This window comes from Cupriavidus consociatus, from assembly GCF_017814975.1.
GTDB classification, from domain to species: domain Bacteria; phylum Pseudomonadota; class Gammaproteobacteria; order Burkholderiales; family Burkholderiaceae; genus Cupriavidus; species Cupriavidus consociatus.
This window is the reverse complement of the sequence record NZ_JAGIQA010000005.1, coordinates 1-56,680: the sequence shown is the minus strand read 5'-3', so window position 1 is coordinate 56,680 and position 56,680 is coordinate 1. Positions and strand designations below refer to the sequence as shown.

The window sequence follows — 56,680 nt, the reverse complement described above, 5'->3', positions numbered from 1 at the left end:
TGGTCAAGGTGATTAACCCGATCGAGGATACGCCCGCGTTCCGCGCCGGCATCCAGCCGGGCGACCTGATCACCCGCATCGACGACAAGCCGGTGCGCGGCCTGCCGCTGGAGCAGGCGGTCAAGCGCATGCGCGGCGAGCCGGGCACCAAGGTCACGCTGACCATCTACCGCAAGAGCGAGGAACGCACCTTCCCGGTCTCGATCACGCGCGCCGAGATCCGCGTGCAGTCGGTCAAGGCCAAGATGCTTGACCACAATATCGGCTGGGTGCGCCTGACCAGCTTCCAGGAGCGCACCGTCGCCGACCTGTCGCGCAAGCTGGCCGAACTCGCGCAGAAGAACCCCAACATGAAGGGCCTGGTGCTGGACCTGCGCAACAACGGCGGCGGCGTGCTGCAAGGCGCGGTCGGCGTGGCTGCGGCCTTCCTGCCGGAAGACGCCACCGTGGTCTCGACCAATGGCCAGGTGCCCGATGCCAAGCGTACCTACAAGGCGTCGTACAACAACTACCGCCTGTCGTCGCTGGACGACGATCCGCTCAAGAGCCTGCCCGCGCTGTACAAGAAGATCCCGATGGTGGTGCTGACCAACGCCTACTCGGCCTCGGCATCCGAGATCGTCGCGGGCGCGCTGCAGGACCACCACCGCGCCCAGATCATGGGCAAGACCACCTTCGGCAAGGGCTCGGTGCAGACCGTGCGGCCGCTGACCAACGACACCGGCATCAAGCTGACCATCGCGTACTACTACACGCCGAGCGGCAAGTCGATCCAGGCCAAGGGCATCCGCCCGGATATCCCGGTCGACCAGAACCCCGAAGGCGATCCGGACGACGCGCTGATCACGCGCGAGATCGACACCGAGCGCCACCTGCACAACAAGCAGGAATCGGAAGAGCCGGAGATGACCGAGCGCGAGCAGCGCCGCGTCGAGGAACTGCGCCGCCTGGAGGAAGAGAACGCGAAGAAGACGCCGGAAGAGCGCGAGAAGGACCGCCGCAAGAAGCCGGTGGAATTCGGCTCCGCCGACGACTTCATGCTGCAGCAGGCGATCGCCCAGCTCAACGGCCAGCCGGTCAAGCGCTCCAAGTCGAAGCTGGAAACCAACCCGCCGGCTGACAACGGCAAGGCGGCGAAGCCGAAGGGCGGCGCCAAGCCGGCCGCCAAGCCTGCCGCCCCGGCTCCGGGCAAGCAGCCGCCGGCAAGCGCGCCGATCGGCGAGCCGCTGGGGACGCCGACCGGCAAGGCGCCCTGAGGCGCTGATCTACACCGCCGGTGTGCCCCTCTCCCGCTTGCGGGAGAGGGGCTGCCCTGTTCGGGATTCCATCATGAGCGACGACGGCCTCAACGACGAACAACTGCTGCGCTACTCCCGGCACATCCTGCTGGACGAGCTTGGCATCGAAGGACAGCGGCGCCTGCTGTCCGGGCATGCGCTGGTGATCGGTGCCGGCGGGCTGGGCGCCGCCGCGCTGCCCTTCCTGGCCTCGGCCGGCGTGGGCCTCATCACCATCGTCGACAACGACGAGGTCGATCTGACCAACCTGCAGCGCCAGATCATCCACACCACCGCCAATGTGGGCCGGCCCAAGGTCGACTCGGCGCGCGAAGGCATGCTGCGCATCAACCCGGGGCTGGAAATCGTCACGGTGCCGGCGCGCGTGGGCGATGCCGAGCTGGAACAGCTGGTCGCCTCGGCCAGCGTGGTGCTGGACTGCTGCGACAACTTTGCCACGCGCCAGGCAGTCAACCGCGCCTGCGTCCACCACAAGGTGCCGCTGGTGTCGGGGGCCGCGCTGCGCTTCGACGGCCAGATCAGCGTGTTCGACCGGCGCCAGCCCGAAGCGCCCTGCTACGCCTGCCTGTTCCCGCCTGCAGAGCCCGCGCCGGAAGTCGCCTGCGCCACCATGGGCGTGTTCGCGCCGCTGGTCGGCATGGTCGGCACGGTGCAGGCGGCCGAGGCACTCAAGCTGCTGGCTGGCGTGGGCGAGAGCCTGGCGGGACGGCTGCTGATGGTCAACGCGCTGTCGATGGAATGGACCACGATGCGGCTGGCCCGCACTCCGGAGTGCCCGGTGTGCGGCGGGCACTGAACACTCGAACGGGGTTGCCGCTCAGTCCTGCGGCGCCGAGTGCGCGAGCAGCCAGTCGGTGACCGCGGCGCGGTCGCCGCGGAACACGATGCGCGCATCGCGCTGCGCGCGCTGGTAGGCATACATGGGATCGTAGTAGTCGCGCAGCAGGATCTCGATCCAGCCGCGGTGCAGCGCCACGTCGCCTGACTCGGCCTGCCGCGCCAGCGCCTGCTCCAGCAACGCCGACAGCTTGCCGTAGCGCTCTCCCCCGAGCCGCGGTGCGATCGCCGCCATGGCGTCGCGCAGCCGGGCGGAATAAGCGTCGAAACCCATGCCGTCGCCATGCCCGGAGACGAATTCCGCCGCCAGCCCCTGCACGTAATCGCGCAGCACGCGCTCCACGCGTTCCTCGAAAGACGCTTCGAGCCACACCAGCGGGCTCGCCTGCATGCGTTGCGTCAGCGCTTGCGGCACATCGCGGCTGCCGATAAAGCGGCCCTCGTCTTCCACCACCAGCGCGCGGAAGCGGGCCTCGATACGGCGCAGCACATCGATCGTCAGTGCGTTCTCGAAATCAACCTGTGGCGGTTGCGCCTGCGCACGCCTGCCAAAGGCCGAGCCGCGGTGCCGCGCATGGCCCTCCAGGTCGAGCGCAGCCGGCACGTCGGCCAGCACGTCGGTCTTGCCGCTGCCCGTCATGCCACCCAGCACCAGCCACTGCTGCCCGGCGGCCGCGGCGTCGAGGGTGGCGATCAGGAAGGCGCGCATCGCCTTGTAGCCGCCCGTTACGCGCGGATAGTCGATGCCGGCGTCGTGCAGCCATTGCTGCACCAGCTGCGAGCGCAGCCCGCCGCGGAAGCAATACAGGTAGCCATCCGGATGCGCACGGGCAAAGTCCGACCACGCGGCGACGCGGGACGCCTTGTGCTCGCCCGACACCAGCTGGTGCCCAAGCTCGATCGCGGCCTGCTGACCTTTCTGGGCGTAGCACAGGCCGACGGCGTGGCGCTCGGCGTCATCCATCAGCGGCAGGTTGACCGCGCCCGGAAAGGCGCCGCGCGCGAACTCCAGCGGCGCGCGCACATCCAGCATCGGCACGCCACTGAGAAACAGGCTGCGGAAGTCCGCGGTATCAGCACGCATCTCAGCCAGCCTCAGGCGACTTCGACGGCCAGCGCCGCGCGTGCCACCATTTCTCCGATGGGCGTCAGCGACAAGCCAAGGCGCTGGCATTCGGCCGCAAACTCCGCCTCGCCGGCCAGCTCGACCGCCACCAGCAGCCCGCCGCTGGTCTGCGGATCGCACAGCACCGCGCGCTGCACCTCCGTCAGCGGCGTGATGCGGTGGCCGTAGCTGTCGAAATTGCGCTGCGTGCCGCCCGGCACGCAGCCCTGGCCAATGTAGTCGACCACGTCGTCGAGCACCGGCACCGCCGCGTAATCCAGGCGCGCGGTCAGTCCACTGCCGTCGGCCATCTCGACCAGGTGGCCGAGCAGCCCGAAGCCGGTCACGTCGGTCATCGCGCGCACGCCAGGCAGTCGCCCGAAGGCGCTGCCGGGACGGTTCAGCACGCACATCCAGTCGCGCGCGAGGTCGCGGTTGTCGGTCCGCAGCATGCCCTTCTTCTCGGCCGTCGTCAGCACGCCGATACCCAGCGGCTTGGTCAGGTACAGCCGGCAGCCGGGCGTGGCGGTGTCATTGCGCTTCATGTGGGCGCGCTCGACGATGCCGGTAACGGCGAGCCCGAAGATGGGCTCCGGCGCATCGATCGAATGTCCGCCGGCAAGCGGGATGCCGGCGTCGTCGCAGGCGCGCCGCCCGCCTGCAACCACCTCGCGCGCAACCTCGGGCGGCAGGACGTTGACCGGCCAGCCGAGGATGGCGATGGCCATCAGCGGGTCGCCGCCCATTGCATAGATATCGCTGATCGCATTGGTGGCGGCGATGCGCCCGAAGTCGAACGGGTCGTCGACGATGGGCATGAAGAAGTCCGTTGTCGACACCACGCCTCTTCCGCTGTCCGTGCCATCGATCGCATAGACCGCAGCATCGTCGCGCGAGGCATTGCCCACCCACAGCCGCGGATCGAGGTGCTGCGCCCCGCTGCCGGCGAGGATCACATCGAGCACTTTGGGGGAAATCTTGCAGCCGCAGCCAGCGCCGTGGCTGTACTGTGTCAGGCGGATGGGACCGGTGGTCATGGCTGGCTCCGTCGCAGCGCGCCGGCCGGGCAGGAGCCACTACCGGGCCAGGCACGCCTGGATGAAGAAAGGAATTGGAATGAGAAAGGTTACTGCCTACAGCCGAACAACATGGCAGCGCCGGGTGGCGCCGCGCGCGGTAAGGCTGGCCGCCTTTGCAGCATACCGCAGCGGCGGCCGGGCCTGGGACGGACGGCTTACTGCTCGCCCGGCTCCATCTGCGACTGCAGGTAGTTCTGCAGGCCGACCTTGTCGATCAGGTCCAGCTGCGTTTCCAGGTATTCGATATGTTCCTCGGTGTCGGTGAGGATATCGACCAGGATTTCGCGGCTGACGTAGTCGCCGACCGATTCGCAGTAGGCGATGCCTTCCTTGACGGTCTGGTGCGCGGTCTGCTCCAGCTTCAGGTCGCACTTGAGCATTTCTGGCGTGTCTTCGCCCAGCAGCAGCTTGTGCAGGTCCTGCAGGTTGGGCAGGCCGTCCAGCATCAGGATGCGGTCGATCAGGCGGTCGGCGTGCTTCATTTCGCCGATCGATTCCTTGTACTCGACGTCACCGAGCTTTTTCAGGCCCCAGTGACGGTACATGCGAGCGTGGAGGAAATACTGGTTGATCGCGGTCAGCTCGTTCTTGAGCTGGGCGTTCAGATGCTGGATGACCTTCTTGTCACCTTTCATTGGCGGCTCCTGTTGCATCGGGCCCGCGCAAAAACACGAAGCGGCGCCATTGGCGCCGCGTGCAGTCGGTGAGAATAGAAATGCGCAAAACGCGCCGTGAACTGACTTTCAGCTCACATGGGCGCGTTCAGGCAACCAGCGCCTTGCGCTGGTCGTTCGCGACTGCCGGGTCCCGAGTGTCCATTATGGTACATGGGCCCGACACGGAACAGGAAGAAATCTCCACAACCTGGATGCTTGCGAGCGTGGCCTTGGTGACATTGCGCACCGCCGCGACGCCCTCCTGCAACACTTGCTGCGCGCAGTCGCGGCAACGTCCGCAGCATGTGCCGACGCCAAGCGTCTCGGCCAGTTCGTCGAGGGTCTCGACGCCCAGGTGAGCGGCACCGTGGATCTCACGATCGGTGATCTGGTTGCAGATGCAGACGTACACAAATCCCTCCGTTGGGGCGCGTGGCACCGGCATGCCACTGCGAATGAACGTCAGAATATCAGAGATCGAAAATGATAACAATTCCCATTAGCGACATGGGAACGTCTCTGCACATCGGGTGGTAAAACTGCATCAGACGTTAAAAGAAGGCGGCGGAAGCGGCACTCTCCGGTAGCTTAAAGTGCCTCGTTTGCCGCCTCGCGCCCTCGGAAAACCCTGCCCCTATCAGGGTCTGGAGATCTGGCTCAGCGCCGCCGCGAGGTCCTCGGGATCATAGGCATTGAGCACCTGGTCCACCAGCGGTTCGAGGTGCTCGCAATTGGCGTGCAGGATCTCCTGTTTGACCCGCAGCAACTGCGCCGGGTGCATCGAGAACTCGCGCAGGCCCATGCCCAGCAGCAGCCGCGTCATGGAAGGATCCCCCGCCATTTCGCCACACACGGCCACCGGAACGCCGGCGCGGTTGGCCTCGCGGATGGTGCGCGCCACCAGTTGCAGCACGGCCGGGTGCAGCGGATCGAACAGGTGCGCCACGGCATTGTCGGCGCGGTCGATCGCCAGCGTGTACTGGATCAGGTCGTTGGTGCCGATGGACAGGAAATCCATCTTGCGCAGGAACAGCGGCAGCAGCAGCACCGCCGCCGGGATCTCGATCATGGCGCCGACCTTCATGCCGGGGTCATACGGCTCGCCGCGCTCGTCCAGCTGGCGCTTGGCCTTGGCGATCAGCGCCAGGGTCTGGTCGATCTCGCTGGCGTGCGCCAGCATCGGCACCAGCAGCCGCACCGGACCGAAGGCCGAGGCGCGCAGCAGCGCCCGCAGCTGGGTCAGGAACATGGTCGGCTCCGACAGCGACCAGCGGATCGCGCGCAGCCCCAGCGCCGGGTTTAGCGCCGTTTCGAAGTCATCGCCCCGCCCGTCGCCGCGGCCATCGCGTCCGTCGCGGCCGTCGAGCGGCTTGTCCGCGCCGATATCGATGGTGCGGATGGTCACCGGCAGCCCGTGCATGGCGTCGACCGCGCCGCGGTAGGCCTGGAACTGCTCTTCCTCGTCCGGCAGTTCGCCGCGCCGGTTCATGAACAGGAACTCGGACCGGAACAGGCCGACGCCCACCGCGCCCGCAGACAGCGCGGAGCCGGCGTCCTCGGCCATCTCGATATTGGCCAGCAGCTCGATCTCGAGCCCGTCCAGCGTCACCGCCGGGGTATGGCGCAGCCGCTGCAGGTGCTTCTTCTCCAGCGCGCGCTCGCTTTGCCGGTGGCGGTATTCCTCGAGGATGATGGCCGTGGGGTCGACGATCACCAGCCCGGCGTCGCCGTCGATGATGATCCAGTCGTCCTGGCGGATCAGCTCGCTCGCGCTCTGCACCCCCACCGCGGCCGGGATATCCAGGCTGCGCGCGACGATGGCGGTGTGCGAGGTGCGCCCGCCCAGGTCGGTGACAAAGCCGTGGAACACGGTGTGGCGGAACTGCAGCATGTCGGCCGGGGCGATGTCGTGGGCCACCACGATCACGCCCGGCGCCGGCTCGCCGTCGGCCGCCAGTGCCGGCACCGGCGCCGGTACCAGCACGGGGGCGCCGGCCAGCGCCTTCAGGATGCGCTCGACCACCTGCTGGATGTCGGCCTTGCGCTCGCGCAGGTATTCGTCCTCGATCTCGTCGAACTGGCGCATCAGTTCTTCGAGCCGCGTGGTGAGTGCCCACTCTGCGTTGTAGCGGCGGCCCCGGATCAGCGCCTCGGGCTCGCGCGCGAGCGCCTCGTCGTCGAGGATCATCGCGTGCACGTCGAGGAAGGCGCCCATCTCCTCGGGCGCGTCGCGCGGCAGGTCGCGCTTGAGCGCCGCCAGTTCCGCGCGCACCGCGGCCCGGGCGGCGCGCAGCCGTTCGACCTCGGCATCGAGCTGGTCTTCATCGACCAGGTAGTGCGACACGTCCAGCGCCGCGGGCGCGAGCAGGTGCGCGCGGCCGATGGCCACGCCGCGCGAGACCGGGATGCCGTGCAGGGCGAAAGGCATGTACCGCTCCGTCAGGAACGTTTAAGAATTCGAAGTTGCGGGAGCGGGGCCGCCGGCCTCACTCTCCCTCACCAAACCGGTTGGCGATCAGCGCCAGCAACGCATCCATGGCTTCCTGCTCGTCGGGCCCGTCGGTCTCGAGGGTCACCGTGGAGCCGATGCCGGCCGCCAGCATCATCACGCCCATGATGCTCTTGGCATCGACCTGGCGCCCGTTGCGGGACATCTTGACCTGGCTGACGAAGCTGCCTGCGAGCTGGGTCAGCTTGGCGGACGCGCGTGCATGCAGTCCGAGCTTATTGATGATGGTGGTGTCCCTCTGCAGCATATTTGTCGGGATGGTTGGCGGTTTGGTTCTGTACGGTGGTGGTGCCGACCTGCAGCACGCCTTGCGAGCCGCCCGCCAGCGCCTTGTTGACAAGCTGGTCGAGCTTCTCGTTGCGGTAGCAGATGGCGCGCACGAGCATGGGCAGGTTGACGCCGGCCAGCACGCGCACACGGCCCGGCTCGGCCAGGCGCGCGGCGATATTGGCCGGGGTCGCGCCGAAGATATCGGTCAGGACCAGCGCGCCATTGTCTTCGCAGACGGCGTCCAGGCGGCGCCTGGCCTCGGCCAGCACGGCGGCGGGGTCCGCATCGGGAAGGACGTCGATGGCTTCCAGCCGCTGCGGCTGGCCGCAGTAGACGTGGGCGGCGCAATCGCGCAGGGCCGAAGCCAGCGGGGTGTGCGCGATGATCAGGATGCCTGCCATGATGGTGAATCCGTTGGATTGCCCAGATTGTAGCAGGCGGCCCCCCGTGCTCCCGCTGCCAGCCGGGACGGTTGCCGTTCAGCTGCCGGCGGCGCCCACGGCGTGTTCGAGCGCGTCGATGAACATCGCCGCGACGTGGAACCCGGTTTGCTGGGTGATTTCCTGGAAGCAGGTCGGACTCGTCACATTGACTTCCGTCAGGTAGTCGCCGATCACGTCCAGGCCCACCAGCAGCAGGCCCTGCTCCCACAACCCCGGCGCCAGCGATTCGGCGATCTCGCGGTCGCGCTGGCTCAGCTCCTGGGCGCGGCCGCTGCCGCCGGCGGCCAGGTTGCCGCGCACTTCGCCGGCCATCGGCACGCGCGCCAGCGAATAGGGCACCGGCACGCCGCCGATCAGCAGGATGCGCTTGTCGCCGTCCTTGATCGCCGGGATGTAGCGCTGCACCATCAGGGTGCGGGCGCCGTCCTGGCCCAGCGTCTCGACGATGGCGGCCAGGTTCATGCCGTCCGTGCCTACCCGGAACACGCCCATGCCGCCCATGCCGTCGAGCGGCTTGACGATGATGTCGCGGTGCTCGGCATGGAAGTCGCGGATGCGTGCCAGGTCGCGCGTCACCAGCGTCGGCGTGATGAATTCCGGATGCTGGGCGATCGCCAGCTTCTCGGAATGGTCGCGGATCGCGCGCGGCTTGTTGAACACGCGCGCGCCCTGCTGCTCGGCCAGCTCCAGCAGCCAGGTGCTGGTGACGTATTCCATGTCGAACGGCGGGTCCTTGCGCATCAGCACCGCGTCGAAGGCGGAGAGCGGCTCCAGCGCGCTGTTGCCTTCGCGGTACCAGGCCTTGTCGTCACCCGTCAGGTGCAGGCGCGTGGCCAGCGTCTCGACGGTGCTGCCCGACAGGCACAGCTGCGGCTGCAGGCACCAGTACAGCTCGTGGCCGCGCGCGGCGGCCTCGGTCATCATGGCATAGGTGGAGTCCTTGTAGGTCTTGAAGGTCTCCAGCGGATCGGTGATGAAGAGGATGCGCATCAGTCAGGACTCGTCAGGGCTCGTCACAGGATCGGGTTCGGGTCGGTCTTTTCGAGTTCGATAGACGCCGCCAGCAGCGCCAGGCGCGCCACCACGCCGTACATATAGAAGCGGTTCGGCACCGCCGCACCCGGTTTGGCATGGCTGTCGGGGATGCCGTTGGGGGCGAACGCCAGCGGCACGAAATGCATGCCCGGGGCGTTCAGGTTTTCATCGTTGCCGCGGCCGGTGTGCACGCGGTAGAAGCCGCCCACCACGTAGCGGTCGATCATGTAGACCACCGGCTCGGCCACCGCCTCGTTGACCTTCTCGAAGGTGTGCACGCCTTCCTGGATGATGACGTCGCTGACCTCGAGGCCTTCCTTGACGACGCTCATCTTGTTGCGCTCTTTCCGGTTCAGGCCCTTGACCTCGGACGGGTCGCGCACGGTCATGATGCCCATGCCGTAGGTGCCGGCATCGGCCTTGACCACCACGTATGGCGTTTCCTTGATGCCGTACTCGCGGTACTTCTTGGCGATCTTCTTCAGCACGCCTTCGACCGCGTCGGCCAGCTCTTCCTCGCCCACGCGCTCGTGGAAATTCACGCCGGTGCAGCGGGCAAAGTACGGGTTGACCATCCACTGGTCGATGTCGATCAGCTTGGAGAACTTCTTGGCCACCTCGTCGTAAGCGGCAAAGTGGCTGGTCTTGCGGCGGGTCGACCAGCCGGCATGCAGCGGCGGCAGCAGGTACTGCTCGTTGATGTTTTCCAGGATCGGCGGGATCCCGGCCGACAGGTCATTGTTCAGCAGGATCGAGCACGGATCGAAGTCCTTCAGCCCCAGCCGGCGGCCCTTGGTGCCCAGGCGCGCCAGCGGCTCGACCACCAGGGTCTGGCCATCGGGCAGCTCGATCGGGGTCGGCTCGGTGATTTCCTCGGACAGCGAGCCCAGGCGCACATTCAGCCCCGCCTGGCGCATGATCAGCGACAGCCGCGCCACGTTCTGCAGGTAGAACATGTTGCGCGTGTGACGTTCCGGAATCAGCAGCAGGTTCTTGGCATCGGGGCAGATCTTCTCGATCGCCGCCATCGCCGCCTGCACGGCCAGCGGCAGCATTTCCGGTGCCAGGTTGTTGAAGCCGCCCGGGAACAGGTTGGTGTCGACCGGCGCCAGCTTGAAGCCGGCGTTGCGCAGGTCCACCGAACAATAGAAGGGGGGCGTATGCTCCTGCCATTCCAGCCTGAACCAGCGCTCGATCGACGGGGTGGCGTCCAGGATCTTCTTCTCCAGTTCGAGCAGAGGACCGTTCAGCGCGGTGATGAGATGCGGGACCATATCCATCCTATAGATCGTCTTTATCGTTCGCCCCGATTGTAGAGGAACGGCCAAACAGGCGCTGGCACACTCCTGATAAGGATATGCAGGCCCGTGGCATGAGGGAAAACGATATGGGGACGCCGCGCGGGAAATAAAGGGCCGCCGCCGCGGGCAAAAAAAAAGCGCGGTAAGCACCGCGCTTTTAAATGGCCTGACAGATACGGGGAGCGTTCTGCAGGTGGAGGAAACTGCCTCACTGGCAATGTATGTGCCCCGCACATTAAAGACAATTGAAGCTTTTTAAGATCGGAGTTAAGCACTTTGCGAAAAGCCCGCGTGCGTGCCGGGGAGATCGGCTGCCAGCCCGCTCCGGCATTGGGCTGGCGCCTTTTGCGAGTTTTCTCCGGGCAGCCGCCCCGCGATCCGGCATCGCGTTGTGGTCGGTCATAATGCCCGCTTGATAAGACATAGAAAAAACCCGGCTCGCGGCCGGGCAAAACTCCTGAGAGACCGATTCCCAATCAGCTCTCCAGCACAACACCCTGGCGATCAGCCTTCATATGCGGTCTCGCCGTGCGAGGTGATATCCAGGCCCTCGCGCTCTTCGTCTTCGGGCACCCGCAGGCCGATCAGCATGTCCACCAGCTTGTAGGCCACGAAGGACACGATGCCTGACCACACCACCGTGGTCAGCACGCCTTCGAACTGCACCCACAGCTGGCCGGCGATCGAATAGTCTTCCGCCACCTTGTTGGCCACGTAATCGTAGATGCCGGTGCCGCCCAGGCTCGGCGCGGCGAACACGCCGGTCAGCAGCGCGCCCACGATGCCGCCCACGCCGTGCACGCCGAACACGTCCAGCGAGTCGTCCATGCCCAGCATGCGCTTCAGGCCGGTCACGCCCCACAGGCACAGCAGGCCAGCCACCAGGCCCATCACGATCGAGCCCATCGGGCCGACAAAACCGGCTGCCGGGGTGATTGCCACCAGGCCGGCCACTGCGCCCGAGGCACCGCCCAGCATCGACGGCTTGCCCTTGCCGATCCACTCGCCAAAGGTCCACGCCAGCACCGCGGCGCAGGTCGCCAGCAGGGTGTTGACGAAGGCCAGGGCGGCACCGGCGCTGGCTTCCAGGCCCGAGCCGGCGTTGAAGCCGAACCAGCCGAACCACAGCAGCGAGGCACCGACCATGGTGAAGGTCAGGCTGTGCGGACGGATCGCCTCGCGGCCGAAGCCGATGCGCTTGCCGAACAGGTACGCGCCCACCAGGCCCGCCACGGCGGCGTTGATGTGCACCACGGTGCCGCCCGCGTAGTCGAGCGCGCCCTTCTGGAACAGCCAGCCCGACTTGGCGGTCGCGGCAGCGCCGGCGGCAGCGTCGGTGTAGGCGTCAGGACCCGGCCAGAACCAGACCATGTGCGCCATCGGGGTGTAGGCGAAGGTGAACCACAGCACCACGAACACCAGCACGGCCGAGAACTTGGCGCGCTCCGCGAAGGCGCCGATGATCAGACCGCAGGTGATGCAGGCGAAGGCGCACTGGAAGGCGAAGAAGCCCAGTTCCGGGATCACCACGCCCTTGCTGAAGGTAGCCGCCATGGCTTCCACCGTCAGCCCCTTCATGAAGAGCCGGTCGGTGCCGCCGAAGAAGGCGTTGCCCTCGGTGAAGGCGAAGCTGTAGCCATAGATCGCCCACAGCAGCGCCACCAGCGAGAAGATCACCAGGCACTGCATCAGCACCGACAGCATGTTCTTGGAACGCACCAGGCCGCCGTAGAACAGCGCCAGGCCCGGCAGCGTCATCAGGATGACGAAGGCGGTGGCCACCAGCAGCCAGGCCACGTCGCCCTTGTTGGGCTGCGGGGCTGCCGGTGCGGCGGCGGCTTCAGCGGGAGCGGCCGGGGCCGCCGCCGCGGGGGCGGCAGCCGGCGCGGCGGCTGGTGCGGCTGCCGCTGCAGCAGCGGCGGGAGCGGGGGCCGCCGAGGCGGCCGGGGCCGAAGCCTCCGCCGCCGGCTTGTCCTGTGCGGCGGCAGGCGCGGACATGCCCACGCCCGCCGTGCCGATGGCCAGCGCCATCGCGCCGGCCGTCAGGAATCGCTTGATCCAGGTTTTCATGTGATTAGCCTCTGTCTCTATGCTGTCTTGGGTCACAGGGCATCGCCGCCGGTCTCGCCGGTGCGGATGCGGATGACCTGCTCGATCGGTGCCACGAAGATCTTGCCGTCGCCGATCTTGCCGGTGCGGGCCGACTTCTCGACCGCCTCGATGGCGCGCTCGACCACGTCGTCGGGCACCGCCACCTCGATCTTCACCTTGGGCAGGAAATCGACGATGTACTCGGCGCCGCGGTACAGCTCGGTATGGCCCTTCTGGCGACCGAAGCCTTTCACTTCGGTGACGGTGATGCCGGACACGCCTACGTCCGACAGTGCCTCGCGCACTTCGTCGAGCTTGAACGGCTTGATGACTGCGATGATGAGTTTCATCCGGGTTCTCCTTGGGGCAGGCCTGCTTCAGCCTGCCCGGCCTGCAGCGGTGATTAAAAAGTCTTGGTGATCGAGGCCCAGGCCGTCGCCTTGCCCAGGTAGCGGCCGCGGTTGGCACTGGTATAGGCGACTTCCTTGGCGTTCGTGTCGACGTAGGCCACGGCCAGCGCAAAACCCTTGCCCAGGTCCTTGGTCAGGCCGATCTTCCAGTCGGTGTAGGAGGCGTCGCTGTTGTGCTTCACGCCCTGGTAGCCGACGTGCGCGTTCAGAGTCAGGTCCCAGAAGTTCAGCGGCACGTTGGCGGTCAGGTCGACGTAGTAGCTGTTCTTGCTGTCGGCCCAACCGAACAGGTTGGTGACCGAGTGCGAGTACTTCAGGAACACCGGGCCCCAGCCGATGCCGGCATACAGCTCGGTGGTGTACGGGCGCGGGTTGTTGTAGCCGCCCGGGTAGTAGTACTCGAGCACGCCCAGGTCGTAGCTCAGTTCCACGCCCGACACCTTGAAGGTGTTCTTGAAGCCGCCGTAGAAGTCCATCTCGACCGGCGCCGACACGGCGGGGTTGGCGTCCTCGAGCCAGCTGATGCTCGAGTTCCAGTTGCCCACGTAGAAGCCGCTCTCATGCGCATAGTCGAAGCCGCCCTGAATGGCCGGGCGCAGGTTGGTCTGGCTGATGCCGCGATAGCGGTAGTCAGAAACCAGCGACACGTTGGCCGTGAAGGTGTGCGGCGATGCCGGCTCGGCAGCGGCGGCGGCGGGCGCCGCTGCCGCGTCGGTGCTCTGGGCATACGCGGTGGCGGCGGCGCCGGACAGGACGACCGCGCTGACTGCAAGGGCCAACTTCTTCATGGATTTCTTCTCCTTTTCCTGGGATGGCTCGGATTTCGTTTGTTGGATTTTGGTGAGGCAGGCGCGATCACTACTGCAACTGCCGTGCCAGCCGATGAGAATTACCCGAGCGGGAACCCCGTCCCCGTCGCGCCGGTGACCCAGGCCGCGCTTCAATCTGCCTTGCACCAAAGCCAGATCCCGTGAAAAGGTGTGAAGGCGGGCACGCAAGAGCTTTCCCCCACGTGCCTCACGGGCGATAATTGAAACCTGACGGGGGCGGCGTGCGCCTGCGCCACGGGATTTCCGCCCGCATTCAGGGCGCCCAAAAGCAGTGCGAAAGCGCGCGATACGCCAGATGCCCACCGGGATTGGCACCAGTCAGGTGCGCAAAGGAGAAACCATGAAACCGACCGATCTCTTCAACGACCTGCAGAACAAGGTCAGCGAGGCGCTGCGCAATTCGCCGGCAAGGGACATCGAGAAGAACGTGCGCAGCATGATGACGCAGGGCTTTGCGCGGCTCGACCTGGTCACGCGCGAGGAGTTCGACGTGCAATCGCAGGTGCTGGCCCGTACCCGCGCCCGGCTGGAAGAGCTGGAAGCCCGCGTGGCCGAACTTGAGCGCCGCGCCGGCATTCCGCCTGGCGCCGGCGCGGTGGACTCCACCGGAGGCGCGTGAGCCCGCCAGTCCCACCGGACCGAGCCAGCCTGCCTGAAGGCCGCCAATCCTGGCGGCCTTTTTTGTTAACAATTCGATGACATGGAGGGCCTGACATGAGTCTTGCCGTCCTGCGCAGCCGCGCGCTGACCGGCATCGCCGCGCCTCCGGTGCGCGTGGAAACGCACCTGGCCAACGGCCTGCCGGTGTTCACCATCGTCGGCCTGGCCGACACCGGCGTGCGCGAGAGCCGCGAGCGCGTGCGCGCCGCCATCCTCAACAGCGGCTACGAGTTCCCCAACCGGCGCATCACCGTCAACCTGGCCCCGGCCGACCTGCCCAAGGAATCCGGGCGCTTCGACCTGGCCATCGCGCTGGGCATCCTGGCCGCCAGCGGCCAGATCCCGTCCGATGCGCTCGACGCCCACGAATTCGCCGCCGAACTGTCGTTGTCGGGCGAGTTGCGGCCAGTGCGCGGCGCGCTGGCCATGGCGATGTGCCTGGCGCAGGACAACGCCGCGCGCCACGCTGCCGACGCCGCCCCATGCGCCTTCCTGGTGGCGCGCGACAATGGTCCCGAAGCGGCATTGATCGAAGACCTGGCCGTCCACGCCGCCGCCACGCTGCGCGAGGTATGCGAGCACCTCGGCGGCCAGCCGGACGCCCGCCTGCCGCGCGCCGCGCCCGCCGCGCTGCCGAAGTCGATCGCCAGCGGCCCCGACATGCGCGACGTACGCGGGCAGGCGCAGGCGCGCCGGGCCATGGAGGTGGCGGCGGCCGGTCAGCACTCGGCCTTGCTGGTGGGTCCGCCCGGCACCGGCAAGTCGATGCTGGCGCAACGGCTTCCGGGCCTGCTGCCGCCGATGTCGCTGCAGGAGGCGCTGGAATCCGCCGCGGTCATGAGCCTGACGCCGGGCGGCTTCCGCACCGAACTGTGGGGCCGGCGCCCCTGCCGCGCGCCGCACCACACCGCGTCGGGCCCGGCCATGGTCGGCGGTGGCGGCAACCCGCGGCCGGGCGAGATCTCGCTGGCGCACCACGGCGTCCTGTTCCTGGACGAGTTGCCTGAATTCGACCGCCGGGTGCTCGAAGTCCTGCGCGAACCCCTGGAATCCGGGCGCATCACCATCGCGCGCGCCAACGGGCACGCGGACTTTCCCGCGTGCTTCCAGTTCGTGGCGGCGATGAACCCTTGCCCGTGCGGCTATCTCGGGCATCCCGACCGGCCATGCCGTTGCACCCCCGACCAAGTGCGCCGCTACCAGTCGCGCATTTCCGGGCCGATGCTCGACCGGATCGACCTGCAGATCGAAGTGCCCGCCCAGGACCAGGGCGAGATGCTCGACGGCCCGCCGGGCGAGCCCAGCGCCGCGGTGCGCGAGCGCGTGCTGGCGGCGCGGGCGCTGCAGCTGTCGCGGCAAGGCAAGCCCAACAGCGAACTTGGCGGCCGCGAGATCGAGCAGCACTGCGTGCTGGAGCCGCAGGCGCAGGCGCTGCTGCGCGGCGCGATGACGCGGCTGGCCTGGTCGGCGCGCTCTTACTTCCGCGTGCTGAAGGTGGCGCGCACGGTTGCCGACCTCGATCGCGCCGAGGTACTGACCGCCAGCCACGTGGGCGAGGCGATCCAGTACCGGCGGGCGCTGCGGATGGCCGGCTAGCGCCAGCCGCAGCGAAGCGGCAGGGCCAACCCCTGAACGACTGGCGCACCGGGCAAGGCGGTGACGGCGGCGTTCAGGCTTCCTCCGACCACTGCACGCCCTCGCGCGCCATGAACGCGGACGATGCCGCCGGCCCCCAGGTGCCGGCGGTGTAGGGGCGCGGGCCTTCGTCCTGATGCCGCCAGGCTTCCAGGATCGGATCGACCCAGGTCCAGGCGGCCTGCAGTTCGTCGCGCCGCACGAACAGCGCCAGCCGGCCCCGGATCACGTCAAGCAGCAGCCGCTCGTAGGCTTCCGCGCGACGCGTGGTGAAGGCCGAGTCCAGGTTCAGCGCCAGGCTCAGCGGCTTGAGCTTCATGCCTTCGCCCGGCTGCTTGACCATCAGCATCAGCCGCACCGACTCTTCCGGCTGCAGCCGTATCACCATGCGGTTGGCGCGCAGCGTGCTGCCGGGATCGAAGATCGAATGCGGCACCCCCGCAAACTGGATCACCACCTCGGTCACCCGTTCCTGCATGCGCTTGCCGGTGCGAAGGTAGAAAGGCACCTTGTTCCAGCGCCAGGTACCCAGCTCCGCGCGCATCGCCACGAAGGTCTCGGTGCGGCTGTCGGCCGGGATGCCGTCCTCCTGCAGGTAACCGGGCACCAGCTCGCCGCCGATGGCGCCCGCGGTGTACTGGCCGCGCACCGTGTTGCGGCGCACGTCCTCGGGCGACATCGGGCGCAATGAGCGCAAGACCTTGAGCTTCTCGTCGCGCACGGCATCCGAGTTGAGCGATGCGGGCGGCTCCATGGCCAGGATGCTGACCAGTTGCAGCAGGTGGTTCTGGATCATGTCGCGCATGGCGCCGGCTTCGTCGTAGAAGCCGCCACGCGAGCCCACGCCTACTGTCTCGGCCACGGTGATCTGCACGCTGCACACGAACGGCGTGCGCCACAGCGGCTCGAAGATCGAATTGCCGAAGCGCAGCGCCATCAGGTTCTGCACCGTCTCCTTGCCGAGGTAGTGGTCGATCCGGTAGGTGCGGTCTTCGCTGAAGTAGCGCGTCACCACCTCGCTGATGGCGATAGCCGAGGCCAGGTCGACCCCCAGCGGTTTCTCCAGCACCAGCCGGGTGTCGTCGGCAATCAGGCCGTGCCCGGCCAGGTTGTCGCAGGTCGCGGCGAACAGGCCCGGCGGCATCGCCATGTAGTAGATGTGCAGCGCCTCGCTGCGCAGCACCTTCCCAAGCGTCTCGTAGTGGCCGGGTTGCGAGGCATCCACTCGCACGAAGTCGAGCCGCTGCAGGAACGCGCGCCATTTTTCGGGATCAAGGTAGCGCGCATCGACGAAGGGCTGCGCCCGCTCGTCGGCAAAACGCGCGAAGGCTTCGGCATCCCATTCATGGCGGCCCACGCCGATGATGCGCGTGCCCTCGGGCAGGTTGCCGTCGCGATGGCACATGTACAGCGAGGGCAGCAGCTTGCGGGCCGACAGGTCGCCGGCGCCGCCGAAGATCACAAGGTCCACCGGCCGCGGATCGGGCGTGCCGAAGGAAGACGCTGAAGATGCGGAACGGCTGGTAGGCATGGCGGGCTCCTTGCTTGCCGGGAACACCGGCGCGATGTGGGTCGGGCAGCGCGAGCCCGGCCGGCACGCGCGGCAGGCCCGCATGAACCAAGCCAGTCAGCACGGTGGCCCCCACCCAGGCACAGGCGCGGGTTCCAGCGCGCCCGGGACGATGCCGCGGCATGGACCGCCATACTTTGCGCCCCCAGCGTGACAGGCGAGCTATGCCCGGCGCCGCGCAAAGCGCCGCGCCGTGCCGACGAGGGGAGGACGGCGTGACGCGGTCCGGGCGGGCCGCGGCGATCCCTACGCGCGTCTTCCGGCGGGCGTCGCCACCGGCGGTTCGACCGGCGGCGGCACCGGATCTTCTTCCGGCGGCAATGGCAAGTCGGGCGGCACGCCCGGCGGCGAGGGTTCTTCCACCGGAGGCACGGTGTGGCGCGGCAGCACGCGCGCGCCGGCGCGGGGAATCTGCGAGGCTGGCATATGTGGCTCTCCGTGGCCGGGGTTCCCACTCATTGAAGCAAACCCCGCGGGTTGGCGCCAGTGCCGGCGCTCAGGCGTGCTGCCGGCGCACGAAGAACAGCGCCGCGCCAACCGCCATCAGCACGCCGCCGAAGAAGCGGTTCTGCCAGCGCACCGCGCGCGCATTGCGGAACAGGCCCTGCATGCGCGAGGCCAGCAGCGCGTAGCCATGCATCACCACCAGGTCGACGCAGCACATGGTCAGCGCCAGGATGGCCAGCTGCGGCGCCAGCGGGTGATTGGGATCGATGAACTGCGGCAGCACCGCGACCATGAAGATGATGCCCTTGGGATTGGTCACGTTGGTCAGCAGCCCGGTGGCGAAACGCCGGCGCGGGCTCATCACGGCCACGCGTGCGGGACCCTCGCTGGCACCCTCGCTGTCTTGCACCTTCGCGCGCCATTGCTGCAAGCCCAGGTAGATCAGATACAGCGCGCCGACGGTCTTCACCACCATGAAGGCCTGCTCCGAGGCCAGCAGCAGCGCGCCCAGCCCGCCGCCGGCCACCAGCAGCACAATCACCAGCCCGGTCTGCAGGCCGAAGATGGTGGTAGTGGTCTTGCGCAGGCCATACGACAGGCCGTGGCTCATCGACAGCACCGCCCCCGATCCCGGCGACACCGCAATCACCCAGCACGCGGCGAAATAAGCCAGCCACACTTCCCAACGCATTTCGATTCTCCTTTGACGACAATTGCCGCCGCCGCGCTGACGCGGCCACGGCACGAACCCTGTTTGCCCGCGGCGCCCTTCGGGACGTCAGAACGGATGGAAGCCGCCGAGGAACTGCTCCACCTGCTCGGCCTGGCGCTGGTCGCGCGCGGCGTCGCCGGACTCCAGCACCACGGCCTGGTAGGCGCGCGCGCCCACCGCCACCAGCCGCGCGGTCAGCCGCCGTGGCGACTGGTCCTGCGGCGACACGCCGCTGGCCTGCACTTCCACGCCGGCAAGCTGCCGCCCCGGCTTGTCGGCGGTCGTGATCGTGACCGGCCGCGTGCGCGGCGGCTCGCCCGACGCCGTGCCGAGGTTGGCCAGCAGGCCCGCCTGCATCGCCGCCAGCGCCTCGCGCCGCAGCCCTTCGTCGTCGGCGGGCAGCGTGACCACGCCCACGGCGAACAGCGTGTCGTCGACGCGCGCGGCCTCCATCGTCATGGGCAGCTTGCGGCCGGCGATGGTGACGTCGCGCGCGGCGCTGCTGGGCTTGCCGGGATAGAGCGCGGCATAGGCGCCCTCGCCCGACTGGATCGTGCGCCAGTCATAGCGGGGCGAACAGGCACAGAGGGCCAGCGCTGCGCATACGGCGGCGCGGCGCAATATGGGACTGCGGGCCAGGGCGGCAGGGCTCGATGACGGGGGCGAAAGAGGACGCATGCGAGAAGCGTGTGGCGGACAGCGCGCGCAGGCGATGGAACGGCTCTGGCGACCGCCGTCGGCTGCGGGCGGAAACCGGTATTATCGCGGAAGCGGCGCCCCGGTGCAGGGTGCGCCGCCTGACAGTTTTTCACGACCGCATGCCTGCTCCCGCCTTGCCCCGCCCCGTCTTACCAACCCGGACCGCCCTGCTCCGGCTCGCGCGTCTGGCCGCCTGCGCGCTGCTGGCAGCGGCCGCCGGCGCGGCGTTGGCGGGGGGCACGGCGCACCTGCCCGCCGCCACCGACCTGGCCGCGCACGGCGCCGACGCCGCGCAACGCGGCGAGCCGCTGGTACTGCTGGTGTCGATGCCGGAATGCGGCTATTGCGAGGCGGTGCGCCGCAACTACCTCGGCCCGCAGGCCGCCGCCGGCGAGATCGCGGTGCGCGAGCTGGACCTGACCGCCGCCACGCCGCTGCGCGATGCCGACGGCAGCGTGACCACCGCGCGCGACTGGGCGCGGGCGCACCAGGTGCGGGTGGCGCCGACGGTGCTGTTCCTTGATCGGCAGGGCCGCGCCGCCGCCAGTCCGCTGCGCGGCATGCAGCCCGATTTCTACGGCGCCTACCTGGAGCAGGCGCTGGACCAGGCACGCGCCGCCATCGCCACACGGCGCTGAACCGCGCGGCGGCCCCGGCATCGCGGCAGATTGCCGCAGCACACCCCGGGCAGCACGGCGGCGCCTGCGGCATTAGAATGTGTCGTTGCCCGAAGAGAATTCGCTTTCCCGCCTTCCCCCTTCCCATGACCACTTCCGCTTCCGCCAAGTCCTCCCGCAAGCCCTGGCCCATCGTCGCCGCCGTCGTCGTGCTGGCGCTGCTGGGCTGGTTCGGCTACCGCGCAATGGCGCCGGCCAACGCCGCGCCGGCGGCCACGTTCACGCTGCTGTCGGGGGAAAAGCTCAGCACCGCCGACCTGAAGGGCAAGGTCTACCTGGTCAATTTCTGGGCGACCAGCTGCGCCACCTGCATCAAGGAAATGCCCGACATGGTCAAGACCTACGAGCAGTTCAAGGGCAAGGGGCTGGAGTTCGTCGCCGTGGCGATGAACTATGACCCGCCGATGTACGTGATGAACTACGCCAAGACGCGTGGGCTGCCGTTCAAGGTCGCGATGGATTCGGATGGCTCCGCTGCCAGGGCCTTCGGCAATGTGCAGCTGACGCCGACCACCTTCGTGGTCGACAAGGACGGACGCATCCTCAAGCGCTATGTGGGCGAGCCCGAGTGGGATGCGCTGCACAAGCTGCTGGACGGCGCGCTGGCAAAGTCTGCGTAACGCTGTCGCCCGCAACATTCAGGAAAAGGTGCTCATCGAGCACCTTTTTTGTTGATTCGTGCCCGATCCCGCGCGAAGCGGCTTGCACTGCGGGGCTGTATGGATATACAGTTAGCGCCAGCTTTTTTGCCCGCCCAATCTCTTTGCTGCCTGTGTCACTGGACCTTGCCCCCGCCGCGGATCTCGAATCCGCCCTTGCCCCCGATGCGGCCGACACAGGCCCCGCCTCCTACCTGTCCCGACTCAATCCGGAGCAGCGCGCCGCGGTCGAGCACGGCAGCGACGCGCCGCTGCTGATCATTGCCGGCGCGGGATCGGGCAAGACCAATACGCTGGCGCACCGGGTCGCGCACCTGGTGCTGGGCGGCGCCGATCCGCGCCGCATCCTGCTGCTGACCTTCTCGCGCCGCGCCGCCGCCGAAATGGGCCGGCGCGTCGAGCGCATCGTCGACCAGGCGCTGGGCACGCAGACAGGGGCGGGCCGCGCCGCGCTGCAATGGTCGGGCACCTTCCACGCGATCGGCGCGCGCCTGCTACGCGAATACGCCGAGACACTGGGCCTGTCGCCCGCCTTCACCATCAGCGACCGCGGCGATGCCGCCGACCTGATGCACGTGGTGCGCCACGACCTGGGCCTGTCCGAGACCGCCAGCCGCTTCCCCAAAAAGGAGACCTGCCTGTCGATCTACTCGCGCGTGGTCAACACGCAGGCGCCGCTGGAGGACGTGCTCAAGCAGCAGTTCCCGCGCTACGCGATGTGGGCCGATGCGCTGCGTACACTGTTTGCGGGCTATGTCGAGGCCAAGCAGAAGCAGCACGTGCTCGATTACGACGACCTGCTGCTGTACTGGGCGCAGGCCATGGCCGAGCCGGCCATCGCGCAGGACGTGGGGGCGCGCTTCGACCATGTCCTGGTCGACGAATACCAGGACACCAACGCGCTGCAGGCGTCGATCCTGCTGGCCATGCGGCCCGATGGCCGCGGCCTGACCGTGGTCGGCGACGATGCCCAGTCGATCTACGCGTTCCGTGGCGCGACCGTGCGCAATATCCTCGATTTCCCGCAGCAGTTCACACCGCCCGCGCAGCAGGTGACGCTGTCGCAGAACTACCGCTCGACCCAGCCGATCCTGCAGGCCGCCAACGCCGTGATCGGACTGGCGGCCGAGCGCTATACCAAGGATCTCTGGTCCGAGCGGCTGTCGGCGGAGAAGCCCGGCATCATTGTCGTCAACGACGAGGCCGACCAGGCGCGCTACGTGGTCGAGCAGGTGCTGGCGCGGCGCGAGGCCGGCCTGGCGCTGATGGCGCAGGCGGTGCTGTTCCGTGCCGCCGACCACAGCGCGCAGGTCGAGATCGAACTGGCGCGCCGCAATATCCCGTTCGTGAAGTTCGGCGGGCTCAAGTTCCTGGAATCGACACACGTAAAGGACGTGCTGGCCGTGGTGCGCTGGCTGGAAAACCCGCGCGACCGCATGGCAGGCTTCCGCACGCTGCAACTGCTGCCGGGCATCGGCCCCAAGACCGCGGCGCGCGTGCTGGATGCGCTGGCGCTAGCCACCGAGCCGCTGTTCTCGCTGCAGGAATTCGAGCCGCCGCCGGCTGCCGCACCCGCGTGGGCAGAGCTGCTGACGCTGGCGCGCGCGCTGATGGCGCCGGCCTCGCCGTGGCCGTCGGAGTTCGAGCAGGTGCTGGCCTGGTACACGCCGCACCTCGAACGCCTGCATGACGACGCCGCCGCGCGCCAGGCCGACCTGCAGCAACTGGAGCGCATCGCCGCCACCTATGGCGCGCGCGAGCGCTTCCTGACGGAACTCACGCTCGACCCGCCCAGCGCCTCCAGCGATGAATCCGGCGTGCCCTCGCGCGACGAGGATTACCTGATCCTGTCTACCATCCACTCGGCCAAGGGGCAGGAGTGGAAGGCCGTTTATGTGCTCAATGCCGTCGATGGCTGCATGCCGAGCGACCTGGCGACGGGCACGACGGAAGAGATAGAGGAAGAGCGGCGGCTGCTGTATGTGGCGATGACGCGGGCCAAGGACCATCTCGACGTCATCGTGCCGCAGCGCTTCTACGTGCACCAGCAGGTGGGATTTGGCGACCGGCATGTGTATGCGTCGCGCACGCGGTTCATTCCGAACCGCGTGATGCCGAATTTCCACAGCCGGGCATGGCCGCCGCCGCCGATGCCGGGGGAAGGGAAGGTGAAACCGGCGTTGGCGCCGGTGGATCTGGCCAGCCGGATGCGGAATATGTGGCGGTGAGTTGTGCCTTCGCGCCGGTTTGCTCCCCTCTCCCGCTTGCGGGAGAGGGGAGAAACAACCCTTCCTTTAAGCCACCTTCTCCAGCAGCAACCCCTTCAGATACTCCCCTTCCGGAAACGCCGCCAGCATCGGGTGATCGGTGCCAGCCGACAGCCTGCGCAGGATGCGCGCATCCGCCCGCGCATCGGTCACCGCGCCCGCCACGATCTTCTGGAACAGCTCCATGCTGATCGCGCCCGAGCACGAATAGGTGAACAGCAGACCGCCCGGCCGCAGCAGCTGCGTGCCGACCAGGTTGATCTCCTTGTACGCACGCGCGGCGCGGTCGATATGCTGCGCCGACGGCGCGAACTTGGGCGGGTCCAGCACGATCAGGTCGAACTGACGCCCTTCTGCGCGGAATTCGCGCAGCGTCTTGAACACGTCCGCGTCGAGCCAGCTCGCGCGCTCCGGATCAAACCCGTTCAGCGTCACGTTGCCCGCGGCGATCTTCAGCGCCTCGCCCGACGAATCGATCGAAGTCACCGAGTTTGCCCCGCCGCGCAGCGCGGCCAGCGAGAAGCCGCCGGTATAGCAGAAGCAGTTCAGCACCTCGCGCCCTGCGGCCAGGTCGCCCACCAGCTTGCGGTTGTCGCGCTGGTCGACATAGAAGCCGGTCTTGTGGCCGTTGCGCACGTCGACGTAATAGCGCACGCCATGCTCGGTCACCGACAGCGCCGGATCGGGCTCGGCGCCGGCCAGCACGCCGGTCACCAGGTCCAGCCCTTCGCGCTGCCGCACGGCGGCGTCGGAACGCTCGTAGACGTTGGGACAGCCGGTCTCCTTGACCAGTGCCTGCACGATCGCGGTCTTCCAGTGCTCGACGCCGGCCGAATTGAACTGGCACACCAGCTGGCCCGTCTCTCCACTGCCGTAGTAGTCGACGATCAGCCCTGGCAGCCGGTCCGATTCGCCAAAGATCAGGCGCACCGCGTTGCTGTCCTTCACCCACTGGCGCCGGTAGGCGATGGCCGCGGCCACGCGGCGCTTGAACAGCGCGTGGTCGACCGGCTCGTTCTCGTCGAAGGTCCACACGCGCGCGCGGATCTGCGATTCGGGGCTGTAGGCAGCCTTGGCCAAAAAGCGGCCGTCGGCGGCGCGCACGGTCACGGTCGAGCCCGGCTCGCAGCGGCCTTCGGTGGTGGCGATGCCGGTGGCATAGATCCACGGATGGCGGCGCAGCAGGGATTTTTCCTTGCCGGGTTTCAGGGTGATGGTGTTCATGTTGGTATGGGGAAGAGGCTATGCCGCGCCCGACGCGCGCTTCACACGCTGCGGGAGTGGCTCCCCTCTCCCGCGAGCGGGAGAGGGGTTGGGGGTGAGGGCCGGAGTGTCGAACGAAGTGACCGGCGTCGGTATGCCAGCGCCTGCCCTCACCCCCGGCCCCTCTCCCGCAGGCGGGAGAGGGGAGCACAGAGAGGGAGCGTTAGTCTTACAAGATGACCTGCTTACAGCACCACCTTCACCATCGGATGCGAAGTCAGCGCCCGGTACAGGTCATCCAGCTGCTCCCGGCTGGTCACCCACACCGTCACGGTCAGGCCGAGGTAGTTGCCTTTGCTCGAAGGCCGCATTTCCATCTTGCCCGCGTGGAAGTCCGGATCGAACTCCTGCACCAGCGTGACGATGGCCTCGGCAAAGCCATCCTGCATCGCGCCCATCACCTTGATCGGGAAATGACTCGGGTATTCGATCAGCGACTGTTCCGGCGGGATATCGCCGGGCTTGTTGCCGCTGCCCTGGTTGTCGGCTGTCATGTCGTTTTCTCCAGCGCAGCCCGGCGCATGCCCAGGCCGCGCATGCCAATCACTTGCGCTTGAACCACAGGCGGATGGTGTCCCACAGGCGGCCGAAGAAACCGGCCTCGGGCACTTCTTCCAGCGCCACCACGGGGAATTCGGCCACCTTGTTGGTGCCGTCCATCAGCTTGACCATGCCCACCTGCTGGCCCGCCGCGATCGGGGCGATCATCAGTTCCTGGCGCTCCAGCACCGGCTTCAGGCGACCGCCGGTGCCCTTGGGCACGGTGACGAAGGTCTCGTGCTGCACGCCGATCTTGACCGTGCCGGATTTGCCCTTGTAGATCTCGGGCGTGGCCAGCACCTGGCCCTTGTCGTACAGGCGCAGCGTGTCGAAGAACTGGAAGCCGTAGTTGAGGATCTTCAGGCTTTCCTGCGTGCGCACCTGTTCGGTGGTGGTGCCGATCACGATCGAGATCAGGCGGCGCTGGCCGTTGGGCACATTCGCCAGCGGGCGCTGTGCCGACGAGATCAGGCAATAGCCGGCGGACTTGGTGTGGCCGGTCTTGACGCCGTCCACGGTCGGGTCGATGTACAGCAGGCGGTTGCGGTTGGGCTGCCTGATCTTGTTATAGGTGAACTCCTTCTGCGAGTACATGGCGTAGTACTCGGGGAAGTCCTTGATCAGGTGCGTGGTCAGCGTCGCCAGGTCCACCGCGGTGGTGTAGTGGTTCGGGTCGGGAATGCCGTCGGTGTTGGTGAAGTGGGTGCTCTTCATGCCCATGCGCTGGGCCTCGCGGTTCATCATCGCGACGAAGCCCTCTTCCGAGCCGCCCACGGCCTCGGCCAGCGCCAGCGCGGCGTCGTTGCCCGACTGCACGATCAGGCCCAGCAGCAGGTCCTGCACGCTGACCGGCTTGTTGGGCTCGATGAACATGCGCGACTCGTCGCTTTTGACCTTGAGCACCAGGTTGGTCGGCACCACGGTCTGTTCCAGCGTCAGGCGCTTTTCCTTGAGTGCCTCGAACGCCAGGTAGGCGGTCATCAGCTTGGTCAGCGAGGCCGGCTCGATGCGCTGGTCGGCATTCTGCGAGGCCAGTGCCTGGCCGCTGGTCACGTCATACAGCATCCACGACTTGGCGGCGACCTGCGGCATCGGCACGCCCTGCGCAAGGACGGCGGCGGGCGCGGCGGCCAGCGTGGCCGTGGCGACGGCTGCGACGATGGCGGCGGGTGCAAAGGCGGAGGAAAGGCGTGTCGTGGCTCTATTCAGCATTGTTTCTGTTTCCGACAAGAAAGGGATCGTGCGGGACGGGATAGCGCGCTGGCTAAGCGGCGCCGCTCACCGGTCCCACGCGTTGACGACGAGCTGCTTGATCAGGTGCAGCTTGCGGTGAAAGAAATGGTCGGCGCCGGGGATCACGATCACCGGCAGCTCCTGCGGGCGCGCCCAGTCGAGCACGCTGGCGAGCGGCACGGTGTCATCCTGCTCGCCGTGTATGACGATCGTGTCGGCGGGCACTTCGGCCACCTGCCAGCGGCTCGCGGCGGTCCCTACCAGCACCAGGCGCTGCGCCGGCGTGCCGGCCTGGGCCAGGCGGCGGGCCACATGCGTGCTGACGAAGCTGCCGAAGGAAAAGCCGCCCAGCGCCAGCGGCAGCGTCGCGGCCTGCGCCGACCACGCGGTCTGCTCGCGCATCCAGGCGACGACTGCCAGCAAGTCGTCCTGCTCGCCGACGCCATTGTCATGCTCGCCAGCGGTCGCGCCGACGCCGCGGAAATTGGGGCGCACGGTGGCATAGCCCAGCTGCACGAAGGCGCGCGCCAGCGTCTGCGCGACCTTGTTGTCCTTGGTGCCGCCGAACAGCGGGTGCGGATGCGCGACCAGCGCCAGGCCCCGTGGCTCGCCTTGCGGCAGGTCCACCGAAACGTCGATCGCGCCGACGGGGCCGGCGATGGAAAGTACCTGGGTATGCGCGTTCATAGGGCGGTCAGGGGCAATCAGGAGGCGTTCAGGATGGCGCTTCAGGATGGTGATACGCCGGCTGGCTCAAACCCGGAAATCCCGGGGCAAAAAATGAAAAAACCGTCCGGCGTGCGGGCGGCGGTGTCTGGCATCGGCGCTGCGGCATCGGCAGCGCCGCGGGTTCGTTTCTCGTTCAGCGGTCCACCATCAGCCGCTCGACCGGCTTGCCGTTGAGCAGGTGGCTGTCGATGATTTCATCGATGTCGTTCTCGTCCACAAAGGTGTACCAAATTGCCTCGGGGTAGACCACCAGCACAGGTCCGAGTTCACAACGGTTCAGGCAGCCCGCCTTGTTGATGCGCACGCGGCCTTCGCCGCCGGCAATGCCGAGTTCCTTGCAGCGCTTCTTGGCGTATTCCTGCATGGCCTTGGCGTTGAAATTGGCGCAGCAGTTCTCGCCGGCCTCGCGCTGGTTCAGGCAGAAGAAGACGTGGTGCTGGTAGTAGCTGCTCATGCGATGCGGTGACAAGAAGGGCGGGCCCGCGCGGTGGCGTGGCCGCGGGACATTGAACGGAAGCTCGGAATTATACGGCGTCATGGCGGCACGCCTGCGCCTTCCGGCACCCGCGCCACGCCAATGACCGTGCATGCCGGCCGTTCAGGTGGCGACTCGGCCACCTTTGCCGGCCTCGGCATTCCGAATCTCCGGAAGCCCGGATTCCGGATTTCCGGAATCCCGGAGGCACCACGTCCCGGCAGAACCCGCGTTTTCTTGTGAATCAATCAGTTAGCGATACCAGTTGGACTGGCATGCCGGTTGCAAATTCCCGTCCCTGAACGCGCCGCAACCCTGACGGCGCGCGCCCGCGGCGCCATCGCCCCGGGTACGGTCAACACCGAGGACGACACCATGAAGAAACCCTTCTACAAGATCCTGTATGTGCAGGTGCTGTTCGCCATCCTGGTCGGCATCCTGCTCGGGCATTACTGGCCCGATACGGGCGTGGCCATGAAGCCGCTGGGCGATGGCTTCATCAAGCTGATCAAGATGATCATCGGCCCGATCATTTTCTGTACCGTGGTGACCGGCATGGCCGGCATGAGCGACATGAAGAAGGTCGGCCGCGTCGGCGGCAAGGCGCTGCTCTACTTTGAAGTGGTGTCGACCTTCGCGCTGCTGATCGGCCTGGGCGCCGCGCACCTGCTCAAGCCGGGCGTGGGCTTCAACATCGACCCGTCGACGCTGGACACCAAGGCGATCGCGCAATACGTATCGAAGGCGCACGGCCAGAGCACGGTCGAGTTCTTCATGCACATCATCCCGGAAACGGTCTTCAGCGCCTTCGCCAACGGCGACATCCTGCAGATCCTGCTGGTGTCGCTGTTCTTCGGCGCCGCGCTGGCCACGCTCGGCGAACGCGCCCGCTTCGTGGTGCAGCTGATCGAGCAGGTTTCCAAGGTGTTCTTCCATATCGTGCACGTGATCACCAAGGTGGCCCCGATCGGTGCCTTCGGCGCGATGGCGTTCACCATCGGCAAGTACGGCCTGGGCTCGCTGGTGCCGCTGCTCAAGCTGATCGGCACCTTCTACTTCACGGCCATCATCTTCGTGCTGGTGGTGCTGGGCACGATCGCGCGCATGACCGGCTTCAGCATCGTGCGCTTTATCTCGTACATCAAGGAAGAGCTGCTGATCGTGCTGGGCACCAGCTCGTCCGAGGCCGCGCTGCCGCACATGATGGAGAAGCTGGAGAAGCTGGGCTGCTCCAAGTCGGTGGTGGGCCTGGTGGTGCCTACCGGCTATTCGTTCAACCTGGACGGCACCAACATCTACATGACGATGGCGGTGATCTTCATTGCGCAGGCGACCGGCATCGAACTGACGTGGATGCAGCAGTTGACCATCCTGGCGGTGGCGATGATTACCTCCAAGGGCGCCAGCGGCGTGACCGGCTCGGGCTTCATCACGCTGGCAGCGACGCTGGCGGTGGTGCCGACCATCCCGGTGGCAGGCATGGTGCTGATCCTGGGCATCGACCGCTTCATGAGCGAGTGCCGCGCGCTGACCAACATCATCGGCAATGGCGTGGCCACGGTGGTGGTGTCGGCATGGGAACGCGAGCTGGACCGCAAGCGCCTGGTGCAGGTACTGCAGGGCGGCGGCGATGTGGGCGATGGCGACGAGCTTGCCCAGGCCGGCCAGGGCGCCCGCTAAGTTGCTCCGCGGTGGGATTGGCCGCATGGGTAGCTGCATGAGCGGCTGCCGCGGCCGCCCGCCAGCGGGTATCATCGGCGCGACAGCCCTTGCGCGCGCCGATGCCACACTCCGACGATTTCCTAGCCGTGCATGATCCCGCCGCCACCCGCGCGGTACATGCGCCGGACACCGGCAGCGGCCGGTGGTGGGGCTTCGCCGTCGCACTGGCCGTTGGCCTGCTGTTGCTGTGCGGCCTGACCTGGCTGGTGTCGTTCCAGCGTGGCCTGGCCGCGCTGCAGCAGAGCACGGCCACGCGTGCCGACCGCTACGCCGCCACGCTCGAAAGCACCCTCGACCGCTACGAATTCCTGCCCGCGCTGGTGTCGCTGCACCCCTTCGTGCGCGGGCTGCTCGAATCCCCCCACGACCCGGCGCGCGTCGCCGCCGCCAATCACTACCTGGCCGAGGTCAACCGGCGCGCGCATGCGTCGGCCACCTACGTGATCGCCGCCAACGGCATTGCACTGGCCGCCAGCAACCATGGCCAGCCCGGCAGCTTCGTCGGCACCGACTACCGCTTTCGCCCCTACTTCCAGATCGCTGCGGGCGGCAAGATGGGCCGCTTCTACGCCATCGGCATCACCAGCGACGAACCCGGCTACTACATCGCGCAGCCGGTGGAATCCGGCGGCAAGGTCATCGGCGTCACCGTGGTCAAGCTCAACCTGGAGTGGTTCCAGCGCGCCGGCAGCGGCGCCGAGCCGCTGATGGTCAGCGACGACCATGGCGTGATCTTCCTGTCGTCAGTGCCGGCGTGGCAGTACCGCACGCTGCAACCGCTGCCACCGGCATTGCAGGCCGAGATGGAAAACACGCGCCAGTACCACGGCCGCGCCGTCACGCCGCTGCCGCTGGAGCCGCTGGACTCACTCGTTACGCGCTGGCTCGCGCAGACCACGCTGGGCGCCAACGCGCGGCTGGTGCGCGTGCGCGACGAGTCGCCTGCGGCCCGCACCACTTTTACCCCTGACGCCACCGCGCGCGCCGACCGCTACCTGGAACTGGGCCGCACGGTGGGTCCGGCCGACTGGACCATGCAGGTCATGGCGCCGCTGGAACCGGTGCTGGCCAATGCGCGCAACGCCACCGTGGCCGCGGCGCTGGCCTATGCCTGCATCTGCCTGCTGCTGGTCAACTGGCGCCAGCGCCGCCAGCGCGCGCGCGACATGCAGTACAGCCGCCGACTGCTGGAAGCGGCCTACGACGAGCTGGAACGCCGCGTGGAAGCGCGTACCGCCGACCTGATGGCGATCAACGAGAAGCTCGAGGAACAGGTGGCCGAGCGCACCCGCGCCGAAAGCGAACTGCGCGCGGCGCAGGACGAACTGGTGCAGGCCAGCAAGCTGGCGGCGCTGGGGCAGATGGCAGCCGGCATCACGCATGAGCTGAATCAGCCGCTGGCGGCGCTGCGCACTTTCTCCGACAACACCCGCGTGCTGCTGGAACGCGGCCAGCTTGCTGCCGCCGAAGGCAACCTGACCGCCATCGCCGACCTGACCGAGCGCATGGGCAAGATCACCGGCCAGCTCAAGCTGTTCGCCGGCAAGGCGCGCCCCGTGCGGCGGCCGGTGGTGGTGCGCACCGCGCTGGACCACGTGCTGGCGCTGCTGGCGCCGCGGCTGGGTGCGGTCACGGTCAGCGTGGCCGGGCTCGACGAACAGCCGGGCCTGTCCGTGCGTGCCGATGAACTCAAGCTTGAACAGGTGCTGCTGAACCTGATCGGCAACGCGCTCGATGCCATCGCCTCGGCGGCGCCGGCGCAAGGCCGCATCGACATCGAGGTGCAGGCCGATACCGGCACCAACAGCGGCACCGTCACCCTCGCCGTGCGCGACAACGGCACCGGCATCGCGCCGGAGGCGCTGCCGCGCCTGTTCGAACCCTTTTTCACCACCAAGGAAACCGGGCAGGGCCTGGGACTCGGGCTGGCGATCTCGTCGTCGATCGTGCGCGAGTTCGGCGGCCAGCTCAGCGTGGCCAACATGCCCGGCGGCGGCGCGCAGTTCACGCTGGTGCTGGCGCGCGCGCCGGCCAGCCCCAGCGCGACCGAGGCGCTGCCGGTTTCCACTCCCCAATGAGCATTGCCATGCAAGACGGTCTGCGTGTCCTGTTTGTCGAAGACGAGCCGCTGGTGCGGCAGGCTACCGCGCAAAGCCTCGAGCTTGCGGGCTTTACCGTGCTGGCGCTGCCATCTGCCGAAGCCGCCATGCCGCATCTGCATGCGGGCTTTCCCGGCGTGCTGGTGACCGATGTGCGATTGCCCGGCGCCAGCGGGCTAGACCTGCTGCAGCACTGCCGCAATGCGGCGCCGGGCGTGCCGGTGGTGCTGGTGACGGGGCATGGCGATATCACGATGGCCGTGCAGGCGATGCGCGAAGGCGCGTATGACTTTATCGAGAAGCCGTTCGGGGCTGACCGCCTGACCGACACCGTCCGTCGCGCGCTTGAGCGGCGCGCGCTCGAACTGGAGAACCAGGCGTTGCGGCGCGAGTTGGCGGGTCCCGCGGCGGGTACGCGGATCATCGGGCGTTCGCCGGCGATCGAGCAGGTGCGGGCGCTGGTTGCCAACGTGGCCCCGACGGACGTGCCGGTGATGATCAACGGCGAGACCGGCACCGGCAAGGAACTGGTGGCGCGCAGCCTGCATGCGTTGTCCGGCCGCGCCGAGGGGCCTTTTATCGCGCTGAACTGTGGTGCGGTGCCCGAGGCCATCTTCGAGAGCGAGATGTTCGGGCATGAGGCTGGTGCTTTCACCGGCGCGGGCAAGCGACGCATCGGCAAGCTGGAGCATGCTTCGGGCGGGACGCTGTTTCTCGATGAGATCGAAAGCATGCCGCTGGCGCTGCAGGTCAAGCTGTTGCGGGTGCTGCAGGAAGGGACGCTCGAGCGGCTGGGGTCGAATGCGTCGGTGAAGATCGATGTGCGGATCGTGGCGGCAGCGAAGGGGGATATGGATGCGCTGGTGGCCCAAGGTTCGTTTCGTGAGGACCTCTATTACCGGCTGAACGTGGTCACGATCGCGCTGCCGCCCTTGCGGGAGCGGCGCGAGGATATCGTGGCGTTGTTCGAGCATTTCATGCTGGTGGCGGCAGTGCGTTATCAGCGCCCGGCGCCAATCTTGTCGGAGGCGCAGCGGCAGGGGCTGCAGCAGCGGCCCTGGCCAGGGAATGTGCGGGAGCTGCGCAATGCGGCGGACCGGCTGGTGTTGGGGGTGCCGGAGGGAGGGCAGGCAGGTGCGCATGCTGCGGCGTCCGACGAGAGCGCGCCGCTGCGGGAGCGGATGGAGCGGTATGAGCGTGCGGTGATTGCCGATGCGCTGGCGCGAACGGGGGGCGCCGTCAGCCAGGCGGCTGATTTGCTGCAGGTTGGCAAGGCTACGCTGTATGACAAGATCAAGCGGTATGGGCTTTGATTCTGGGCTGTCATTGGCTGTTCACCTTGTTGCCATGTGGGCGTCACATTGGTTTTCTATGCTTCGGATGCGGTTGTGGCATTGGCAGGTGCCCTGCCGGCTGTATCAGTCTTCGTGGTAATTGATGGCCCCGCGTGTAGCGGGGCGTTTTTTTTGTGTGGGCTGATTTTGGCTTGGCGAATGTGGTCGCTGTTGGTGACATGCTGCCGGCTGTTGAACCGCCTGCTATCGCCGCTGTTGATGACGTGCTGTCGGCTGTTGAACCGCCTGGTTCCGCCCTCCTGGGCGGGTCACTTTTTGTCCGAGCGACAAAAAGTAACCAAAAAGCGCGTCGCCTTAGCGGCTGGCTATCAAGTTGGCGGTGTGGGTGGTTCGGGCGGTGGTGATTTCCGTTCGATGTAGCCAGTGGTTCGAACCTGCTACGCCAAGTGAGTCTGGGATAGTGGCTGCGTCGACCCACCATTGAACGATCCCCATGCCGGGCGTAGGCCGCCTGCTGCCGGCGTCAACGCGAGGACGCCTACGGCTGCGCTGCGCGCGCTCAGTATCGTAGGTCGGGGGCTCAGGCACGGAGCACGTCGCTGCGCTCGCACAGCGCCGTCGGGAAAGACGCAGGGCCTGAAGCCGGGCGAGGACGTGGGCGGCAACCGTGCCTTTAGGGCCGGCGCGCAGCGCAGCCGTAGGCGTTCCTACCATGCCGCCAGCAGCAGGGGCCACCCACAGCTCTGGGCTCGTCCAAACATCGCGTCAACCCCCGAGCCACCGTGGCGCACCAAGGCGTCAGGCAGCCCCGCTCTGCAACGAAGCAAAGCCCCGTTCGAATGCCCCCGCACACTACGATAAGAGTGGCCGGCCCGCAGGGCCGCAAACGCGCTTTTTGGTTACTTTTTGTCGCTCGGACAAAAAGTGACCCGCCCAGGAGGGCGGAACCAGGCGGTTCAACGGCCGACAGCATGTCATCAACGGCGACAACACAGCTTCAAAAGCCGACAGCCTGTCACCAAAAACAACGAGCCACAGCCGCAAAATTCGCCACCCACTTCACATCCACCCCACATTCCCCTCACCCGGCAACACCACACTGGAGTCCCCTTCACCAAGAAGCCACTCCAACATGCCAACCTTCGACTATGACCTCGTAGTATCCGGCGCCAGCTTCGCCGGCGCAGCCTGCGCCCTGGCCGCCGCCCGCGCCGGCCTGCGCGTCCTGGTCCTCGAACGCAAACCCGACCCAGGCGAGAAACTCCACACCACCGGCATCCTCGTCAAGGAAGCCATCGAACAAACCTGGCTGGGCCGCGCCCCCGCCGACTGCATACACCGCGTCAACCGCGTGCGACTCTACTCTCCACGCCTGCGCAGCGTTGACCTGGCTGCCCCAGGCTACTACTTCCACACCACTGATACCCCCAGCCTGATGCGCTGGCTGGCCACCGAGCTGGTGCGCCACGGCGCACTGTTGCGGCTCGGCCAGGCCTTTGTCCGCGCCGTGCCGAGCCGCGGCGGCTGGCACGTGACCGGCGTCGGCACCACCCGTTACCTGATCGGCGCCGACGGCGCCAAATCACGCGTGGCGCAATGCGCAGGCCTGGGCCACACGCACAATTTCCTGTATGGCATCGAATACGAATTCCCCGGCCTGTCCCTCCCCGATCCCGCCATGCTCCATTGCTTCATCACCCGCCGCTTCGCGCCCGGCTACATAGGCTGGATCGCACAGAACCCCACCGGCGTCCAGGCCGGCCTGGCACTCCGCTACCTGCCCCGTCACGGCCGCGCCACCGACCTCGACGGCCTGCTCGCCCATATACGCACCCGCGCCGGCCTGCCCGAACTGACGCGGCCCGCCGCCACGCGCGCCGGCCTGATCCCATGCGGCGGCCCCGCCATGCCACTCGCGCGCGACGGCGTGATCCTGACCGGCGACGCCGCCGGCATCGTCTCGCCGCTGACCGCCGGCGGCATCCACTACGCCTTTGCCCATGGCGAATCCATCGGCAACGCCATCGCCGATCACCTGCTGCACAACGGCCCGGCGCCGGAAGCCGTCGCCACCGTCAGCGCGCCACGCTTTCGCGGCAAGCGAGCGCTGCGCTGGATGTTCGACCGCTTCCAGTGCGACTGGCCCTTCGACCTAATGCTGTATTCACCGCCGCTGCGCTGGGCCGCCGAGCAGATCTATTTCCACAAGCGCCGCGGCGACCAGGCCGCGCCGCCGCCGCGCACCGTGCCCAGCCTCTGACGTGGACTAGAATGCCGGCATGGAACAACCGCGCATCCTGGTGGTGGAAGACGAGCAGGCCATCGCCGACACCATCCTCTACGCCCTGCGCACCGATGGCATGCAGGCCGAGCACTGCACGCTTGGCAGCGCCGCGCTGGCCCGGATGCGCGCCGACGCGGCCGACCTGGTGATCCTGGACGTGGGCCTGCCCGATGTGAACGGCTTCGAGGTCTGCCGCACGCTGCGCACCTTCTGCGATGTGCCGGTGATCTTCCTGACTGCGCGCCATGAAGAGATCGACCGCATCGTCGGCCTGGAGATCGGTGCCGACGACTACGTGGTCAAGCCGTTCTCGCCGCGCGAGCTGGCTGCGCGGGTGCGCGCCATCCTGCGCCGCGCGCGCGGCGGCGCCGCACCCGCACCCGCTGCCACCGACTCGGGCTTCACTCACGACGCCGACGGCGCACGGCTGGCCTACCGCGGCCGCTGGCTGGACCTGACCCGTTACGAATACCTGCTGCTGGCGCTGCTGGTGGCACACCCGGGCCGCATCTACACCCGCGCGCAGCTGATGGAACTGGTCTGGCAGGATGCGCTCGACACCAGCGACCGCACCGTCGACACCCATGTCAAGACGCTGCGCGCCAAGCTGCGCGACGCCACCCCGGAAGGCGAAGGCGCGGAGCGCATCCGCACGCACCGCGGCATGGGCTATTCGCTCGATCCCATGCAGGCCTGAGCGCGCCATGCGGATCGGGCTGCGCATCTTCTTCGGCTTCTTCCTGATCGTCGGCCTGGCGACGGTGCTGACGCTGCGCGTGTTCGTGCAGGAGGTCAAGCCTGGCGTGCGGCAGGCGATGGAAGACACGCTGATCGACACCGCCCACGTGCTGGCCGCGCTCGCCGCGGACGACATGAAGGCCGGGCGCATCGCCGACGGCGACTTCGCGCGGCGCATGGCGGCGCTGCGCGAGGCGCCGGTCAATGCCGACGTATGGGGCCTGCACAAGGACAGCATCGGCTACCGCGTCTATGTCACCGACGCCGGCGGCATCGTCCGCTACGACTCCACCGGCACCGACCTGGGCCGCGACTACTCGCGCTGGAACGATGTCTACCTGACGCTGCGCGGCCAGTACGGCGCGCGCAGCACGCGCAGCGATCCTGAGGACGAGGCCAGCACCGTGATGTATGTGGCCGCCCCCATACGTGATGGCGATCGCATCATCGGCGCGCTCACCGTGGCCAAGCCCAATGCCGCGATGGCGCCCTTCATCGCGCGCAGCCAGCACCGCATCCTGCTGTACGGCGGGCTGCTGATCGGCACCGCGTGCGTGATCGGCGTGGCCTGCACGCTGTGGCTGGTGCGTGGCCTGCGCCAGCTGCGCGGCTATGCGCGGGCGGTGGCCGCCGGCGAGCGCGCCGAGATGCCGCTGCGCGGCGCCAGCGAGCTGGCTGAGCTCGGCCGCGCGGTGCAGGGCATGCGCGAGCGGCTCGAAGACAAGCAATATGTCGAGCACTACATCCACACGCTGACACACGAGATGAAGAGCCCGCTGGCGGCGATCGGCGGCGCCGCCGAGCTGCTGCAGGAAGACATGCCGGCGACGGACCGGGCGCGCTTCGTCGCCAACATCCGCGCGCAGTCGGGCCGGCTGGAAACCATGATCCGCAAGCTGCTGGCGCTGGCGGAGGTAGAACAACGGCAACGGTTGGAAACCCGCGAGCCGGTGCGCCTGGGCGAACTGCTGGTGCAGCTGTGCGCCGAGCTGGAGCCGCGCGCGCGGCAGCGCGGCGTGACACTGCGGCTGGAAGCGCCGCCAGGCCCCGACATGGTGGCGGGCGACCCGTTCCTGCTGCGCCAGGCCATCGCCAACCTCCTGGAAAACGCCATCGACTTCGCGCCCCAGCACAGCGCCATCGGGGTAGCGCTGGAACGGCGCGGTGCGCAGCTGGCGATCACGGTGGCCGACCACGGCCCCGGCATCCCCGACTACGCGCTGCCGCGCGTGTTCGAACGCTTCTACTCGCTGCCGCGCCCGCAAGGGGCCGACAAGAGCACTGGCCTGGGACTGTGCTTTGCGCGCGAGGTGGCGGCGCTGCATCATGGCAGCGTGAGGCTGGCCAACCGGCCGGGCGGCGGCGCGCTGGCCGAGCTGGAGCTACCCGCGGCCTGACCCGCCTGCCATGGCGCGCAGGATCGGCATAGACTTGGGCTTCTAGCGACGCACCCCAGAAACTCCCTATAATCGAACGACCGTTCATTTAGGGCACCTTCAGCGTGCCCGCCAGTGGTTCAGGAGACACCATGCCCGCCGCCAAGCAACTGCCCCAGGTCCTGCAGAACCTGGCCCTGCCCGTGATTGCCTCGCCCATGTTCATCGTCAGCTATCCCGAGTTGGTGCTGGCGCAGTGCAAGGCCGGCATCGTCGGTTCGTTCCCCGCGCTCAATGCGCGCCCGGCGGAGTTGCTCGACGAGTGGCTGACGCAGATCGAGGACGAGCTGGCCGCGTTCAAGGCTGCCAACCCCGGCGCGCCGGTGGGACCGGTCGCGGTCAACCAGATCGTGCATGGCTCGAACGCGCGGCTCGAGCACGACATCAAGGTCTGCGTCGAGCACAAGGTGCCGGTGTTCATCACCTCGCTGCGCGCGCCGCCCAAGGAGCTGATCGATGCGGTGCACAGCTACGGCGGCATCGTGCTGCACGACGTGATCAGCATGCGCCATGCCGAAAAGGCGATCGAGGCCGGCGTCGACGGCCTGATCCTGGTCGCGGCCGGCGCCGGCGGCCATGCCGGCATGCTGTCGCCGTTTGCGCTGGTGGGCGAGGTGCGCAAGATCTTCGACGGCCCGATCGCGCTGTCGGGCTCGATCGCCACCGGCGAGGCGGTGCTGGCGGCGCAGGCCATGGGTGCCGACTTCGCCTACGTGGGCACGCGCTTCATCGCCTCGCAGGAGGCGCACGCTGCCGAAACGTACAAGCAGTCGATCACCAGCTCGGCCGCCGCGGATATCGTCTACACCAACCTGTTCACCGGCGTGCACGGCAACTACATCCGCGAGAGCATCAGCAACGCGGGCCTGGACCCGGACAACCTGCCGGTGGCCGACAAGACCAAGATGGACTTCTCCAGCGGCAGTTCCAAGGCCAAGGCGTGGAAGGACATCTGGGGCGCCGGCCAGGGCGTGGGCCAGATCCACGACATCCCGAGCGCTGGCGAGATCGTCGCGCGCATGAAAGCGGAGTACGATGCGGCCAAGGCGCGGCTGGGGATTTCGCGCTGACCGATCCATTACCGCGGGCCGCTTAGCGGCCCTTTGTCCGACCATTGCGGCCTTCCGACACTGACCTTTCGCCCGATCCTGAAGCCGTGCTAAGCCACCGCCAGCGCGCGCTGCGCGCCGTCTGGGTGGCGCTGGGCGGGCTCTGCCTGCTGCTGGGCGTGATCGGGATCTTCCTGCCGGTGCTGCCGACCACGCCGTTCGTGCTGCTGGCCGCGGCGTGCTTCGCGCGCGGTTCCCGGCGCTTCCACGGCTGGCTGATGGGGCATCCGCGCTTCGGGCCGCTGGTCAGCGACTGGCAGCGGCATCGGAGCATCCCGTTCAAGGCGAAGTGCCTGGCGCTGACAATGATGTGGGTGTCGATGGGGACCACGGCCTGGCTGCTGCGGGGGCGGCCGGTTGCTTCGGCGGCGCTGCTGGCTTGCGCGGTGGGGGTGAGTGTGTGGATGGTCCGGTTGCCAACGCGGCCGGGGGAAGGGCCGGAGGGGTAAGGCTGTGCGGTGGATTTGCGCGCGGCACTTCGTTGATGCGCCGGCCCTCACCCACCCCTCTCCCGCAAGCGGGAGAGGGGTGCGAATGCCGCGGGCGATGGCTAGCTCGAAAGCCCTCATACACCAACGGTTTGCTCCCCTCGCCCGCTTGCGGGAGAGGGGCCGGGGGTGAGGGCCGGCATATCAACGAAGTTCGCTAGCCCGACCACCCGGATTTCACTCATACCGCCGCGCATCCTCGATCACCTTCCCGTCCTGCGGCAATGACCCCGCCGCCACGAACGCCACCTCCCCGCGCAATCGCATCACCTCGCGCAGCGACTCGGCCACCGCGCGCTGCAGTTCCGCATCCTCGCGCGTTGCCTCGCAGCGCAGCGTCATCACGTCCGCGCCAGGGTCGCCGGTCACCACCAGCCGCGCCGCGCGGATCTCCGGATGGCGGCGCAATACGTCGGCCACCTGCCCCGGATGCACGAACATGCCTTTAACCTTGGTCGCCTGGTCCGCGCGTCCCAGCCAGCCCTTGAGCCGGATATTGGTGCGGCCGCACGGGCTCGGCCGCTGCGAGGACTCCGCCACCACAGCCGACAGGTCGCCGGTGCCGAAGCGGATCAGCGGATAGTCGCCGTTGGCCAGCACCGTCACCACCACCTCGCCGGTCTCGCCTTCGGGCATGGGCCGCGTGCCGCCCGGCTCGACGATCTCGACCAGCACGCCCTCGTCCACCACCCAGCCATCGCCGCCCTCGGACTCGTAGGCGATCAGCCCGAGATCCGCGCTGCCGTACATCTGCTGCACGCGCACCCCGCGTTGCTGGAACCACGCACGCAATGACGGCGGCAGCGCCTCGCCGGAGACCAGCGCCTTCGTGAGGCTTGTGCATGGCAGGCCCATCTCGTCGCCGCGTTCCAGCAACAGCTTCAGGAACGAAGGCGTGCCCGCGTAGGCGGCCGGCTGCAGGCTGGCCAGCGCCTGCACCTGCGACTCGGTCTGGCCGACGCCCGCCGGAAATACGCAGCAGCCCAGCTTGTGCGCGCCGGTTTCCATCATCATGCCGGCCGGCGTGAAGTGGTAGGAAAAGGTGTTGTAGACCAGGTCGCCGGCACGGAAACCCGCGGCGTGCATGGCGCGGGCCGTGCGCCACCAGTCGGCGTCGTGGCCGTCGGGCTCGTGGATCGGGCCGGGTGACTGGAATACATGGCGCAGCCTGCCCAGCGGCGTCGCATTGAGGCCGCCCAGCGGCGGCAGCGCGCGCTGGCGCGCGGTCAGGTCGGACTTGCGCGTCACCGGCAACGCTGCCAGCGCTTCACGCGACGTCAGGGAGCGCGGGTCCACATCGCGCAGCAGTTCGGTGAAATACGGCGCGTTGTCGCGCGCATGGGCCACCTGGCGTGCCAGGGCGGCAAGAAGCGCCTGCTCGCGGACTGCCGGCGCGCGGGTTTCGAGCGAATCGAAGTATTCGGGCATGATCAGTGCTGCCGTGAGTGGCAAATGTTTGCATTCATGGTCGGGCGCGTCCGAGGAGTCCGAGGAGTCCGAGAAGGACGCAGCCGGTCTATGCGCCCTTCTCAGGCCAGCCAGCGCTTGCGGCGGCGATAGCTCTTCACGTCGCGGAAGGACTTGCGGGCGCCGCCATCCGCGTCGTTGGCGGCCACGCCCAGGTAGAACTCCTTCACATCCTCGTTGGTGCGCAGCGACTCGGCGTCGCCGTCCATCACCACGCGGCCGTTTTCCAGGATGTAGCCGTAGTCGGCATAGCGCAGCGCCACCATGGTGTTCTGCTCTGCCAGCAGGAAGCTGACCTTCTCGCGCGAATTCAGATCGCGCACGATCTCGAAGATCTCCTCGACGATCTGCGGCGCCAGGCCCATCGACGGCTCGTCGAGCAGGATCATCGCCGGCTTGGCCATCATGGCCCGGCCGATCGCGCACATCTGCTGCTCGCCACCGGAGGTGTAGCCCGCCTGCGACTTGCGGCGCGTCTTCAGGCGCGGGAAGTAGTTGTAGATCTTCTCCAGCTCATCGCGCGTCTGCGAGCGCGACAGGCCGCGCGTATAGGCGCCGGTGAGCAGGTTTTCCTCGATGGTCAGGTGCGCGAAGCAGTGGCGCCCTTCCATCACCTGGATCACGCCACGGCGCACCAGGTCGTTGGGCGTGAGCTGGTCGACGCGGTCGCCGCGGTACTCGATGGTGCCCTTGGTCACGTCGCCGCGCTCGGCGTGCAGCAGGTTGGAGATCGCCTTCAGCGTGGTGGTCTTGCCCGCGCCGTTGGCGCCCAGCAACGCCACGATCTTCCCCTCCGGCACTTCGAGCGAAACGCCCTTGAGCACCAGGATCACGTGATCGTAGATGACTTCGATGTTGTTGATGGATAGGAGGCTCATGGTGCGGGTATGGTGTGACGGTATTGCGTTGAGCTTTCACTGTCCCGACTGGGTTTTCCCTCTCCCTCTGGGAGAGGGTTGGGGTGACGGCGGGCGCGTCGACGAAGTGCTGACGTTCGTCCTGCTGCCAGCGCCCGCCCTCACCCCCGGCCCCTCTCCCGCAAGCGGAAGAGGGGAGCAAACAGTCGGAGGTTGCGGGCCATCAAGACTTCGAGCACCCCGGCGTAATCCCCTTCTCCTTCGCATACTGCGCCGCCGTGGCCTTGAACAGCGGGTGGATCAGGCCCTTGTTGCCCTCGATCCAGTCCGACACCACCACCCACTTGCTGCCATCCCACTGCTGGATCTTCACCTTGCCCGAGCCCTCGTGGTTCTCGCAGCTGGTCTTGATCTCGGGCAGCAGGCCGGTGGCACCCAGCTGCTGCAGGCGCGCGTTGGTCAGGTTCAGGTTCTCGAACGCCCAGCGCATCTGCTCACCCGTCATGGCCTTGCCCTTGCCGAACTTGGCCTGCGCCACGCGCACCGCTTCCACCGTCACCACCGCTGCGGAAACGCCGCGGTTGTACAGCACCGAGCCAATCTTGCCCTTGTCCTGCATGTTGCCCTTGCCGGCGCCGTACACGACCTTCTCGATGTCGGCGATCAGAGGCACGCTCTTGCCCGCGACGTTCCAGGTCGCGCTCATGTAGCCCTTGGAGGCATCACCCGCCGGCACCGTGTCTTCCTCGGAGCCCGCCCACCAGGAGCCGATCATCTTCTCGCGCGAGAAACCCACCTTCTGCGCAGCCTTCAGCGCGGTCTGGTTCATCACGCCCCAGCCCCAGAAGATCACGTAGTCGGGATTCTCCTGGCGGATCTTCAGCCACTGCGCGCCCTGCTCGTTGCCGGGGTGCGCCACCGGGATCTCGACAAGGTTGAACTTGTTGAGCCTGGCCTCGGCCTGCAGCGCCACGATCGGCTCCTTGCCATAGGCCGAGTCGTGGTACAGGTAGACGATCTTCTTGCCGGCCAGCGAGCCGCCGCTCTTGGTCGCCAGGTACTTGACGATGGCCGAGACCTGCATCTGGTACGTGGTCACCAGCGGGAACGCATACGGGAACACCGAGCCATCCACGGCGTCGGTGCGGCCGTAGCCCATCATCACCAGCGGCACCTTGTCAGCGGCGGTCTTGTCGACCAGCGCATAGGAAATGCCGGTGGACATGGCGTGGTACGCCGTGCCCTTGGTAGTCGCGTTCTTCGACTTCAGGCGCTCATAGCACTCCACGCCCTTGGCATTGTTGTACTCGGTTTCGCATTCTTCCCAGCTCAGCTTGACGCCGTTGACGCCGCCGTCCTTCAGGTTGACGTAGTTGAGGTAGTCGATGAAGCCGCCATACCACGACTGCCCGTTGGCGCCATATGGCCCCACGCGATAGCTCGGCAGCGCGACGAACTGCTCGTTGCTTTGCGCCAGTGCCGGCACCGCCGGCGCCAGCAGTGCAGCCGCGGCGCTGACCACCAGGGCGGCGCGTTGCACGTTACGGATCAGGTTGGTCATGACAGTCTCCTTCGCCCTCGGTGGGGCGTTTCGTTATGCGTAGGCTTCAGTACTTCACTCAGGACCTGCGTTCAGACAATAGGATCCCGCTCCGTCAGTGCGGGAACGGCCACAACCTCAGCTTCTCCTTGGCGATCTGCCACAGCCGGGCCAGCCCGTGCGGCTCAACGATCAGGAAGAAGATGATCAGCCCGCCGAACACCATCAGCTGGATGTGCGACACGGTGGCGTTGGTAAAGGGAAGGTGCAGCAGCGACGCCAGCGGCGGCAGCACGTTGTCCAGGAAGATCGGCAGCAGCAGGATGAACGCCGCACCCAGGAACGAGCCCAGGATGCTGCCCACGCCGCCGATGATGATCATGAACAGCACGCGGAACGACAGGTCCAGCGAGAAGCCGTCCGGCTCCACCGAGCCCAGGTAGCAGAACGCATACAGCGCGCCGGCCACACCGCAGTAGAACGAGCTGACCGCAAACGCCATCAGCTTGGTGCGCATCAGCGGGATGCCAATCACCTCGGCCGCTACGTCCATGTCGCGCACCGACATCCAGGCGCGGCCAGTCGCCGACCGCACCAGGTTCTTGGCGATCAGCGCGAGCACCGTGACGATGACCAGCACGAACAGGTACTTCTTCACCGGCGTATCGATGGCAATGCCGAACAGGTCCAGCCGCTGCGCCGTGATCACGCCCGACGAGCTGTTGTTGGAGAACCAGGGGAACTTGGTCAGCGCCCACACCACGAAGAACTGCGCCGCCAGCGTGGCCACCGCCAGGTAGAACCCCTTGATCCGCAGCGAAGGCAGGCCGAACGCCACGCCCACCAGCGCCGCCGACAGCCCGGCCAGCAGGAACGACAGCAGCACCGGGATGCCTTCGATGCGCAACTGGAAGTTGTAGGCCGCGTAGGCCCCCACCGCCATGAAGGCCGCGGTACCGAGCGACAGCTGTCCGGCGTAGCCGGTCAGGATATTGAGGCCCAGTGCCGCCAGCGAGAAGATCAGGAACGGGATCAGGATGGCCGAGAACCAGTATTCCGATCCGACGAACGGGATCGCCACGAACGCCACGGCCATCAGCACGGCAAAGCCGATGCGGTCCTGGCGGATCGGGAAGATCTGGCTGTCGGCAACGTAGCTGGTCTTGAACTGGCCGGCTTCACGATAAAACATGGCAAGTCTCCTGTGCGAAGTCGGTCAGACGCGGTCGATATGTTTCTCGCCGAACAGCCCCTCGGGCCGCACCAGCAGAAACAGCAAGGCAAACACATACGGAAACCACCCTTCGATGCCGCCGAAATTGCCGCCGAAGACCGACTGGAACACCGGCGGGATATAGATCTCGGCCAGCTTCTCCGATGCGCCGATGATCAGCCCGCCGACGATGGCGCCAGGTACTGAAGTAAAGCCACCCAGGATCAGCACCGGCAGCGCCTTCAGCGCGGTCAGCGTCAGCGCAAACTGCACGCCATTGCGCGAGCCCCACAGCATGCCCGCCACCAGCGCGACAAATCCCGCCACACCCCACACGATCGCCCAGATGTTCTGCAGCGGGATGCCCAGCGACAGCGCGGCCTGATGGTCATCCGCCACCGCGCGCAGCGCGCGGCCGACCTTGGTGTACTGGAAGAACAGCGCCAGCGATCCGACCAGCGCGCCGGCAATGGCAGCCGCGGCAAGGTCGAACTTGGAGATGACGATGTTGAAATTGGTCAGGATCGATTCGATCGGCTCGTCGACGATGCCCAGGTTGATCGGGCGCACTTCATTACCGAACAAAAGCGGTCCCAGTCCTTCCAGGAAGAACGACAGCCCGATGGTCGCCATGAACAGCGTGATCGGCGGCTGGTTGACCAGCTTGCGCAGCACGAAGCGCTCGGTGCTCATGCCGACCAGGATCATCACCACGAAGGCGCCGATCACCGCCGCCCACATCGGCATGCCCTTGTCCATCAGACCCACCACCGCCAGCGCGGCAAAGTAGACCATCGCGCCCTGGGCAAAGTTGAACACGCCCGAGGCCTTGTAGATCAGCACGAAGCCCAGCGCCACCAGCGAATACATCAGGCCGGACAGCAGGCCGCCGAGCAGGATTTCAAAGAAGAACGTCATGGTTTGCCTTTGCTTGCCTATCAGCATTGCTCACGCTCTGGTGTTGCTCCCCTCTCCCGCTTGCGGGAGAGGGGAGCAAACAATCAGTGCGATGTTCCCAAATACGCCTTGATCACGTCCGGATTGCCCTTGACCTCCTCGGGCGTCCCATCACCGATCTTCTTGCCGTAGTCCAGCACCACCACGCGGTCCGAAATGTCCATCACCACACCCATGTCGTGCTCGATCAGCACGATGGTGGTGCCGAACTGCCGGTTCACATCGAGGATGAAGCGGCACATGTCCTGCTTCTCTTCCACGTTCATCCCGGCCATCGGTTCGTCGAGCAGCAGCATCGAAGGCTCGGCGGCCAGCGCACGCGCCAGCTCCACGCGCTTCTGCAGGCCATACGGCAGGCGCCCCACCGGCGTCTTGCGGATCGACTGGATCTCCAGGAAATCGATCACCTCTTCCACCTTCTGGCGGTGGCGCATCTCTTCATTGCGTGCCGGCCCCCACCACAGCGCATGCGCGAACAGCCCGGTGCGGAACTGCGTGTTGCGCCCGGTCATGATGTTGTCGAGCACCGTCATGCCCTTGAACAGCGCGATGTTCTGGAACGTGCGCGCGATGCCCTGCCGCGCAGCGGCGGTCGGGTGCATCTGCTTGCGCTCCTCGCCGCGGAACACGATGCGTCCCTGCTGCGGGTGGTACACGCCGTTGATCACGTTCAGCATCGAACTCTTGCCCGCGCCGTTGGGGCCGATGATGGCGCGGATCTCGTGCTCGCAGACGTCGAACGAGATGTCGGTCAACGCTTTCACGCCACCGAACGACAGCGAGATATGCTGCAGGTCCAGGATCACCTCGCCGCCGGTGCGGGCGTGCTCGCCGGTGCGCTGCGCGTGATGCGTGCCGGGTTGCGCGCTGCTGTCGTCCGCCAGTCCCGCCGGGGACAGCGGGCCCGCAGGCGCCATCGCGCCGCTGCCGCCGGCCGCGCTTGCGTCGGTACGTGCGGTGCCGGTCCATTCAGGCTTGCCGCCACCTTGCCAGGCCACTTGCGTCATGTTGATGCCTCCGCCCTATGCTCTTATGCCGCGCGCGCCGCCGCTGGCAGGCGCTTCGCATCGACCAGCTTCAGCGTGGCCGACACGCTGCCTTCGCGCCCGTCTTCGAACTTGACGCGCGTCTCGATGAACTGCTCGGACTTGCCCGCGTAGAGCGCATCCACCAGCACCCCGTATTTCTCGGCGATATAGCCGCGGCGCACCTTGCGCGTGCGCGTCAGCTCGTCGTCGTCCGGGTCCAGCTCCTTGTGCAAAATCAGGAAGCGCGCGACCTGCGAGCCGGCGAGCATGGGGTCGTTGGCGAGGTCGGCATTCACCTGGTTCACGCATTCGCCGATCATCTCGATCACGTCCGGCTGGGCGGCCAGGTCGACATAGCCCGCATACGGCAGGTGGCGGCGCTCGGCCCAGTTGCCCACTGCCTCGAAGTCGATGTTGATGAAGGCGCAGACCTCGTCGCGGCCGTTGCCGAAGGCCACCGCTTCCTTGATGTACGGGAAGAACTTGAGCTTGTTCTCGATGTACTTGGGAGCGAACATCGAGCCGTCGGCGAGCTTGCCCACGTCCTTGGCGCGGTCGATGATCTTCAGGTGGCCGTCGGCATCGATCACGCCGGCGTCGCCGGTCATGAAGTAGCCCTCGTCGTTGATGGCCTCGCGCGTGGCGTCGTCGCGCTTGTAGTAGGACTTGAGCAGGCCCACGCCACGCACCAGCACCTCGCCGTTGTCGGCGATGCGGATTTCCATGCCCGGCGCGGCCGGTCCCACGGAATCGAACTTGACCTGGCCGTCAGGCTGCAGGCACACGTAGGCGCAGGTCTCGGTCTGGCCGTAGAACTGCTTCAGGTTCACGCCGATGGAGCGGTAGAAGCGGAACAGGTCCGGCCCGATCGCCTCGCCCGCGGTATAGCCCACGCGGATGCGGCTCATGCCGAGCACGTTGCGCAGCGGGCCGTAGACCAGCGCTTCGCCCAGCGCATAGCGCGCGCGCTCCATGACAGGCACCGGGCGCCCGTCGAGGATATCCGCGCCGCAGCGGCGCGCCACGTCCATCGCCCAGTGGAACAGCTTGCGCTTGATCCAGCCCGCATCTTCCATGCGGATCATCACCTGCGTCAGGAGGCCTTCATAGATGCGCGGCGGTGCGAAGTAATAGGTCGGGCCGATCTCGCGCAGGTCGGTCATCACGGTCTCGCGCGATTCCGGGCAATTCACCGTGAAGCCCGCCACCATCGCCTGCGCATACGAGAACAGGTTGTCGCCCACCCATGCCATCGGCAGGTACGACAGCACGTCGTCCTTCGCGGTCAGGCGGTCGAACGCGCAGCCATTGCGCGCCGAGCCAATCAGTCCCGCATGCGAATGGCACACGCCCTTGGGCTTGCCGGTGGTGCCGGAAGTGTAGAGGATGATCGCGGTATCGCCAGGCTGGCCGGCGGCAATCGCTTCGTCATAGAAGCCCGGATGCGCCTGGTCATATTCGCGCCCCAGTTCTTGCAGCCGCTCGTACGACATCAGCGAGGGATGCTCGTAGTCGCGCAGGCCGCGTGGGTCTTCATAGATGACGTGGCGCACGGCGCGGCCGGACTCGGCCAGCTGTGCTTCGACTTCCAGCAGCTTGTCGACCTGCTCCTGGTCCTCGACGATGGCAAAGTCGATCTCCGCATCGTTGAGCACGTAGACCATCTCGTTGGCGATGGCGTCCTGGTACAGCGGCACCGGCACGCCGCCCAGCGCCTGCGCCGCGGTCATGGCCCAGTACAGGCGGGGGCGGTTGTCGCCCACCACCGCCAGGTTCATGCCGCGCTTGAATCCGAGTGCGGCCAGACCACATGCCAGCGCCCTCACCTGCTGTGCCGCCTGGGCCCAGCTGTATGTCTGCCAGATGCCGAGATCCTTTTCGCGATAGGCCGGATGATCCGGCCGCTGCTGGGCGTGCGCCAGCAGCCATCGCGGGAAGGTCGTCGCCGACGATTCCTGCATCGCTGTCTCCTGTCCCTCCGGCGTGGGGGTCCACGCCCGGTGTCAAGCGCCGGTCCGGTCGTTATACTTGGCTTGCTTTGCCCGGCGGCATCTGCCGCATCGCATCAAGCCCGTCTGTGCCTTGTCTGGAGGGGCCGGGGGAAGCGTCTTCTGCCTTCCCGGCGTGCCCCTTCTGGCACCCGCGGTTCCGTTGTGATCGTACGATAGCCCATGCCAACCACCGGGGTTGTCACGCCGGTGACAATTCCGGGTTAATCCCTACGGGAGCTTTTTCAGGCCATGCTGAACGATTTTGTCGACCGCTGCGTGTGGGCAGCAGACCTGAGCCCCGCGCAACGTGAACGCGTGCGCCGCGCGATGTGCGTGCGTGAATACAACCAGGGCGACTACGTCTGCCACAAGGGAGACAAAGCCGAGCATTGGATGGGCGTGCTGGAGGGCATCGTCAAGATCACCACGGTCTCGCCCTCGGGCAAGTCGGTGACCTTTACCGGCGTGCCCACCGGCGGCTGGTTTGGCGAAGGTGCGGTGCTCAAGTCGGAGATCCGCAAGTACGACGTGATGGCGCTGCGCCGCTCGACCATCGCTTTCCTGCCGCTCGAGACTTTTCAGTGGCTGCTGGAGACCAGCCTGCCGTTCACGCGTTTCCTGCTGACACAGCTCAACGAGCGCCTGGGCCAGTTCATCGCGGCGGTGGAATACGAACGCTCGCTCGATATCGATTCACGCGTGGCGCGCGCGGTGTCGTCGCTGTTCAATGAGCACCTTTACCCGGGCATCGGCAAGACGCTGGAGATCTCGCAGGAAGAGATCGGCCTGCTCGCCGGCATTTCGCGCCAGCGCGCCAACCAGGCGCTCAAGGTGCTGGAGCAACAGAAACTGGTGCGGGTGGACTACGGCGTGATCGAAGTGCTGGACCTGGACGGCTTGCGGCAGTACGGGGAGTAGCGGTGGCCACCGTCATCGACGCAGCCACGCTGCAGGCCTATCGCGAAACGCACTATCGCGTGCTGGGCGATGCGCCGATGACCTTGCGGGTCGGGCAGGCCAGCGCGCCGCTGGCAACGCTGCACAAGTTGCTTGGCGTAGCGTGCAGTGCCTTCATTACCGCGGCCAACCCCTTCAGCCAGCGTTGCGATGACGCCGCCAACGCGGCGCGCCAGCAGGCGCTGGCGCAGGACGTAGCGGCAATGGGATTGCGTGCGATCGAGGCCGCCGGCGAACATCCCGCCAACGGCTGGCCGGCCGAGCCCAGCTATCTGGTGCCGGGCCTGTCGCTTGAAGATGCGCGCTTGCTGGGCGAGAAATACGGCCAGAACGCGGTGGTGTGGAGCGGCGCCGACGCGGTGCCGCGGCTGGTGCTGCTGCGCTGAGCGGCGGCGCCTCGGCGCCGCGGCCGCTCAGTGGCGGTGCCCGTGATGGCCATGTCCGTGGCCATGTCCGTGGCGATGGTGGTGGTGCCCATGGTGGCGATGGTGATGGCGGTGCCCATGCCACTCATGCCGCCCATACCAGCGGCGGCCGTCCCAGTAACGGTCACCATGCCAGCCGTGATAACGCGGCGCATAGACTACCGGCGGCGGCGGCGCCACATAGACCGGCGCAGGGGCAACATAGACCGGCGCGGGCGTGCCAATATGCACACCGACATCGACATGGGCCATGGCGGAACGGGCGGCAAGCAGCGACATCGCGCCCGCCAGCAGGGCAGCTATAAGAACCGGAGGCAGCATTGGGTATCTTTTTTGTCGTAAATGGAATGGGTGCACTGTACCCGGCATTCCTGTTACTGGATGCGGCGGAGTGTTTCCATTTATAACGACGTGTAAGCGGGATTTTGGCGAAAGGTCCCAATCGGGGAAATGACAGGAGCCGCACGCGGCAGCCCCTGAAGCGGTACAGCCGGACGTCGCCCCGGCACGGAGCGACGCATCATCCGCAGCAAGTGCCGCATGAATTACTTGCTGTAGACGTAAACGCCGCGGCCCGTCTTGCGGCCCAGATAACCCGCAGCCACCATCTCGCGCATCAGCATCGCCGGGCGGTACTTCGGGTCGGCGAATTCGGTGTACAGCACTTCCATCACGGCCAGCATGGTGTCCAGGCCGATCATGTCGGCCAGCGCCAGCGGCCCGATCGGGTGGTTGCAGCCCAGCTTCATGCCCTCGTCGATCTCTTCCGGCGAGGCCAGGCCTTCGCCCAGGACGCAGAAGGCTTCATTGATCATCGGGCACAGGATGCGGTTGACGACAAAGCCGGGGCTGTTCTTGACCGTGATCGGGTACTTGCCCAGCTCCTTGGCCAGCGCATCCACGGCGGCATGGGTAGCGTCGCTGGTTTGCAGGCCGCGGATCAGTTCGACCAGGGCCATCACCGGCACCGGGTTGAAGAAGTGCATGCCGATAAAGCGGTCCGCGCGCGAGGTCACCGCGGCCAGCTTGGTGATCGAGATCGACGAGGTGTTGGACGCGATGATCACGTTCTCGCCGACGATGCTGTCGATCTGCTTGAGGATCTTGACCTTCAGGTCATAGTTCTCGGTGGCGGCCTCGATCACGATGTCGGTCGCCTTGAGATCGTCATACGACGTGCTGCCCTGGATGCGCGCCAGCGCGTCGGCCTTCTGCGCCTCGGTCAGCTTCTCCTTCTTGATCAGCCGGTCCAGGCTGCCCGCCACGGCGGCCACGCCCTTCTGCACGGCGGCGTCGCTGATATCGACCATCACCACGTTCAGTCCCACCACCGCGCAGGCCTGGGCGATGCCATTGCCCATGGTGCCGGCACCGACGATACCTACTGTCCTGATTGCCATCTTCTCTTCCTCTGTTTGCTGGTTGCTTATCGATGTCTGGTGTCAGTCCGCCTGCTGGCCCAGCGCGGCGATGATGCGCTCGGCATGCCCCTTGAGCACTTCCGGCTCCTGCATGTCGCGCGCATGGCCGCGCAGCGCCTGGTCGTTGTAGCGCGGCACGATATGGAAATGGATATGCGGCACGGTCTGGCCCGCCGCTGCGCCGTTGAACTGGCCGATCGAGATGCCGTCCGGGCTGAAGGCCGCACGCACCGCGCGCGCCACGCGCTGGGTAGCCACGATGGCCGCCTGTGCGGCTTGCTCCGACAGGTCGAAGAGATTGACCGCGGCTTCCTTGGGCACCACCAGCGTATGGCCGTCGGCCTGCGGCATGATGTCCATGAAGGCGATGGTGTCGTCGTCCTCGTACACCTTGATGCACGGCATCTCGCCGCGCAGGATCTTGGCAAAGATATTGTTCGGGTTGTACTGGCTGTCCATGGTCTTGTCTTGCGGTTGTCTCTGGATTTGTTGCTGCCTGGCGCTATGTTGCGCTTACGGTGCGGCGCAGCATTCGAGTGTAACGCAGGGCGGCCCTTCACCGCGGCCGCCCCTGCGCGATTACCGGTCACCGCGTGGATCCGGGTCTACATATTGCGCCGGTATTGCCCGCCGACCTCGAACAGCGCGTGCGTGATCTGCCCCAGCGAGCAGACCCGCACCGCGTCCATCAGCACCGCGAACACGTTCTGGTTGTCGATCACCGCCTGGCGCAGCCGCTGCAGCATCGCCGGCGCCTCGACGGCATGGAACTGCTGGAACGCGTGCAGGCGGTCCAGCTGGCTCTGCTTCTCGGCCTCGCTCGAGCGCGCCAGCTCCAGCTTTTGCGGAACCGGGTCGCCATCCGGGTTGCGGAAGGTGTTCACGCCGATGAGCGGCAGCGTGCCGTCGTGCTTGAGCTGCTCGTAGTAGAGCGATTCTTCCTGGATCTTGCCGCGCTGGTAGCCGGTCTCCATCGCACCCAGCACGCCGCCGCGCTCGGCGATGCGCTCGAACTCCTGCAGCACCGCTTCTTCCACCAGGTCGGTCAGTTCCTCGATCAGGAAGCTGCCCTGGTTGGGGTTCTCGCACTTCGCCACGCCCCATTCGCGGTTGATGATCAGCTGGATCGCCAGGGCGCGGCGCACCGATTCGCCGGTGGGCGTGGTGATGGCCTCGTCGTAGGCATTGGTGTGCAGCGAATTGCAGTTGTCGTAGATCGCGATCAGCGCCTGCAGCGTGGTGCGGATATCGTTGAAATCGATCTCCTGCGCATGCAGCGAGCGCCCCGAGGTCTGGATGTGGTACTTGAGCTTCTGGCTGCGCTCGTTGGCGCCGTACTTGTCGCGCATCGTCACCGCCCAGATGCGGCGCGCGACGCGGCCGAGCACGCTGTATTCCGGATCCATGCCGTTGGAGAAGAAGAACGACAGGTTGGGCGCGAAGTCGTCAATGTGCATGCCGCGCGCCAGGTACGCCTCGACGTACGTGAAGCCATTGGCGAGCGTGAAGGCGAGCTGCGAGATCGGATTCGCGCCAGCCTCGGCGATGTGGTAGCCGGAGATCGACACCGAGTAGAAGTTGCGCACCTGGTGGTGCACGAAGTACTCCTGGATATCGCCCATCACCTTGAGCGAGAACTCGGTGGAGAAGATGCAGGTGTTCTGGCCCTGGTCTTCCTTCAGGATATCGGCCTGCACCGTGCCGCGTACGTTCTGCAGCACCCAGGCGCGGATCTTGGCCTCTTCGTCGGCGGTCGGTTCGCGCTGGTTGTCGGCGCGGAACTTGTCGAGCTGCTGGTCGATGGCGGTGTTCATGAACATCGCCAGGATGGTCGGCGCGGGGCCGTTGATGGTCATCGACACCGACGTCGACGGGTTGGTCAGGTCGAAGCCGTCATACAGCACCTTCAGGTCGTCGAGCGTGGCGATAGAAACGCCCGAGTTGCCGACCTTGCCGTAGATATCAGGACGCATGTGCGGGTCTTCGCCATACAGCGTGACGGAGTCGAACGCGGTCGACAGGCGCTTGGCGTCCATGCCCTCGGACACCAGCTTGAAGCGCCGGTTGGTGCGGAAGGCATCGCCCTCGCCGGCGAACATGCGCGTCGGGTCCTCGTTCTCGCGCTTGAAGGCAAAGACGCCGGCGGTGTACGGGAAGCTGCCGGGCACGTTCTCGCGCATCAGCCACTTCAGCACCTCGCCGTCGTCCTCGAAGCGCGGCAGCACCACTTTGCGCACCTTGGTGCCTGACAGCGTCGTCGTGACGAGGCCGGTGCGGATTTCCCTGTCGCGGATCTTCACCACGTATTCGTCGCCGCTATAGGCTTCGCGCATCTGCGGCCACATCGCCAGCAGCTTGCGCTCGACCTGGCCGAGCGCGCTGTCGCGTTCGGCGGCGAGTGCATCGAGTGCGTTGCCGCCGTCGCCTTGGCCTTGCGCGGCCTGCAGCATGCGGCTCGATTCGCGCAACTGCTGGCGCTCGCGCGCTATCCGGCTTTGCTCGGCCACGCGGCGGTGGTAAGCACGCACGGTGTCGGCCAGCTCGGCGAGGTAGCGGCTGCGTGCCGGCGGCACAATCACGTTCTGGCCGGTAGAGATGCGCCCCCACAGCTCAGGCAGCGCGCCGGGCCGCACCTTCAGGCCGCGCTCGGCCAGCGCCGCGCGCAACCCCTGGTACAGCATGGTCACGCCATCGTCATTGAAGCGCGACGCCTGCGTGCCGTACACCGGCATGTCCTCGGCCTTGCCATGCCATTGCTCGCGGTTGCGCTGCACCTGCTTGGCCACGTCGCGCCACGCATCCTGCGCGCCCTTGCGGTCGAACTTGTTGATGGCGACAAAGTCGGCAAAGTCGAGCATGTCGATCTTCTCGAGCTGGCTGGCCGCGCCGAACTCGGGCGTCATCACGTACAGCGACAGGTCCACGTGCGGCACGATCGCGGCGTCGCCCTGTCCGATGCCCGAGGTCTCCACGATCACCAGGTCGAAGCCCGCCACCTTGCATGCCGCGATCACGTCCGGCAATGCCTGCGAGATCTCCGACCCCGCCTCGCGCGTGGCCAGCGAGCGCATGAAGATGTTCGGATGGCTGATCGCGTTCATGCGGATGCGGTCGCCCAGCAGCGCGCCGCCCGACTTGCGGCGGGACGGATCGATCGAGATCACTGCGATCGACAACGCGTCCTGCTGGTCGAGGCGGAAGCGCCGGATCAGTTCGTCGGTCAGCGAAGACTTGCCGGCGCCGCCAGTGCCGGTGATGCCGAGGACCGGAATCGATGCCTGCTTTGCCCGCGCATGCATCGCCTGCACCAGCGCGGAATCGGCCTTGCCGTTTTCGAGCGCGGTTATCAGCTGCGCCAGCGCGCGGCGGTCGCCGCTGGCTACCGGATCGAGCGAAGTGGGCGCGTAGCACGACAGGTCGATGTCGCAACGCTGCACCATGTCGGCAATCATGCCGGCCAGGCCCATGCGTTGCCCGTCTTCCGGGCTGTAGATGCGCACCACGCCGTAGGCCTGCAGCTCACGGATCTCGTCCGGCACGATCACGCCGCCGCCGCCGCCGAAGACCTGCACATGCTCGCCGCCCTTTTCGCGCAGCAGGTCGACCATGTACCGGAAATACTCGACGTGGCCGCCCTGGTAGCTGGAAATGGCAATGCCCTGCGCGTCTTCCTGCAAGGCCGCCGTGACCACTTCCTCGACCGAGCGGTTGTGGCCCAGGTGGATCACCTCGCAGCCGTGCGACTGCAGGATGCGGCGCATGATGTTGATCGAGGCGTCATGGCCGTCGAACAGCGACGCCGCCGTGACAAAGCGCACCTTGTTGGCCGGACCGCGGCCCTGCTCCGCCGGCTTGGGCTGCGGCGCGCCGCGGCGCGCATCATGCACATCGGAAAGGTCGGTCATTGTCTCCACCGTCTCTGGGTGTTGGCTGCTACCGCGAGGGTCCGCCTGGGGTGCTGGTCTGTGCCGGTTTGGCCGGAACTGCGCGGGCTGGCCCCGGGTTGGGGCTCCTCGATTATATGACGTTGACGTAAACGTCAATCAATGGGGCAGAACCCCAACGGCGCGGCGCAGCGGTGCTTATAGAGTAGGTGCCCGCGGTGGATAGCAGGCAAGCAAAAGGCCACCTCGCGGTGGCCTTCCTGGTACTTCGCCAGCAATGCCGGATATCACCGGCACAACGCCCATATCCGCGGGCATTCCCCAAACGCATCCGTGCTGTGTTCTTCGACCCGATGCCGCAGCGCGTGCAGCCACGCCGCCATCCGCCGCATCGACCACGGTGCGGGCGTCTGTGCCAGCGTGAAGCGTGCCCCCGGGCCATCGCCCGACAGCCATACGCGATAGCCTTCCGGCAGCGCCAGTTCCTGGCCGGGTTCCAGCCAGATATCGTTGGGATTGCCCTCTACCGTCACCCACAGCTTGCCCGACGCCGCGCAGACGGTCTGCCCGTAACCGGCGCGCCAGCTCACTGGCTGCCCGGGCTCGTCCAGTTCGAAAGTCCGTAGTTCGCGCATGATGCACTCCTTGTCAGCCTGGCGGTCTCGATATCCCCGCCACGCATCCATTATTCGCATCCCTCACGACAATCCCATGTACAGTTGTGAACAGTTTTCGATGAACTGTTCAGTAGTTTTCCCTGACAGTTGCATATCCCGGTTTCCCCCGGCTGCCCTGCCTATGAAACTTATCTTAGATGCTTCCACCGGAATTCCATTGACCGATCAGATCGTCAATGGCGTGAAGTCGTGGATCGGCAACCGCGAGGCCCGGCCGGGGGCAAAACTGCCGTCGATCCGCCAGCTGGCTGCGGAAAACGGCATCAGCCGCTTCCCCGTGATCGAGGCTTATGACCGGCTGGTGTCGCAGGGGCTGCTGGATTCGCGGCAGGGATCGGGCTTCTACGTGGCGGACAGCCCGCTCGCGGGGCGCTCGGCGCGCGGCTGGTCGGATCCCAGCCTGGCGGAGGATCTTTCCGACCACATCCTGGAGCAGTTCAACCATCCCAGCAGCACGCTGAAACTGGCCGGCGGCTTCGTGCCCGAGACCTGGCGCGACGTGGAAGGACTGCAGCAGGCGATCCGCGCGATCTCGCGCACCGAGATTGAAAGCGTGATCGACTATGCCACGCCGCTGGGCCATCCGGAACTGCGCCGGCAGGTGCTGCTGCGCGTACGCCAGCTCGGCATCGCGGCCGAGTTGCCGCAAGTGCTGATTACCAGCGGTGCCAGCCAGGCGCTGGACCTGGTGGTGCGCCACCTGCTCAAGCCGGGTGATACCGTGTTCGTGGAGGATCCCGGCTACTACAACCTGTTCGGCCTGCTGCGGCTGCATGGCGTGCAACTGGTGGGCGTGCCGCAGACGCCCCACGGGCCGGACCCCGACGCGTGCGAGGCGCTGCTGCGCCAGCACAAGCCCAAGCTGTTCTTCACCAACAGCGTGCTGCAGAACCCAACCGGCTCCACGCTGGCGCCGCCGGTCGCGTTCCGGCTGCTGGAGCTGGCGCGCCGGCACGGCTTCCGCTTTGTCGAGGACGATATCTTCTCGGACTTCCAGACGCACTTCACCGACCGGCTGGCCACGCTGGACCAGCTGGAGCATGTGATCTACATCGGCGGGTTTTCCAAGACGGTGTCGGCGTCGCTGCGGATCGGCTACGTGGTGGCGGACAAGGCGCTCGTCAAGGACCTGGTCGACGTCAAGGTGCTGACCAGCGTCGCCGGCTCGCATTTCGCGGAAGCGGTGACGGCGGCGCTGCTGGAGCGCGGCGGCTATCGCAAATACGTCGAGCGGCTGCGCCTGCGCGTGCGCGAGGCGTCGGCCAACGCGGTGCGGCAGCTGGCCGGCTGCGGCTGGGACGTGTTCTGCGAGCCCAGCGGCGGCAATTTCCTGTGGGCGCGGCCGCCCTTCATCGAGGATTCGCGCGACCTGGTGACGCTGGGCGAGGAATACGGCGTGACGCTGGCGCCGGGCAATTACTTCCGGCCCGGCGGCGAGACCTCGGCCTGGATTCGCATCAACGCCGCCTATGCCAACGAGCCGCGCGCGGTGGCCTTCATGAAGGCCGCGTCGGAGCGCCGCGCGTAGGCGAAGTAGATCACCAGCCCCAGCGCCAGCCATACCAGGAAGGCGATCCAGGTCAGTGCCTGCAGGTGCGCCATCAGGAACAGGCAGAAGCCGATCGCCAGCAGCGGCACCACCGGCACGCCCGGGCAGCGGAA

The 56,680-nt window shown here is 67.0% G+C and carries 52 protein-coding genes (1 of these 52 cut by a window edge); 18 read left to right on the top strand and 34 right to left on the bottom strand.

Annotation, left to right across the window (positions count from 1 at the left end; translation table 11 throughout):
- On the top strand, positions 1-1,256 hold the 3' portion of the coding sequence (locus J8I82_RS08620) for a S41 family peptidase (RefSeq protein WP_209756321.1). It extends 334 nt beyond the left edge of the window; 1,256 of the gene's 1,590 nt are visible here — the last part of the coding sequence; the start codon falls outside the window, past its left edge; the stop codon is at positions 1,254-1,256.
- Positions 1,257-1,329: 73 nt separating this feature from the next.
- The gene (locus J8I82_RS08615; protein ID WP_209756320.1) at positions 1,330-2,094 is read left to right on the top strand and encodes a HesA/MoeB/ThiF family protein; all 765 of its coding nucleotides are present in this window, start codon (positions 1,330-1,332) and stop codon (positions 2,092-2,094) included.
- A gap of 21 nt (positions 2,095-2,115) precedes the next feature.
- Here the strand turns inward: J8I82_RS08615 and mnmH are convergent, their stop codons facing one another.
- From mnmH to J8I82_RS08555, 12 genes are all read right to left on the bottom strand, one after another.
- A complete protein-coding gene (mnmH, locus tag J8I82_RS08610) occupies positions 2,116-3,219 on the bottom strand; it encodes a tRNA 2-selenouridine(34) synthase MnmH (RefSeq protein WP_209756319.1) in 1,104 nt (367 codons plus the stop codon).
- Between the two features lie 11 nt (positions 3,220-3,230).
- Positions 3,231-4,277, bottom strand: a complete 1,047-nt coding sequence (gene selD / locus J8I82_RS08605; RefSeq protein WP_209756318.1) for a selenide, water dikinase SelD — start codon at positions 4,275-4,277, stop codon at positions 3,231-3,233.
- 197 nt (positions 4,278-4,474) lie between these two features.
- A complete protein-coding gene (bfr, locus tag J8I82_RS08600) occupies positions 4,475-4,954 on the bottom strand; it encodes a bacterioferritin (protein ID WP_061957256.1) in 480 nt (159 codons plus the stop codon).
- A 127-nt stretch (positions 4,955-5,081) separates the two neighbouring features.
- Positions 5,082-5,387, bottom strand: a complete 306-nt coding sequence (locus J8I82_RS08595) for a (2Fe-2S)-binding protein (protein ID WP_209756317.1) — start codon at positions 5,385-5,387, stop codon at positions 5,082-5,084.
- A 225-nt stretch (positions 5,388-5,612) separates the two neighbouring features.
- A complete protein-coding gene (gene ptsP, locus J8I82_RS08590) occupies positions 5,613-7,403 on the bottom strand; it encodes a phosphoenolpyruvate--protein phosphotransferase (protein ID WP_209756316.1) in 1,791 nt (596 codons plus the stop codon).
- 58 nt (positions 7,404-7,461) lie between these two features.
- Entirely contained in the window at positions 7,462-7,731 is a 270-nt protein-coding gene (locus J8I82_RS08585) for an HPr family phosphocarrier protein (RefSeq protein WP_029046719.1), read from the bottom strand.
- Positions 7,700-8,155 (bottom strand): PTS sugar transporter subunit IIA, encoded by a 456-nt coding sequence (locus tag J8I82_RS08580; RefSeq protein ID WP_209756314.1) that lies wholly within the window; start codon positions 8,153-8,155, stop codon positions 7,700-7,702. The genes J8I82_RS08585 and J8I82_RS08580 overlap by 32 nt, the downstream gene beginning before the upstream one ends.
- 78 nt (positions 8,156-8,233) lie before the next feature.
- On the bottom strand, positions 8,234-9,187 hold the full coding sequence (gene gshB / locus J8I82_RS08575; RefSeq protein ID WP_209756312.1) for a glutathione synthase: 954 nt from the start codon (positions 9,185-9,187) through the stop codon (positions 8,234-8,236).
- A 23-nt stretch (positions 9,188-9,210) separates the two neighbouring features.
- Entirely contained in the window at positions 9,211-10,506 is a 1,296-nt protein-coding gene (gene gshA / locus J8I82_RS08570) for a glutamate--cysteine ligase (RefSeq protein WP_209756310.1), read from the bottom strand.
- A 531-nt stretch (positions 10,507-11,037) separates the two neighbouring features.
- Positions 11,038-12,603 (bottom strand): ammonium transporter, encoded by a 1,566-nt coding sequence (locus J8I82_RS08565; RefSeq protein WP_209756308.1) that lies wholly within the window; start codon positions 12,601-12,603, stop codon positions 11,038-11,040.
- Between the two features lie 32 nt (positions 12,604-12,635).
- Complete coding sequence (locus tag J8I82_RS08560; protein ID WP_010814843.1) at positions 12,636-12,974, bottom strand: P-II family nitrogen regulator; 339 nt, start codon at positions 12,972-12,974, stop codon at positions 12,636-12,638.
- Between the two features lie 53 nt (positions 12,975-13,027).
- Positions 13,028-13,822 (bottom strand): TorF family putative porin, encoded by a 795-nt coding sequence (locus tag J8I82_RS08555; protein WP_209756306.1) that lies wholly within the window; start codon positions 13,820-13,822, stop codon positions 13,028-13,030.
- Between the two features lie 382 nt (positions 13,823-14,204).
- Between J8I82_RS08555 and J8I82_RS08550 the strand changes: the two genes are divergently transcribed.
- Both J8I82_RS08550 and J8I82_RS08545 read left to right on the top strand, forming a co-directional pair.
- The gene (locus tag J8I82_RS08550) at positions 14,205-14,483 is read left to right on the top strand and encodes an accessory factor UbiK family protein (RefSeq protein WP_133093584.1); all 279 of its coding nucleotides are present in this window, start codon (positions 14,205-14,207) and stop codon (positions 14,481-14,483) included.
- A 95-nt stretch (positions 14,484-14,578) separates the two neighbouring features.
- Complete coding sequence (locus tag J8I82_RS08545) at positions 14,579-16,120, top strand: YifB family Mg chelatase-like AAA ATPase (protein ID WP_209756305.1); 1,542 nt, start codon at positions 14,579-14,581, stop codon at positions 16,118-16,120.
- Between the two features lie 73 nt (positions 16,121-16,193).
- Here J8I82_RS08545 and zwf read toward each other — a convergent pair whose 3' ends face one another.
- The 4 genes from zwf to J8I82_RS08525 all read right to left on the bottom strand — a co-directional run bounded on the left by zwf (position 16,194) and on the right by J8I82_RS08525 (position 19,566).
- A complete protein-coding gene (gene zwf / locus J8I82_RS08540) occupies positions 16,194-17,690 on the bottom strand; it encodes a glucose-6-phosphate dehydrogenase (protein ID WP_209756304.1) in 1,497 nt (498 codons plus the stop codon).
- Positions 17,691-17,975: 285 nt separating this feature from the next.
- Positions 17,976-18,155, bottom strand: coding sequence for a hypothetical protein (locus J8I82_RS08535; protein ID WP_209756303.1), 180 nt, complete (start codon positions 18,153-18,155; stop codon positions 17,976-17,978).
- Between the two features lie 70 nt (positions 18,156-18,225).
- Positions 18,226-18,867 (bottom strand): LysE family transporter, encoded by a 642-nt coding sequence (locus tag J8I82_RS08530; RefSeq protein WP_209756302.1) that lies wholly within the window; start codon positions 18,865-18,867, stop codon positions 18,226-18,228.
- 87 nt (positions 18,868-18,954) lie between these two features.
- Positions 18,955-19,566 carry a hypothetical protein gene (locus J8I82_RS08525; protein WP_209756301.1) on the bottom strand — a complete coding sequence of 204 codons (612 nt, stop codon included), beginning with the start codon at positions 19,564-19,566 and terminating at the stop codon, positions 18,955-18,957.
- 140 nt (positions 19,567-19,706) lie between these two features.
- Between J8I82_RS08525 and J8I82_RS08520 the strand changes: the two genes are divergently transcribed.
- The 3 genes from J8I82_RS08520 to J8I82_RS08510 all read left to right on the top strand — a co-directional run bounded on the left by J8I82_RS08520 (position 19,707) and on the right by J8I82_RS08510 (position 23,151).
- A complete protein-coding gene (locus J8I82_RS08520; protein ID WP_245179576.1) occupies positions 19,707-20,225 on the top strand; it encodes a thioredoxin fold domain-containing protein in 519 nt (172 codons plus the stop codon).
- 125 nt (positions 20,226-20,350) lie between these two features.
- A complete protein-coding gene (locus tag J8I82_RS08515; RefSeq protein WP_209756300.1) occupies positions 20,351-20,884 on the top strand; it encodes a TlpA disulfide reductase family protein in 534 nt (177 codons plus the stop codon).
- Positions 20,885-21,036: 152 nt separating this feature from the next.
- Positions 21,037-23,151, top strand: a complete 2,115-nt coding sequence (locus J8I82_RS08510) for an ATP-dependent helicase (RefSeq protein WP_431831538.1) — start codon at positions 21,037-21,039, stop codon at positions 23,149-23,151.
- Positions 23,152-23,217: 66 nt separating this feature from the next.
- Here J8I82_RS08510 and J8I82_RS08505 read toward each other — a convergent pair whose 3' ends face one another.
- The 5 genes from J8I82_RS08505 to J8I82_RS08485 form a co-directional block, all read right to left on the bottom strand.
- Complete coding sequence (locus J8I82_RS08505; RefSeq protein ID WP_209756295.1) at positions 23,218-24,414, bottom strand: class I SAM-dependent rRNA methyltransferase; 1,197 nt, start codon at positions 24,412-24,414, stop codon at positions 23,218-23,220.
- Positions 24,415-24,638: 224 nt separating this feature from the next.
- On the bottom strand, positions 24,639-24,947 hold the full coding sequence (locus J8I82_RS08500) for an HP0495 family protein (RefSeq protein ID WP_209756292.1): 309 nt from the start codon (positions 24,945-24,947) through the stop codon (positions 24,639-24,641).
- Positions 24,948-24,996: 49 nt separating this feature from the next.
- Positions 24,997-26,205: a D-alanyl-D-alanine carboxypeptidase family protein gene (locus J8I82_RS08495; protein ID WP_209756290.1), complete on the bottom strand. Its 1,209-nt coding sequence runs from the start codon at positions 26,203-26,205 to the stop codon at positions 24,997-24,999.
- A gap of 66 nt (positions 26,206-26,271) precedes the next feature.
- Entirely contained in the window at positions 26,272-26,913 is a 642-nt protein-coding gene (locus J8I82_RS08490) for an alpha/beta hydrolase (RefSeq protein WP_209756288.1), read from the bottom strand.
- Positions 26,914-27,088: 175 nt separating this feature from the next.
- A complete protein-coding gene (locus tag J8I82_RS08485; protein WP_209756286.1) occupies positions 27,089-27,409 on the bottom strand; it encodes a (2Fe-2S) ferredoxin domain-containing protein in 321 nt (106 codons plus the stop codon).
- A gap of 396 nt (positions 27,410-27,805) precedes the next feature.
- Between J8I82_RS08485 and J8I82_RS08480 the strand changes: the two genes are divergently transcribed.
- The 8 genes from J8I82_RS08480 to J8I82_RS08445 all read left to right on the top strand — a co-directional run bounded on the left by J8I82_RS08480 (position 27,806) and on the right by J8I82_RS08445 (position 38,562).
- Complete coding sequence (locus tag J8I82_RS08480) at positions 27,806-29,110, top strand: dicarboxylate/amino acid:cation symporter (protein ID WP_209756817.1); 1,305 nt, start codon at positions 27,806-27,808, stop codon at positions 29,108-29,110.
- A gap of 101 nt (positions 29,111-29,211) precedes the next feature.
- The gene (locus tag J8I82_RS08475; protein ID WP_209756284.1) at positions 29,212-31,230 is read left to right on the top strand and encodes a sensor histidine kinase; all 2,019 of its coding nucleotides are present in this window, start codon (positions 29,212-29,214) and stop codon (positions 31,228-31,230) included.
- 8 nt (positions 31,231-31,238) lie between these two features.
- Entirely contained in the window at positions 31,239-32,564 is a 1,326-nt protein-coding gene (locus J8I82_RS08470) for a sigma-54-dependent transcriptional regulator (protein WP_209756282.1), read from the top strand.
- Positions 32,565-33,678: 1,114 nt separating this feature from the next.
- Positions 33,679-34,806: an NAD(P)/FAD-dependent oxidoreductase gene (locus J8I82_RS08465; RefSeq protein WP_209756280.1), complete on the top strand. Its 1,128-nt coding sequence runs from the start codon at positions 33,679-33,681 to the stop codon at positions 34,804-34,806.
- Positions 34,807-34,825: 19 nt separating this feature from the next.
- Positions 34,826-35,527, top strand: a complete 702-nt coding sequence (gene creB, locus J8I82_RS08460; protein ID WP_209756276.1) for a two-component system response regulator CreB — start codon at positions 34,826-34,828, stop codon at positions 35,525-35,527.
- Positions 35,528-35,534: 7 nt separating this feature from the next.
- The gene (gene creC, locus J8I82_RS08455; RefSeq protein ID WP_209756274.1) at positions 35,535-36,965 is read left to right on the top strand and encodes a two-component system sensor histidine kinase CreC; all 1,431 of its coding nucleotides are present in this window, start codon (positions 35,535-35,537) and stop codon (positions 36,963-36,965) included.
- A gap of 131 nt (positions 36,966-37,096) precedes the next feature.
- Positions 37,097-38,074, top strand: a complete 978-nt coding sequence (locus tag J8I82_RS08450) for an NAD(P)H-dependent flavin oxidoreductase (protein WP_209756272.1) — start codon at positions 37,097-37,099, stop codon at positions 38,072-38,074.
- A gap of 86 nt (positions 38,075-38,160) precedes the next feature.
- Complete coding sequence (locus tag J8I82_RS08445; RefSeq protein WP_284183045.1) at positions 38,161-38,562, top strand: YbaN family protein; 402 nt, start codon at positions 38,161-38,163, stop codon at positions 38,560-38,562.
- Between the two features lie 216 nt (positions 38,563-38,778).
- Here J8I82_RS08445 and J8I82_RS08440 read toward each other — a convergent pair whose 3' ends face one another.
- The 7 genes from J8I82_RS08440 to J8I82_RS08410 form a co-directional block, all read right to left on the bottom strand.
- Entirely contained in the window at positions 38,779-40,029 is a 1,251-nt protein-coding gene (locus tag J8I82_RS08440; RefSeq protein WP_209756268.1) for a phenylacetate--CoA ligase family protein, read from the bottom strand.
- A gap of 101 nt (positions 40,030-40,130) precedes the next feature.
- On the bottom strand, positions 40,131-40,946 hold the full coding sequence (locus tag J8I82_RS08435; RefSeq protein ID WP_029046690.1) for an ABC transporter ATP-binding protein: 816 nt from the start codon (positions 40,944-40,946) through the stop codon (positions 40,131-40,133).
- 202 nt (positions 40,947-41,148) lie between these two features.
- A complete protein-coding gene (locus tag J8I82_RS08430) occupies positions 41,149-42,486 on the bottom strand; it encodes an ABC transporter substrate-binding protein (RefSeq protein WP_209756266.1) in 1,338 nt (445 codons plus the stop codon).
- A 94-nt stretch (positions 42,487-42,580) separates the two neighbouring features.
- Positions 42,581-43,657 carry a branched-chain amino acid ABC transporter permease gene (locus tag J8I82_RS08425; protein WP_209756264.1) on the bottom strand — a complete coding sequence of 359 codons (1,077 nt, stop codon included), beginning with the start codon at positions 43,655-43,657 and terminating at the stop codon, positions 42,581-42,583.
- A gap of 24 nt (positions 43,658-43,681) precedes the next feature.
- A complete protein-coding gene (locus tag J8I82_RS08420; protein WP_029046687.1) occupies positions 43,682-44,596 on the bottom strand; it encodes a branched-chain amino acid ABC transporter permease in 915 nt (304 codons plus the stop codon).
- 83 nt (positions 44,597-44,679) lie between these two features.
- Complete coding sequence (locus J8I82_RS08415) at positions 44,680-45,642, bottom strand: ABC transporter ATP-binding protein (RefSeq protein ID WP_209756262.1); 963 nt, start codon at positions 45,640-45,642, stop codon at positions 44,680-44,682.
- Positions 45,643-45,665: 23 nt separating this feature from the next.
- Positions 45,666-47,624, bottom strand: coding sequence for an AMP-dependent synthetase/ligase (locus J8I82_RS08410; RefSeq protein ID WP_209756260.1), 1,959 nt, complete (start codon positions 47,622-47,624; stop codon positions 45,666-45,668).
- A gap of 279 nt (positions 47,625-47,903) precedes the next feature.
- Between J8I82_RS08410 and J8I82_RS08405 the strand changes: the two genes are divergently transcribed.
- Both J8I82_RS08405 and J8I82_RS08400 read left to right on the top strand, forming a co-directional pair.
- The gene (locus J8I82_RS08405; protein WP_209756258.1) at positions 47,904-48,572 is read left to right on the top strand and encodes a Crp/Fnr family transcriptional regulator; all 669 of its coding nucleotides are present in this window, start codon (positions 47,904-47,906) and stop codon (positions 48,570-48,572) included.
- A 2-nt stretch (positions 48,573-48,574) separates the two neighbouring features.
- Positions 48,575-48,997, top strand: a complete 423-nt coding sequence (locus J8I82_RS08400) for a DUF3293 domain-containing protein (protein WP_209756256.1) — start codon at positions 48,575-48,577, stop codon at positions 48,995-48,997.
- 27 nt (positions 48,998-49,024) lie between these two features.
- On the opposite strand, the gene J8I82_RS08395 is transcribed toward J8I82_RS08400, so the two are convergent.
- From J8I82_RS08395 to J8I82_RS08375, 5 genes are all read right to left on the bottom strand, one after another.
- A complete protein-coding gene (locus tag J8I82_RS08395; RefSeq protein ID WP_209756254.1) occupies positions 49,025-49,357 on the bottom strand; it encodes a hypothetical protein in 333 nt (110 codons plus the stop codon).
- Between the two features lie 224 nt (positions 49,358-49,581).
- Entirely contained in the window at positions 49,582-50,436 is an 855-nt protein-coding gene (locus tag J8I82_RS08390; RefSeq protein ID WP_209756252.1) for a 3-hydroxybutyryl-CoA dehydrogenase, read from the bottom strand.
- 42 nt (positions 50,437-50,478) lie between these two features.
- Complete coding sequence (locus tag J8I82_RS08385; RefSeq protein WP_209756250.1) at positions 50,479-50,916, bottom strand: HIT family protein; 438 nt, start codon at positions 50,914-50,916, stop codon at positions 50,479-50,481.
- Positions 50,917-51,062: 146 nt separating this feature from the next.
- Complete coding sequence (gene icmF / locus J8I82_RS08380) at positions 51,063-54,362, bottom strand: fused isobutyryl-CoA mutase/GTPase IcmF (protein WP_209756249.1); 3,300 nt, start codon at positions 54,360-54,362, stop codon at positions 51,063-51,065.
- 266 nt (positions 54,363-54,628) lie between these two features.
- Positions 54,629-54,976 carry a DUF2917 domain-containing protein gene (locus J8I82_RS08375; RefSeq protein WP_209756247.1) on the bottom strand — a complete coding sequence of 116 codons (348 nt, stop codon included), beginning with the start codon at positions 54,974-54,976 and terminating at the stop codon, positions 54,629-54,631.
- Between the two features lie 163 nt (positions 54,977-55,139).
- Here J8I82_RS08375 and J8I82_RS08370 point away from each other — a divergent pair, with 163 nt between their 5' ends.
- Entirely contained in the window at positions 55,140-56,546 is a 1,407-nt protein-coding gene (locus J8I82_RS08370; RefSeq protein ID WP_209756245.1) for an aminotransferase-like domain-containing protein, read from the top strand.
- Here the strand turns inward: J8I82_RS08370 and J8I82_RS08365 are convergent.
- On the bottom strand, positions 56,486-56,680 hold a 195-nt coding region (locus tag J8I82_RS08365; protein ID WP_280906301.1), incomplete at its 5' end, for an amino acid permease C-terminal domain-containing protein. The two genes, J8I82_RS08370 and J8I82_RS08365, sit on opposite strands and share 61 nt — an antisense overlap.

Excerpts from the sequence above, each read along its gene's own strand:
- J8I82_RS08615 (WP_209756320.1), top strand. The coding sequence starts at position 1,330 with ATGAGCGACGACGGCCTCAACGACGAACAACTGCTGCGCTACTCCCGG.
- mnmH (WP_209756319.1), bottom strand. The coding sequence starts at position 3,219 with ATGCGTGCTGATACCGCGGACTTCCGCAGCCTGTTTCTCAGTGGCGTG.
- selD (WP_209756318.1), bottom strand. The coding sequence starts at position 4,277 with ATGACCACCGGTCCCATCCGCCTGACACAGTACAGCCACGGCGCTGGC.
- bfr (WP_061957256.1), bottom strand. The coding sequence starts at position 4,954 with ATGAAAGGTGACAAGAAGGTCATCCAGCATCTGAACGCCCAGCTCAAG.
- ptsP (WP_209756316.1), bottom strand. The coding sequence starts at position 7,403 with ATGCCTTTCGCCCTGCACGGCATCCCGGTCTCGCGCGGCGTGGCCATC.
- J8I82_RS08585 (WP_029046719.1), bottom strand. The coding sequence starts at position 7,731 with ATGCTGCAGAGGGACACCACCATCATCAATAAGCTCGGACTGCATGCA.
- J8I82_RS08580 (WP_209756314.1), bottom strand. The coding sequence starts at position 8,155 with ATGGCAGGCATCCTGATCATCGCGCACACCCCGCTGGCTTCGGCCCTG.
- gshB (WP_209756312.1), bottom strand. The coding sequence starts at position 9,187 with ATGCGCATCCTCTTCATCACCGATCCGCTGGAGACCTTCAAGACCTAC.
- gshA (WP_209756310.1), bottom strand. The coding sequence starts at position 10,506 with ATGGTCCCGCATCTCATCACCGCGCTGAACGGTCCTCTGCTCGAACTG.
- J8I82_RS08565 (WP_209756308.1), bottom strand. The coding sequence starts at position 12,603 with ATGAAAACCTGGATCAAGCGATTCCTGACGGCCGGCGCGATGGCGCTG.
- J8I82_RS08560 (WP_010814843.1), bottom strand. The coding sequence starts at position 12,974 with ATGAAACTCATCATCGCAGTCATCAAGCCGTTCAAGCTCGACGAAGTG.
- J8I82_RS08555 (WP_209756306.1), bottom strand. The coding sequence starts at position 13,822 with ATGAAGAAGTTGGCCCTTGCAGTCAGCGCGGTCGTCCTGTCCGGCGCC.
- J8I82_RS08550 (WP_133093584.1), top strand. The coding sequence starts at position 14,205 with ATGAAACCGACCGATCTCTTCAACGACCTGCAGAACAAGGTCAGCGAG.
- J8I82_RS08545 (WP_209756305.1), top strand. The coding sequence starts at position 14,579 with ATGAGTCTTGCCGTCCTGCGCAGCCGCGCGCTGACCGGCATCGCCGCG.
- zwf (WP_209756304.1), bottom strand. The coding sequence starts at position 17,690 with ATGCCTACCAGCCGTTCCGCATCTTCAGCGTCTTCCTTCGGCACGCCC.
- J8I82_RS08535 (WP_209756303.1), bottom strand. The coding sequence starts at position 18,155 with ATGCCAGCCTCGCAGATTCCCCGCGCCGGCGCGCGCGTGCTGCCGCGC.
- J8I82_RS08530 (WP_209756302.1), bottom strand. The coding sequence starts at position 18,867 with ATGCGTTGGGAAGTGTGGCTGGCTTATTTCGCCGCGTGCTGGGTGATT.
- J8I82_RS08525 (WP_209756301.1), bottom strand. The coding sequence starts at position 19,566 with ATGCGTCCTCTTTCGCCCCCGTCATCGAGCCCTGCCGCCCTGGCCCGC.
- J8I82_RS08520 (WP_245179576.1), top strand. The coding sequence starts at position 19,707 with ATGCCTGCTCCCGCCTTGCCCCGCCCCGTCTTACCAACCCGGACCGCC.
- J8I82_RS08515 (WP_209756300.1), top strand. The coding sequence starts at position 20,351 with ATGACCACTTCCGCTTCCGCCAAGTCCTCCCGCAAGCCCTGGCCCATC.
- J8I82_RS08505 (WP_209756295.1), bottom strand. The coding sequence starts at position 24,414 with ATGAACACCATCACCCTGAAACCCGGCAAGGAAAAATCCCTGCTGCGC.
- J8I82_RS08500 (WP_209756292.1), bottom strand. The coding sequence starts at position 24,947 with ATGACAGCCGACAACCAGGGCAGCGGCAACAAGCCCGGCGATATCCCG.
- J8I82_RS08495 (WP_209756290.1), bottom strand. The coding sequence starts at position 26,205 with ATGCTGAATAGAGCCACGACACGCCTTTCCTCCGCCTTTGCACCCGCC.
- J8I82_RS08490 (WP_209756288.1), bottom strand. The coding sequence starts at position 26,913 with ATGAACGCGCATACCCAGGTACTTTCCATCGCCGGCCCCGTCGGCGCG.
- J8I82_RS08485 (WP_209756286.1), bottom strand. The coding sequence starts at position 27,409 with ATGAGCAGCTACTACCAGCACCACGTCTTCTTCTGCCTGAACCAGCGC.
- J8I82_RS08480 (WP_209756817.1), top strand. The coding sequence starts at position 27,806 with ATGAAGAAACCCTTCTACAAGATCCTGTATGTGCAGGTGCTGTTCGCC.
- J8I82_RS08475 (WP_209756284.1), top strand. The coding sequence starts at position 29,212 with ATGCCACACTCCGACGATTTCCTAGCCGTGCATGATCCCGCCGCCACC.
- J8I82_RS08470 (WP_209756282.1), top strand. The coding sequence starts at position 31,239 with ATGCAAGACGGTCTGCGTGTCCTGTTTGTCGAAGACGAGCCGCTGGTG.
- J8I82_RS08465 (WP_209756280.1), top strand. The coding sequence starts at position 33,679 with ATGCCAACCTTCGACTATGACCTCGTAGTATCCGGCGCCAGCTTCGCC.
- creB (WP_209756276.1), top strand. The coding sequence starts at position 34,826 with ATGGAACAACCGCGCATCCTGGTGGTGGAAGACGAGCAGGCCATCGCC.
- creC (WP_209756274.1), top strand. The coding sequence starts at position 35,535 with ATGCGGATCGGGCTGCGCATCTTCTTCGGCTTCTTCCTGATCGTCGGC.
- J8I82_RS08450 (WP_209756272.1), top strand. The coding sequence starts at position 37,097 with ATGCCCGCCGCCAAGCAACTGCCCCAGGTCCTGCAGAACCTGGCCCTG.
- J8I82_RS08440 (WP_209756268.1), bottom strand. The coding sequence starts at position 40,029 with ATGCCCGAATACTTCGATTCGCTCGAAACCCGCGCGCCGGCAGTCCGC.
- J8I82_RS08435 (WP_029046690.1), bottom strand. The coding sequence starts at position 40,946 with ATGAGCCTCCTATCCATCAACAACATCGAAGTCATCTACGATCACGTG.
- J8I82_RS08430 (WP_209756266.1), bottom strand. The coding sequence starts at position 42,486 with ATGACCAACCTGATCCGTAACGTGCAACGCGCCGCCCTGGTGGTCAGC.
- J8I82_RS08425 (WP_209756264.1), bottom strand. The coding sequence starts at position 43,657 with ATGTTTTATCGTGAAGCCGGCCAGTTCAAGACCAGCTACGTTGCCGAC.
- J8I82_RS08420 (WP_029046687.1), bottom strand. The coding sequence starts at position 44,596 with ATGACGTTCTTCTTTGAAATCCTGCTCGGCGGCCTGCTGTCCGGCCTG.
- J8I82_RS08415 (WP_209756262.1), bottom strand. The coding sequence starts at position 45,642 with ATGACGCAAGTGGCCTGGCAAGGTGGCGGCAAGCCTGAATGGACCGGC.
- J8I82_RS08410 (WP_209756260.1), bottom strand. The coding sequence starts at position 47,624 with ATGCAGGAATCGTCGGCGACGACCTTCCCGCGATGGCTGCTGGCGCAC.
- J8I82_RS08405 (WP_209756258.1), top strand. The coding sequence starts at position 47,904 with ATGCTGAACGATTTTGTCGACCGCTGCGTGTGGGCAGCAGACCTGAGC.
- J8I82_RS08395 (WP_209756254.1), bottom strand. The coding sequence starts at position 49,357 with ATGCTGCCTCCGGTTCTTATAGCTGCCCTGCTGGCGGGCGCGATGTCG.
- J8I82_RS08390 (WP_209756252.1), bottom strand. The coding sequence starts at position 50,436 with ATGGCAATCAGGACAGTAGGTATCGTCGGTGCCGGCACCATGGGCAAT.
- J8I82_RS08385 (WP_209756250.1), bottom strand. The coding sequence starts at position 50,916 with ATGGACAGCCAGTACAACCCGAACAATATCTTTGCCAAGATCCTGCGC.
- icmF (WP_209756249.1), bottom strand. The coding sequence starts at position 54,362 with ATGACCGACCTTTCCGATGTGCATGATGCGCGCCGCGGCGCGCCGCAG.
- J8I82_RS08375 (WP_209756247.1), bottom strand. The coding sequence starts at position 54,976 with ATGCGCGAACTACGGACTTTCGAACTGGACGAGCCCGGGCAGCCAGTG.
- J8I82_RS08370 (WP_209756245.1), top strand. The coding sequence starts at position 55,140 with ATGAAACTTATCTTAGATGCTTCCACCGGAATTCCATTGACCGATCAG.